This window comes from Pseudomonas sp. GZD-222 (genome assembly GCF_049310525.1).
Lineage (GTDB): Bacteria > Pseudomonadota > Gammaproteobacteria > Pseudomonadales > Pseudomonadaceae > Aquipseudomonas.
Genome location: NZ_JBMOWO010000028.1, coordinates 1 through 56,571 on the forward strand (window position 1 = coordinate 1; position 56,571 = coordinate 56,571).

The window sequence follows — 56,571 nt, forward strand, 5'->3', positions numbered from 1 at the left end:
AAAAACCCCTCCCCCAGGGGGGGTGTGGAGACTTTGGGGGGCGTGGCTTTCCCCCGCGATGGTTCAACCTGCTTTATCCAGCTTCTTGAGAAACACCGTCATCTCTTTTTCGGCCTGCTTGTCGCCATGGGCCCTGGCTGCTTCCAGCCCCTGCTCCCAGGCCAGGCGTGCCGCCGCTTTATCGCCCTGCAACTGATGGGCCTTGCCCAACAGCTTCCACGCCGCTGAATACTTCGGATCGAACTCGACGCAGCGTTGCAGGTGCACAGCAGCTTCGGCGCCATTGCCTTCATCCAGCCAGGCCTTGCCCAGGCCGAAGCGCAGCAGGGCGTTATCCACACCCTTGGCCAGCATCTTTTCCAGTGATTCACGCATGTTCTGCTCCTTCAGAAGAAGCTCAACCCTACATGGAACAGCTTCTCGACGTCACGGATGTACTTTTTATCCACAACGAAGAGGATCACATGGTCACCCGCTTCGATCACCGTGTCGTCGTGGGCGATCAGCACTTCTTCGTCGCGAATGATCGCGCCGATGGTGGTGCCGGGTGGCAGGGCAATATCTTCAATGGCTTTGCCGATTACCTTGCTCGACTTCGAGTCACCGTGAGCGATGGCCTCAATAGCCTCTGCCGCACCGCGGCGCAGTGAGTGCACGCTGACGATGTCGCCACGGCGCACGTGGGCGAGCAAGGTGCCGATGGTGGCCAGCTGCGGGCTGATGGCGATATCGATATCACCGCCCTGGACCAGATCGACGTAGGCCGGGTTGTTGATGATGGTCATCACCTTGCGCGCGCCCAGGCGCTTGGCCAGCAACGAGGACATGATGTTGGCTTCGTCATCGTTGGTCAGGGCCAGGAAGATATCGGCTTCGGCGATGTTCTCTTCGAGCATCAGGTCGCGGTCCGAGGCACTGCCTTGCAAAACCACGGTGCTGTCCAGGGTATCGGAGAGGTAACGGCAGCGCGCCGGGTTCATCTCGATGATCTTTACCTGGTAACGGCTTTCAATCGCTTCGGCAAGGCGCTCGCCAATCTGTCCGCCACCAGCGATGACCACGCGTTTGTTGGTTTCATCGATGCGCCGCAGCTCACCCATCACCGCGCGGATGTGGGCCTTGGCAGCAATGAAGAACACCTCGTCGTCGGCTTCGATCACCGTATCGCCCTGGGGCAGGATCGGCCGGTCGCGACGGAAGATCGCTGCCACACGGGTGTCGACGTTGGGCATGTGCTCGCGGATCTGGCGCAGTTGCTGGCCGACCAGCGGACCGCCGTAGTAGGCCTTGACCGCGACCAACTGAGCCTTGCCTTCGGCGAAGTCGATCACCTGCAGGGCACCGGGATGTTCGATCAGGCGCTTGATGTAGTGGGTTACCACCTGCTCGGGGCTGATCAGTACGTCGACGGGGATGGCGTCGTTGTCGAACAGGCCGGCGCGGGTCAGGTAGGCCGACTCACGCACCCGGGCGATCTTGGTCGGGGTGTGGAACAGGGTGTAGGCGACCTGGCAGGCGACCATGTTGGTTTCGTCGCTGTTGGTCACCGCCACCAGCATGTCGGCGTCGTCGGCGCCGGCCTGGCGCAGAACGGTCGGGAACGAGGCGCGGCCCTGGACGGTACGGATGTCCAGGCGGTCGCCGAGGTCGCGCAGGCGCTCGCCATCGGTATCGACCACGGTAATGTCATTGGCTTCGCTGGCCAGGTGCTCGGCCAGCGTACCGCCGACCTGCCCTGCGCCCAGGATGATGATCTTCATCCGCTCTTCCCTTCTCTTGTTATCCGCGCGCGGCGGCGATTTTGATCAGCTTGGCATAGTAGAAGCCATCGTGTCCGCCTTCCTGGGCCAGCAACTGGCGGCCATGGGGCTGGCGCAGGCCGGCCTGGGTTGCCAGGTCCAGCTCGCGGGCACCTGGGGTGCGGGCGAGGAAGCTCTCGATCACTTCGGTGTTTTCCGTCGGCAGGGTCGAACAGGTGGCATACAGCAGGATGCCGCCGACTTCGAGGGTCGGCCACAGGGCATCGAGCAGCTCACCCTGCAAGGCGGCGAGGGCCGGGATATCGTCGGCCTGGCGGGTCATCTTGATATCGGGATGGCGGCGAATCACTCCCGTGGCCGAGCAAGGTGCATCGAGCAGAATGCGCTGGAAACCCTTGCCGTCCCACCAGCTGGCGGTATCGCGGGCATCACAGGCAATCAGTTGGGCATCCAGGCCCAGACGGTCGAGGTTTTCCCGGACCCGGGTAAGGCGCTTGGCTTCGAGGTCGATCGCGACCACGGAGTCCAGTTTTTCCTCGGCTTCGAGCAGGTGGCAGGTCTTGCCGCCAGGCGCGCAGCAGGCGTCGAGCACCCGTTGGCCGGGCGCCAGGTCAAGCAGATCGGCAGCCAGTTGGGCGGCTTCGTCCTGGACGCTGATCCAGCCCTGGTCGAATCCGGGCAGGCCGCGCACATCGCAGGCCTGGGCGAGAAGGATGCCATCGACGCTGTGCTGGCAGGGGCTGGCTTCCAGTCCCGCTTCGCGCAACAGTTCCAGGTAGGCATCACGACTGTGATGACGGCGGTTGACCCGCAGGATCATCGGCGGATGCGCATTGTTGGCGACGCAGATGGCTTCCCACTGCTCCGGCCAGAAGGCCTTGAGCGACTTCTGCAACCAGCGCGGGTGGGCTGTACGCACCACCGGATCACGCTCCAGCTCGGCAAGAATCTCACTGCTCTCGCGTTGCGCACGGCGCAGCACGGCATTGAGCAGGGCCTTGGCCCAGGGCTTTTTCAGCTTGTCGGCGCAGCCTACGGTTTCACCGATCGCCGCATGAGCGGGGACGCGGGTGTAAAGCAGCTGATACAGGCCGACCAGCAGCAAGGCTTCGACATCGGCGTCGGCGCTCTTGAACGGCTTTTGCAGCAAGCGTTCGGCCAGCGCCGAGAGCCGTGGTTGCCAGCGGGCGGTGCCGAATGCCAGGTCCTGGGTCAGGCCACGGTCACGTACTTCGACCTTGTCCAGCTGCGCCGGCAGCGAACTGTTCAGGGACGCTTTGCCGCTGAGTACTGCCGCCAGGGCGCGGGCGGCTGCCAGACGTGGATTCATTGACCGAGCACCGTGCCGCTGGCGAATTTCTCGCGGCGACTATTGAACAGGTCGCTGAAGTTCAGCGCTTTGCCCCCGGGCAATTGCAGGCGGGTCAGGCACAGCGCCTGTTCGCCACAAGCGACGACCAGGCCGTCTTTGCTGGCGCCGAGAATTTCACCGGGAGTGCCTTTGCCTGTGGATAAGCTGGCAGCAAGGACTTTCACTGCTTCACCGTTGAGGGTGCTGTGGCAGATCGGCCAGGGATTGAAGGCACGGATCAGGCGCTCGAGCTCAACGGCCGGACGGCTCCAGTCCAGGCGCGCTTCGTCTTTGTTCAGCTTGTGTGCATAAGTAGCCAGGCTGTCGTCCTGGACCTCACCCTGCAACGTGCCGGCGGCCAGACCGGCCACGGCTTCAAGCACGGCTGGCGGGCCCATTTCGGCCAGGCGGTCGTGCAGGCTGCCACCAGTGTCAGTGGCGCTGATCGGGGTGCTGACCTTGAGCAGCATCGGGCCGGTATCCAACCCGGCTTCCATACGCATCACGGTCACGCCGCTTTCACCGTCGCCGGCTTCGACCGCGCGCTGGATCGGCGCGGCACCACGCCAGCGTGGCAGCAGCGAGGCATGGCTGTTGATGCAGCCCAGGCGCGGAATATCCAGCACTGCTTGCGGCAGGATCAGGCCGTAGGCGACCACCACCATCAGGTCCGGCTTGAGTGCGGCAAGCTCAGCTTGAGCCTCGGCATTGCGCAGGGTCGGCGGTTGCAGGACCTGGATGCCGTTATCCACAGCCAGTTGCTTGACGGCACTGGGCATCAGTTTTTGTCCACGTCCGGCCGGACGGTCCGGTTGGGTGTAGACGGCCACCACTTCATAAGGGCTGTCGATCAGGGCCTTGAGGTGTTCGGCGGCAAACTCTGGGGTGCCTGCAAAGACAATGCGCATGGAGTTCTCGCTTAAAAAGAAAAAGGCTTGCCGGAGCAAGCCTTTGGAAAGAGGAGATCAAGCTTGCTGGCGATGCTGCTTTTCCAGCTTCTTCTTGATCCGGTCACGTTTGAGCGTCGACAGGTAATCGACGAACAACTTGCCGTTGAGGTGATCGCATTCGTGCTGGATGCACACCGCCAGCAGGCCTTCGGCAATCAGCTCGTAGGGCTTGCCATCGCGATCCAGCGCCTTGACCTTGACCCGCACCGGGCGGTCGACGTTCTCGTAGAAGCCGGGCACCGACAGGCAGCCTTCCTGGTACTGGTCCATTTCGTCGGTCAGCATCTCGAGCTCGGGGTTGATGAACACCCGTGGCTCGCTGCGATCTTCGCTCAGGTCCATGACCACGATGCGCTTGTGCACGTTGATCTGGGTTGCCGCCAGGCCGATGCCAGGGGCTTCGTACATGGTTTCAAACATGTCATCGATCAATTGGCGAACGCCGTCATCGACTTCGGTCACCGGTTTGGCGATGGTGCGAAGGCGCGGGTCCGGGAATTCGAGGATGTTCAGAATGGCCATAAGCGTATGAGCTGCACTGTGCGATGAATTACAAACATGAGTACACATAATAAAGGGATTCGGCGCATTCGGCACCTGGCAAAGGTCAGCTAAGGTTTCAAACACCCGCAAGCCTTGCCTCGGCAAGCCTGAAGGACTGCCGCAGAGGGAAATCCTTCAACCGGTTGTCAAAGTATTATCAACAGAGTTATCCACAGCTTGTGCAGGGTGCGATCAACTCGTTCGATCAAGGATGATCGTTATGTCGCACGCCGCTCACCGGGACTGTTCACCCGCCGAACTTGAGGCGCGATTGCGTTTGCACCGTTTGCCTGCACTTGGTCCGCAACGCTTTCACTCACTTCTGCAGGCCTTCGGCAGCGCATCGGCAGCACTCAGTGCCCCGGCCGGCGCCTGGGCTTCGCTGGGGCTTCCCGATGTCAGCGCCCAAGCCCGTCGCAGCACAGAGGTGCGCGACGGCGCTGCTGCTGCATTGGCCTGGCTAGAGCGGCGCGACCAGCATTTGCTGATGTGGGACGACCCCTCCTACCCGGCATTACTGGCTGAAATCGATGCTGCGCCGCCCTTGCTGTTTGTGGCTGGCAACCCCGCCTTACTGGAAAAACCGCAGCTGGCGATTGTCGGCAGCCGCCGCGCATCACGCCCGGCACTCGACACCGCTGCGGCCTTTTCCCGTTACCTTGCCCAGGGCGGATTTGTGATTACCAGCGGCCTGGCGCTGGGGGTCGATGGCGCCGCTCATCAGGCTGCCCTGGACGTTGGCGGGCAGACCGTGGGGGTGCTGGGCACCGGCCTGCAGAAATTTTATCCACAACGCCATCGGGCGCTGGCTGCCGCGATGATCGAACAAGGTAGCGCCGTGATTTCCGAGTTTCCCCTCGATGCAGGCCCGGTGGCGGGCAACTTTCCCCGGCGCAATCGCATCATCAGTGGTCTGTCTCTGGGGGTGCTGGTGGTGGAAGCGAGCCTGGCCAGTGGCTCGTTGATCACCGCGCGGCTGGCGGCAGAGCAAGGCCGCGAGGTTTATGCCATTCCGGGGTCGATTCATCATCCTGGTGCCAAGGGTTGTCACCAACTGATTCGTGACGGCGCATTGCTGGTGGAGAGCGTCGAGCAGATCATTGAAACCCTGCAGGGCTGGCAGCGACTGCCGCCCATGGCGTCTAGCACAGGGGCTGATTCTCGCCACCCACTCGAGGATCTGCTCCTGGCTGCGCCACACACCAGCGAAGCGCTAGCCATCAGCAGCGGCTGGCCGTTGCCCAGGGTGCTGGCGGCACTGACCGAACTTGAAGTGGCCGGACGGGTTTGTAATGAAGCTGGGCGTTGGTTTGCCCGGCCTGGCTAAGTACACTGCTGGTTAGCCTTAATGCGGAGTGAGTTCAATGGTGAGCAGTTGGCGTGTGCAACAAGCCGCGCGTGAAATTCGGGCCGGTGCGGTGATTGCCTACCCAACCGAGGCCGTCTGGGGCCTGGGCTGTGACCCGTGGAACGAGGAAGCGGTGGATCGCCTGCTGGCGATCAAGTCGCGCTCGGTCGACAAGGGCGTGATCCTGGTTGCCGACAACATCCGCCAGTTCGACTTTTTGTTCGAGGATTTCCCGGAAATCTGGCTCGACCGCATGGCCAGCACCTGGCCTGGTCCGAACACCTGGCTGGTACCGCACCAGAACATGTTGCCGCAGTGGATTACCGGGGTGCATGACACCGTAGCCTTGCGGGTCAGCGACCATCCGGTGGTACGCGAGCTGTGCTCGCTGGTCGGGCCGCTGGTGTCGACGTCGGCCAACCCGCAGGGGCGTCCTGCGGCGAAGTCACGCTTGCGCGTCGAGCAGTACTTCCGCGGGCAGCTGGACCTGGTTCTGGGTGGCGCACTGGGTGGGCGACGCAATCCGAGTGTGATTCGTGACTTGGTCACTGGCGACGTGGTTCGGGCGGGCTAAGCCTTATCGCGGGGCAAGCCCGCTCCCACCAGATTGAGGTGATCCCCGGTGGGAGCGGGCTTGCCCTGCGAAAAATCAAGGCAACAACACCGTCGACCCAACCGTGCGCCGCGCTGACAGTTCAGTCTGTGCCCTGGCCGCTTCGCTCAGCGGATAACGCTGCTGGATATCCACAGTCAATTTGCCGCTGGCGATCATCGCGAACAGGTCATCGGCCATCGCCTGGGTGTTTTCGGCAGTATTGGCGTAGCTGGCCAGGGTCGGCCGGGTGACATACAGCGAGCCCTTCTGCGCCAGGATACCCAGGTTGACCCCGCTGACCGCCCCCGAGGCGTTGCCGAAGCTGACCATCAGACCGCGTGGTGCCAGGCAGTCCAACGAGGTCAGCCAGGTGTCCTGGCCAACGCCGTCGTAGACCACCGGGCACTTCTTGCCATCGGTGAGTTCCAGCACGCGCTGGGCGACGTCTTCACGGCTGTAATCAATGGTTGCCCAGGCACCCAGCGCTTTGGCGCGCTCGGCTTTCTCCGCGGAACTGACGGTACCGATCAACCTGGCGCCCAGGGCCTTGGCCCATTGGCAGGCCAGTGAACCAACGCCACCGGCAGCGGCGTGGAACAGAATGGTGTCGCCCGGTTGTACAGCGTAGGTCTGTTTGAGCAGGTATTGCACCGTCAGGCCTTTAAGCATGACCGCCGCAGCCTGTTCGAAGCTGATGCTGTCGGGAAGTTTGACCAGATTGGCTGCGGGCAGCACATGCACTTCGCTGTAGGCGCCCAGCGGGCCCCCGGCATACGCCACGCGGTCGCCGACCTTGAGCAGGGTGACTTGATCACCGACTGCCTCGACTACTCCGGCGCCTTCGGTGCCCAGTCCCGAAGGCAGTGCTGGCGGTGCATACAGGCCGCTGCGAAAGTAGGTGTCGATAAAGTTCAGGCCGATGGCCTGGTTGCGTACGCGGACCTGCTGCGGACCGGGTGCGGCAGGTTCGAAATCGACCAGTTGCAGGACCTCCGGGCCCCCATGCTGGCTGAACTGAATACGCTTGGCCATCTGCACTCTCCTGTCGGGTTCGCAAAACCCCTATCGGACGCCTTTGCTTGATCGCCGTCAACTGCGGCCAGCCTGTCGCCGGTGGTATGCTACGCGCCGAATTTGCTCATGCCCGCTTCCAGGTGACCTGATGACTAGCCGCACCGAGGCCGTGAAAGCCTACCTGCTCGACTTGCAAGACCGTATTTGTGCCGCCCTCGAAACCGCAGACGGCGGTGCCCGCTTTGTCGAAGACGCCTGGACGCGTGAAGCTGGCGGTGGTGGACGGACCCGGGTGATCGGTGAAGGCAAGGTCATCGAAAAGGGCGGCGTGAACTTCTCCCACGTCTTCGGTAGCGGTCTGCCGCCTTCGGCCAGTGCCCATCGGCCAGAGTTGGCCGGACGTGGTTTCGAGGCCCTGGGGGTGTCGCTGGTTATTCATCCGCATAACCCACATGTGCCGACCTCCCACGCCAACGTGCGTTTCTTCATCGCCGAGAAGGAAGGTGAAGAAGCAGTCTGGTGGTTCGGCGGCGGTTTCGACCTGACGCCTTACTACGGCAACGAAGAAGACTGCCTGCACTGGCACCAGGTCGCCGAGCGCGCCTGCGCGCCGTTCGGTGCCGATGTCTACCCGCGTTACAAGGCCTGGTGTGATCGTTACTTCCACCTCAAGCATCGCGGCGAGCCACGCGGTATTGGCGGCCTGTTCTTCGATGACCTGAACGAGTGGGATTTCGACACCTGCTTCGCGTTCATGCGCGCCATTGGCGATGCCTACGTCGAGGCCTACCTGCCGATCGTCCAGCGCCGCAAAGACCAGCCGTATACTGCCGAGCAGCGTGAATTCCAGGAGTACCGTCGCGGCCGTTATGTCGAGTTCAACCTGGTCTACGACCGTGGCACCCTGTTTGGTCTGCAATCGGGTGGTCGTACCGAATCGATCCTGATGTCGCTGCCACCGCAAGTGCGTTGGGGGTACGATTGGAAAGCCGCACCAGGCAGTGAAGAAGCTCGCCTGACCGAGTATTTCCTGCAGGACCGTGACTGGCTTGGCGAGGCCAAGGCGAGCCACTGAGTCGTTGTGGATAACTTTTCCGGCCTGCCCGCCCTTGACCCAGGAACCGCGTAAATGGACCAGTATGTTGTATTCGGCAATCCGATCGGCCACAGCAAATCGCCGCTGATCCACCGCCTTTTTGCCGACCAGACCGGTCAGCAGCTGGAATACAGCACCTTGCTGGCGCCGCTGGATGATTTCAGCATGTGTGCCCAAGGGTTCTTCAAGCAAGGCCTGGGTGCCAACGTCACTGTGCCGTTCAAGGAAGAAGCCTATCGACTGGTCGATAGCCTGACGCCGCGGGCGCAACGCGCTGGCGCGGTGAACACGCTGAGCAAGCTGGCCGATGGCAGCCTGCAGGGCGACAACACCGATGGTGCCGGGCTGGTTCGTGATCTGACGGTCAATGCCGGTGTGCAGCTGACGGGCAAGCGCATCCTGCTGCTCGGCGCCGGCGGCGCCGTTCGCGGCGTCCTGGAGCCGTTGCTGGCGCACAACCCTGCTTCTTTGGTGATCGCCAACCGTACCGTGGAGAAGGCTGAGCAACTGGCCCGTGAGTTCGCCGACCTGGGCCCGGTAGCCGCCAGTGGCTTCAGCTGGCTGCAAGAGCCGGTAGACCTGATCATCAATGCCACCTCCGCCAGCCTTGCCGGTGAGTTGCCGCCGATCTCTGCCAGCTTGATCGAGCCGGGTAAAACCGTGTGCTACGACATGATGTATGGCAAAGAGCCGACGCCCTTCTGCCGCTGGGCCAGCGAGCACAAGGCAGCGAAGGTGCTGGACGGTTTGGGCATGCTCGCCGAGCAAGCGGCCGAAGCGTTCTTCATCTGGCGTGGCGTGCGTCCGGATACCACCCCGGTACTGGACGAACTGCGTCGCCAGCTGGCTCGCGGCTAAGACATGACTCGCGGGGCAAGCCCGCTCCCACATGTTGAATGCAATCTCTGTGGGAGCGGGCTTGCCCCGCGATGCGATGTGACAGACAGACAGCAATCACGGGGCAAGCCCGCTCCCACCGGAGGTCTTCTCCCATCCGGTTGAAGGCCATAAAAAAGGCGAGCCCACCGGGCTCGCCTTTTTACCGTCTGCGTTATGTCATTCAGCTGATACTGCGAGCTTGCTCGTTCTCCAGGAATTCTTCCTGTAGCAGGCCGTCATTCTGGGCCTCGTCAGCCGTTTGCTGGGCAACGGCGCGTTTGCTGCGTAGCTTGCCGTAGAAGTGCTCCAGGGCGTGGTTAAGCTTGATCGCGGCACCCTCGACAGCCTGGTCGAGCGATGCGGATTTGTGGCTTACGGAAATCGGTTGATGGCCTTTTGGGCGTGCCTCCATCTGGCAGCGTTTGTCGTGCGGACCTGGCTTGTCGCCATTCTCGTCGCGCAGGTGGACCTCGACGCGGGTGAGGTCTTCATCAAATCGTTCGAGCGTGCTTTCTACTGTGCTGCGGACCCACTCTTCCAGTCGAATGTTGCCTTGAATATGGTTGTCGCTATTGACTTGGATTTGCATAGTTCAATCCCTTATTCAGCTAGCTCGCAAGAGAATCGATGGGGCCTTTGCGGCCTGTGGAAACCATCGCCTCTTGACTACAAGGTCAGGCACTTGGCGCAACATTTCAAGTCCTTTTGAAAGATAAATTTCTTGTTGCAAAAAGCCCGGCGTCGGCCGGGCTTTTGCATGCGCTGGATCAGAACGCGACAGAGGTCTGCAGGTATACCGTACGAGGTTCACCGACATACTTGCCCTTGTTGTTGTCATCGAAGGAGCGGGTGTAGTACTGGTGATTGAAGATGTTCTTCACCCCGACGGCGACGTTCAGGTTCGACAGTTGCGGGCCGAAATCATAGGCCGCGCGGCTGCTGAACAGCATGTAGCCCGGGATGCGCCCGGTGCTGCCGTCGGCACTTTCGCTGGAGGTATTGGCGTTGTCGGCGAACTGATCGCTCTGGTAGGTGCTATCGAGGTTGAGCTTCCACTGGCCTTCGGTATAGCCGACACCCAGAGTGCCTTTGTGGCGCGAGGAGAAGGGCACACGATTGCCCTTGTTCGGTCCATCTTCACGGATTTTAGCGTCGACAAAAGCATAGGTTGCGTACACGTCGAAACCAGCCAGTGCCGCGTTCAGGCCCTCGAGGGCGTACTTGACGCTGGTCTCGATACCCTGGTGGCGGGTTTCGCCGCGGGCAATCACCGAGTCGTTGGTCTGGTTGCTTTCGTACTGGTTGTCGAAGTTGATCAAAAACGCGCCGATCTCGGCCTGCAGCAGGCCATCGTCATAGCGCGTACCCAGCTCCCAGGTCCGGGCTTTTTCCGGTTTGACTTCGCCGCTGCTGACGCGGTTGGGCATCTGGCTGTATTGCACACTGCCGAAGGAACCTTCGGTGTTGGCGTACAGGTTCCAGCTGTCGGTCAGGTGATACATCACGTTCAACGCCGGCAGGGCGGTGTTGTAGTCACCCTGGTAACGCTGGCCGCTGAGCTTGTTGCTCTGCTCGGAATCGATCATCTCGTAGCGGATGCCCGGGGTGATGGTCCACTGGCCGATGTCGATGCGGTCATCGAGGAACAACGCATGGGCTTCGGTACTGCCACGAGTATCGCGGTCGTTGCGGCTGGCGGTGGTCGGCAGCTGGTTGGCGCTGATCGGTTCGCGGTAGCGCAGTTCGTGGCCTGCCTCGTTGACGTAGCGGTAACCGACGCCGACTTCATGCCAGCTCTCAGCGACCGCGAAGCCCTGGGAAAAACGGGTTTCGATACCGCGTACCCAGTACTCGCGTGGCGACAGCGAAACGAAGCTGCCCTGGTCCAGGTAGCCGCTGCGCAGGGTTTTGGTGAAGAAGCTGTTGACGCTGAACTGACGGGCGTCTTCCTTGTAGTCGTAGCCGAAGTTGAACGTCGTCCGGCGGCCCCAGAACTTGTCCTGCAGGCGGGTCGACTGGTACGGGTCGGCATCGTAGTCGGCCGCGCTCAGGCCGCCGGGCATTTGCGCTTCACCCTCGTAGTACTGGGCCATGGCATGCAGGCTGTTGGCGTCGTCGAGTTGCAGTTTGCCCTTGAGGATCAGGTCGTCGATCTGTGTGTCGCTGTGCTCGCGCCAGTCGCCACCGCGGGTGCCGGAGTAGAGCAGGGCGCCGCCCAGGCCGTTGGCGTTGGTGCCACCGGCGAGCAGGTTGGCGCTGGTCTTGAAGCCGTCGTGGCTGGAGGACGGGCTGGTCTGGGTCTGGAAGCCAGCTTTGACGGTCGGTTCGTCAGGAATCGCACGGGTGACGAAGTTGACGATGCCGCCGACGTTTTGCGGACCGTAGCGCACGGCTCCGCCGCCACGCACGACATCCACTGCGTCCATGTTGCCCATGCTGATCGGGGCGAACGACAGCTGTGGCTGGCCATAGGGGGCGAAGGGCACCGGAATGCCGTCCATCAGTACTGTGGAGCGCGATGCCAGGCGCGGGTTGAGGCCGCGAATGCCGAAGTTCAGCGCCATGTCATGGCTACCGGTGCCGTTGTTTTCCGGCGCGTTGACACCGGGAATGCGATTGAGCACTTCACGGGCGGTGGTGGCGCCCTGGCGTTCGAATTCTTCGCGGCGGATCACATCGCGGGCACCGGGATGTTCGAAGACATTGTCCTGCTCGGCCGCACCCAGCCAGTCGCCGACCACGGTCGAAGCACCCAGCTCCACCGGGGCGCCGGCGGCCGACTGCGGTTGCAGGCTGAAGGCGTTTTCACCTTCGGCACGCGCTTGCAGGCCGCTGCCTTGAAGCAGGATATCCAGCGCCTGCTGTGGGCTGTATTGGCCTTGCAGGCCGGGGCTCTGCACGCCGCTGGTGACCTGGGAGCCAAACGAGATCAACACACCGCTCTCCCGGCCGAACTGGTTCAGGGCGCTTTCCAGCGACATCGGCGCGATCTGGTAGCTGCGTGCTGCAGGCTGGTCAGCCAGGGCGGGGACAGCGGCAACGCTCAGGCCGGCTCCGAACAGCAGTGCACGAAGGGCTTGGGCAAGTGGGCTCGGGCGAAGGGGCATGCAAGGGGTCCTTGAGAAGGTCAGCGCAAAGGGTTCTGCCTTCTCTGTCACGCGAGATGAAAAAACGGCTCAGGTGTTTTGAATTTTTTTCAGGCCCGTGCTTCGACACTGACCCAGTAGCGCGTAAAGCGCCGAACCCGCACAGGCAAGGCAATCTCCAGCAGGTCGAGAATGCGTTCGCTGTCGGCCAGTGGATAACTGCCGGAGATCAGCAGTTCGCTGACCTCGGGCGCACAGTTGAGCTGGCCGCGTCGATAACGCCCGAGCTCGTCGAGGAAGTCACCGAGGCGCATGTGTGCGGCGACCAGCATGCCATCGACCCAGGCCCCGGCATTGCTGTCGATTAACTGCATGGCGTACCACTGCGGGCCGTTGAAGCGGGCCTGCCGACCTGCAGCCAGGCTGTTGCCGGCCAGGCTGGCACTGCCCTGATGAACACTGAGCAGGCTGTAATGCTCGAACTGGCGGACGTTGTAACGACCACTGCTCAGTTGCAGCAGGCCGAACTCGCTGAGCAAATGCAGCGGCCGGGAGTCGTCGGCGACCGTCAGCTGGATCTCGCCTTCGAGCAGACGCACCCGCCGTTGTTGAGCATCGAAACGTACGTCAGCGGCGCTGCCGGTGTTGAGATGCAGCTGGCTGCCGTCGTCGAGTTGCTGACGACGGCGCTCGCCCACCGGGCTGCGGTAATCGGCCAGCAGGGTCGGCAGCGGGTTGTGCTGTTGCAGGGTCAAACCGAGGCTGCCGCCCACACCCAGAATCAACAGGGCCTTGAGGGCGCGGCGGCGACTGGCCGAACGCGGCGCCTGCAAGGCTGCATGGGCCAGCGGCGAAGACAAACCGCGCAGACGCTGGTTGACCCGCTGGATATGCTCCCAGGCCCGCCGATGTTCCTCATGGGCTTGCAGCCATTGCTGCATGGCCTGCTGCTGGCGTGCATCGAGTGCGCCGCCCTGCAGCTCGATCAGCCAGTGCACGGCCTGTTCGGCGACCTGCGGCGAGAACTCTTGATGGGCGCTGTTCACAGGGCAAAGTAACAGCGCATGGCTGCCTTGTTCAGGTAGCGCTTGACCGTCGCCAGGGAGATGTTCAGTTGCTCGGCAATCTCGCCGTAGCTCAGGCCATCGACCTGGGCCAGCAGGAAGGCGCGCTTGACCAGCGGTGCCAGGCCATCAAGCAGACGGTCCAGCTCCAGCAGGGTCTCGAAGATGATTGCCCGGTGTTCTTCCGAAGGTGCGAGTGCTTCCGGCAACTGTGCCAGTGCCTGGTAGTAGGCGCGCTCCAGGTCCTGGCGGCGGTAGTGATTGAACAGCACCCGTTTGGCCACGGTGGTGAGGAACGCCCGAGGCTCGTTGAGCACCGGTGTTTCACGCGCCTGCAGCAGGCGCATGAAGGTGTCCTGAGCCAGGTCGGCGGCGTTGTCCGGGCAACCTAGACGCTGGCGCAGCCAACCGGTCAACCAGTTGTGATGGGCGTGGTAGAGGCCTTCAAGCGAGGAAGAAGAGGCACTGGGCACCGTGAACACTCCGGCGCCAGGATGCGCAACAGAATAAGAATTGTTCTCATTGTAGTGTTTTCTCTGCACTGTCGGCAATCAGGCACTGACTGGCGGCAAAAGCGTAGGGTTGAAAATGTAAATAACGTAAATACGCTTTACTCTCATTTGAGAATAAATAGCATTCACTCCCTGACGGGTTTACCGAACCTTTACATTTCTCAGGGAGAGCTCCACGTGTCCCCGCTTTTCACTCGATCCTGCCTCGCGCTTACCCTCTGCTCGATCTACAGCCAAGCCCATGCCGAAGGCCAAAAGCCAATGGAACTGGACAACGTGGTGGTCACCGCTTCCGGCTTCTCCCAGCAAATCAAGGATGCCCCGGCGTCGATTTCGGTAATTACCCGCGAGCAGATCGAGAACAAATCCTACCGTGATGTGACCGATGCCCTGAAAGACGTACCAGGCGTAGTGGTCACCGGTGGGGCCAGCTCCAGCGACATCAGCATCCGTGGCATGGCGTCCAAGTACACGCTGATGCTGGTCGACGGTAAGCGCCAGGACTCGCGGGCAACCCGTCCGAACAGTGACGGCGCCGGTATCGAGCAAGGCTGGATGCCGCCGCTCGAGGCCATCGAGCGCATTGAAGTGGTTCGCGGCCCGATGTCGTCGTTGTATGGCTCCGACGCCATGGGCGGGGTGATCAACATCATCACCCGTAAAGTGACGCCGAACTGGTATGGCGGTGTGCGCAGCGAAGCGACCTTCCAGGACCGTTCCGACTCGGGCGACTACAACAGCACCAGCGCTTTCGTTTCCGGGCCGTTGATCGAGAACCTGGTCGGCTTGCAGCTCTATGGGCAAACGTCGAATCGTGACGAAGACGACTTTACCAACGGCTTCAACGAGCAGAGCACCGACAGCGGTACGGCCAAGCTGTCGTTCACCCCTGATGAGCACAACGACATCACCTTCGAGGCGGGCAAGTCCGAGCAGGACCGATACGCCCACAAGGGCAAGTCGGCGCGATCCGCCGACAGCTTCAGTGACTATGAGCGCACCAATTTCTCGATCAGCCACTCCGGGCGTTGGGAAACCATCACCACTGACACCTACATCCAGCGCGAGAAAATCGAGAACCCGGGCCGGCGCATGGAGCTGGAAAACACCGTGCTCAATTCGCAGGTGTCGTTCTTCAACGATTCGCACATCACCACCGTTGGCGGCTCGTACAAATACGAAGACCTGACCGATGAAGGTAACCAGTTGGCCGCGGCCTCCGACGTCAACCAGCTGACGCGCTGGTCGTGGGCACTGTTTGCCGAAGATGAATGGCGCCTGACCGAGTCCTTTGCCTTGACCGGTGGCATTCGCATGGACGAAGACGAAAACTACGGCACGCATTGGTCGCCACGCTTGTACGGCGTGTACCACCCGACCGAGCACTGGACCGTCAAGGGCGGTGTCTCCACCGGCTACCGCTCACCGGACATCCGTGCCGCCGTGAATGACTGGGGCCAGATCACCGGTGGCGGTGGCGACCCGGCGATCATCGTCGGTAACTCCAACCTCAAGCCGGAGAAGAGCGTCAGTCAGGAAATCGGCGTGATCTGGGACAGCTTGGAAGGGGTCTCCACCGGTCTGACCGTGTTCAACACCGACTTCAAAGACAAGATCACCGAAACCCGCCGCTGCACCGACAGCACTGGCGGAGCCTCGGGTCAGTGCCAGATCGGCGGGACCTCGTACAAGTTCATCAGTGACCGGGTGAACGTCGATGAAGCGCAGATGCGTGGTATCGAAGCGACCCTGGACTGGGAAATCACCCAGGGCCTGAAGCTGGCCAGCAACTACACCTTCACCGACTCCGAACAGAAGAGCGGCCCGCAAAAAGGCAAGGCCCTGAACCAGATGCCACGGCACATGGTCAACGCCACCCTGGACTGGCAGACCACCGATCAGCTGGGTACCTGGGCGCGCATGAACTATCGCGGCAAGACCTCTGACTACCTGGGTCGCACCACCATGTCCGATGGCACGCCGTCGTACACCTTCGTCGACCTCGGCGGCACCTACCGGGTCACCAAGAACCTGAAGCTGCTGGCCGGTGTCTACAACGTGTTCAACAAGGAAGTGGACTACGAGAACTACCAGACCGTGCTGGATGGCCGTCGTTACACCGTCGGTGTCGACCTGTCGTTCTGATGACAAGCTCGGTGGCTTTGCCTGTGATAATAAAAATCATTATTATTAGTGGTTCTTCATTTCAAATGGATGGGACGCCATGAAAAGCAAAGCCGCCGGGTTGCCTGTGAGCTATCGCCTGGCAGTGACTTCACGCTGCCTGGCCGCCGTGTTCGGTGGTTACCTTCTGGCGGCGATGGCCAGTGTGTGCATCACCTTGCTCGCACCGATGCCTAAAGCCGAAGCAGTGATCAGCGGCATGATGCTGTCGTTCCTGTTTTACCTGGTGGCCTTTCTCTGGTGCTTTGCCTGCCGCAGCGCCTGGCACGCCTGGCTGGGTGTGCTGTTGCCGAGCCTGGTGCTGGGCGCGATCAATGGCCTGGCTTACTGGATGAACAACTGATGAAAGAGGGTTTTCGCCAGGCAATGGCCTGGCTGCACACCTGGACCGGACTGATCTTCGGCTGGCTGTTGTTTGCGATTTTCCTGACCGGGACCATGTCCTACTTCAAGGAAGAGATCAATCACTGGGCCCAGCCCGAGGTACCGGTCCGGCCGCACGACCCGGTGGCCAGTCTGACGTTGGCGCAGAATTACCTGCAGGAACATGCGCCCACTGCTGGCAGCTGGTTCATTCGCTTGCCTGAAGCACGCGAGCCGGGGTTGAGTGTCGGCTGGCGGGCAGAGGGCGCCGGGCGTCGCGGTTTCATCGAAAAGAATCTCGACCCTGCCACCGGTGCAGAGGTCCAGGCCCGCGAAACCCGCGGGGGCGACTTTTTCTACCGCTTCCATTTCCAGCTGGAAATGCCTCATCCGTGGGGCCGCTGGCTGTCGACCTTTGCCGCCTTCATCATGCTGCTGGGGCTGGTGACCGGCATTATTACCCACAAGAAAATCTTCAAGGAATTCTTCACCTTCCGCCCGGGCAAGGGCCAGCGCTCCTGGCTGGATGGCCACAATGCCATCGGTGTACTGGTGCTGCCGTTCCACCTGATGATCAGCTACAGCAGCCTGGTGATCTTCATGTCACTGGTGATGCCGGCCAGCATCATTGCCAGCTATGGCGACAACACCCGCGCTTACTTCAATGATCTGTTCGGTGCCTCCGAAGAGGTCAAAGTGGCCGGTGTAGCGGCGCCGTTGCTGCCGCTGCCGACGCTGTACCAGGCGTTCCAGGAACAGGCGCCGGGCAGTCGTCACGGCTGGATCGAAGTGCAAAACCCGGGTGATCAGAATGCCCGTGTGCGCTTCTCGCGCCATGGCGGTGATCGCATCGCCTATCAGCGTGGCGGTGGCTGGGTGTTCGATGGCGTCAACGGCACGCTGCAAAACGACAGCAAGACCGAAGCTACTCCGATAGTGATCGCCGGCGGTATGTACGGCTTGCACATGGGCATGTTCGCCGGCCCCTGGCTGCGCTGGTTGTACTTCTTCTTCGGCGTGGCGGGCACGGCAGTGATCGGCACCGGCCTGGTGCTGTGGCTGGGCAAGCGTCAGCTCAAGCATGCCAAGAGCGGTACGCAACCGTTCGAGCTGCGCCTGGTGGAGGTTTTGAACATCGCCAGCATGAGCGGCCTGCTGCTCGGGGTGGCGGCGTTCTTTTGGGCCAACCGCTTGCTGCCGGTGGGCCTGGAAGGGCGTGCCGGGTGGGAGGTGAACAGTTTCTTCCTGCTCTGGGTGCTGTCACTGATTCACGCCATGTTGCGGCCGGGGCGCCGCGCCTGGGCCGAACAACTGGGCCTGGCGGCGCTGTTGTGGGCCGGCTTGCCGTTGCTCAATCAATTGACCACCGGCCAGGGCCTGGTTCATTCGATTTCGGCCGGTGACTGGGCCATGGCCGGATTCGACCTGACGGCGCTCGGTTGTGGCCTGTTCTTCGCCTGGGGCGCTCGCACCCTGTGGCGCCCACCCGTGGTGGTGGCCAAGCGTGCGCCCAAGGCGGCGAAAGCGGCGAGCACCAAGCTGATTGAAAGTGAGGTGAGCTGATGTTGGCCGTAGCCCTGTTTGGTTTTGCCGGCTTCGCCTGCCTGTGCCTGGCCATGGAAAAACACTACAAGGACTTGCTCGGCGCTGCCCCCAGCGCCGCACGTCTGCGAGCCCTGCGTGTCGGTGGCTGGTTGCTGTTGCTGGTGGCGCTGTACCTGGCGGTGGACAAAAGCGGCTGGGCCATGGGCCTGGTCGAATGGATTGCGGTGTTGATGGCAGGCGTGACCCTTTGGGTCTTCTTGCTGCCTTACAAACCGCGCCTGTTGCTGGGTTTGCTGGGGCTTAGCCTGGTGCTGGGGCCGGTGCTGGCGATACTGCCGGGCTGAACTAGCGCCTGAAGGCCGCCCGGTAGGCACCGGGCGTTGCCCCCAGGGCCTGGCGAAAGCGGTTGCTGAAATGGCTGGCGCTGGCAAAACCGCACTGCAAGGCGACTTCGCCCAAAGGCAGTTCGCCAAAGCGCAGCAGCTTGCGCGCCGTGGCCAGGCGCCGGGCCAGCAGGTATTGGTGCGGTGGCAGGCCGAAGCTTTCGCGGAACATCCGCGCGAAATGGTACTCGGACAAATTGCACAGCGCTGCCAGTTCACCCAGGCTTATGGCCTGATCCAGATGCCCTTCAATGTAGTCGCTCAACTGTCGGCGCTGATGCGCAGCCAGGCCACCTTTGAGGCGCAAGCCCTGACGCAGGCCGACCTGGCTGAGGACGGCGTGGTCGAGAATTTCATGCGCCAGCGTGCTGGTCAGCAAGCGTTCCCCCGGTTCGTCCCAGTCCATTGCGATCAATTGACGAAAGCGCCATGCTTGCTCGGGGTCGTCGAGGAAGGTTGCTTCCTGCAATTGCAGCTCACGCGGTTCGCGGTCGAGCAGGCTGACGCAGCCGAGGGCGAATTGCTCCTGGCTGATATACAGATGCGCCAGACGGATCGAACCATTGACCACCCAATGCGACGCCGAGCCTGCGGGCATGATGCACAACTTGTCGGGCGAGCCTTTGACGCTGGGCTGATCACGGCGGAAGGTGCCGGTGCCGTCGGCGATGTAGCAGGACAGGGTGTGGTGGGTGGGTGCTTCGTAGTCGCGAGCGTCGTGACGGTTGTTCCACAGGGCTGCTGCCAGGCCGTCACCCAGGTGCGCGCTGTGTTCCAGGCGGGCATGGGGCGAGTCGTGCATGGCTTTGAAAACTTGCAGCTGGTCCAACGCGGTCATGTGCATTACCTCTGGCGGTCATCCTACTCCGGCGCACAACGCCTGGCAGCAGCGGGCGAAGCAAAAGCGCAAGAATCTGCAAGCGCGCTCGCCACCTTCAGCCGGAGACTGGCAGCCTGAATGTGAGGAGCTCTGCCATGAACCTGTCGTTGTACCTGCTGACCGTGTTGATTTGGGGCACTACCTGGATTGCCCTGAAACTACAGCTGGGTGTGGTCGCCATTCCCGTATCGATTGTCTATCGCTTTGCCCTGGCCGGACTGATCCTGTTCGCCATCCTGTTGCTCAGCCGTCGCCTGCAGCCGATGAACCGGCGTGGTCATGGCATCTGCCTGGCCCAGGGGTTCTGCCTGTTCTGCGTCAACTTCATGTGTTTCCTCACGGCCAGCCAATGGATTCCCAGCGGCCTGATCGCCGTGGTGTTCTCCACTGCAACCTTGTGGAACGCACTCAATGCCCGGGTGTTCTTCGGCCAGAAGATCGCCGCCAATGTGCTCGCTGGCGGCGCACTTGGCTTGTGTGGCTTGGGTCTGCTGTTCTGGCCCGAGCTGTCAGGGCATGCCGCCAGTCGCGAAACCCTGATCGGCCTGGCCCTGGCCTTGCTGGGCACCTTGTGCTTCTCCGCGGGCAATATGCTCTCCAGCCTGCAACAAAAGGCCGGCTTGCGGCCCATGACCACCAACGCCTGGGGCATGCTCTACGGGGCCGGGATGCTTGCGCTGTATTGCCTGTTCAGCGGCATTCCGTTCGATATGGAATGGAATACGCGCTACATCGGCTCGCTGCTGTACCTGGTGATTCCGGGCTCGGTGATTGGCTTTACTGCCTACCTGACCCTGGTCGGACGCATGGGGCCGGAACGCGCGGCGTATTGCACGGTGCTGTTCCCGCTGGTGGCGTTGAATGTGTCGGCGTTCTACGAGGGCTATCAGTGGACGGCACCTGCGCTGTTTGGCCTGGTGCTGGTGATGCTGGGGAATGTGCTGGTGTTCAGGAAGCTCAAGGCCAAGGTTGCCGTTGCTGCTGTTGCTTTGAGGTAGGCCTTTTCGCGGGGCAAGCCCGCTCCCACCGAGGCTGTGATATGCCGGTGGGAGCGGGCTTGCACCATATGCCGGTGGGAGCGGGCTTGCCCCGCGATAGCTTTTACTTCCACACCTGCGGATTGACCAGATCCCCCGGACGCTCACCGAGCAGGGCACTGCGCAGGTTATCAATCGCCCGGTTAGCCATGGCTTCACGGGTTTCGGCGGTGGCCGAACCGACATGCGGCAGGGTCAGGGCGTTGGGCAGCTGGAACAGCGGTGATTCAGCCAGCGGCTCCTTCTCGTACACGTCCAGCCCGGCACCGCGAATGGTGTTGGTGCGCAGTGCTTCCACCAGCGCGGCCTCATCCACCACCGGCCCACGCGATACGTTGATCAGGAAGGCGCTGGGCTTCATCAACTGCAGTTCACGGCTGCTGATCAGGTGTTTGGTCTGGGCGCCAAGCGGCACTACCAGGCAAACGAAATCGGCTTCGGCCAGCAACTCGTCAAGGCTGCGGAACTGGGCGCCGAGCTCTTGTTCCAGCGCAGTCTTGCGCGAGTTGCCGCTGTAGATGATCGGCATGTTGAAGCCAAAGCGTCCACGGCGGGCAATCGCCGCACCGATGTTGCCCAGGCCGACGATCCCCAGGGTTTTGCCGTGTACATCGCTACCGAACTGCGCCGGGCCGACGGTGGCCTGCCATTGCCCGGCCTTGGTCCAGGCATCGAGCTCGGCGACACGCCGGGCACAGCCCATGAGCAAGGCGAAACCCAGGTCGGCAGTGCTTTCGGTCAGCACGTCGGGGGTGTTGGTCAGGGCAATGCCGCGCTCGTTGAAGTAGTTCAGGTCGTAGTTGTCGTAGCCCACCGACACACTCGACACCACTTCCAGCTTGCTGGCGTTGGCCAGTTGCGCTTCGCCAAGCTTGCGGCCCACGCCGATCAAGCCGTGAGCGTCGGGCAGGGCCTCGTTGAACTGGGCACTGATATCGCCGAGCTTGGGGTTCGGCACGATTACGTTGAAGTCTTGCTGCAGGCGTTCGACCATCGCCGGGGTGATGCGGCTGAAGGCAAGGACGGTCTTTTTCATCGGCTACTTCTCTGCAAGTCGGTGATGGTTGTGTGGCCCTTTCGCGGGGGGGGGGGGGGGGCGGAGGAGCGGGAGGGGAGGTCAGGTCGGCAGCTGCGTGTGCATGGGCTCCCTCTCCTTGGTTTGTTTGTTTTTTCTTTCCCCTTCCCCCCCCCCCCCCCCCCCCCCCCCCCCCCCCCCCCCCCCCCCCGCGATGGTTCAGTTGGCGATGAGCAGCTCGTGGGTCTTCAGGTCTGCCTCGTGGGCAGCGAGGATTTCCGGCAGCGAGTTGCGCAGGTACTCGACCCAGGTCTTGATCTTGGCATCCAGGTACTGGCGCGAGGGGTAGATCGCGTAGAGGTTCAGCTCCTGCAAGCGGTACTCCGGCATCACCCGCACCAGCGAGCCGTCGCGCAGACCGTCGATGGCCGAATAGATCGGCAGTACACCCACGCCCATGCCACTGCGGATCGCGGTCTTCATCGCATCGGCCGAGTTCACCTGGAACGGTGCCTGGGTAATGTTGACCACTTCCTGGCCTTCCGGGCCGTCGAACAGCCACTTCTCCAGCGGGATCACCGGGCTGACCATGCGCAGGCAGGCGTGATTGAGCAGGTCGCTGGGTTTGTGCGCGACACCGTTGCGTTTCACATAGTCGGGCGAGGCGCAGACGATGCTGTAGGTAATGCCCAGGCGCTGGGAGACGAAGCCCGAGTCGGGCAGCTCGCTGGCCAGCACGATGGACACATCGTAGCCCTCGTCGAGCAGGTCCGGCACGCGGTTGGCCATGGTCAGGTCGAAGGTCACGTCCGGATGGGTTTCGCGATAGCGGGCAATGGCATCGATGACGAAATGCTGGCCGACGCCAGTCATCGAATGCACTTTCAATTGCCCGGCCGGGCGCGCATGGGCATCGCTGGCTTCAGCTTCGGCTTCCTCGACATAGGTGAGGATCTGTTCGCAGCGCATCAGGTAACGCTTGCCGGCTTCTGTCAGGGCGATGCGCCGGGTGGTGCGGTTGAGCAGGCGGGTTTGCAGATGGGCTTCAAGATTGGAGACCGCCCGCGAGACGTTGGCGGTGGTCGTATCCAGTTGCACAGCCGCGGCAGTAAAGCTGCCGACCTGGGCTACGCAACTAAAAGCACGCATGTTTTGCAGGGTGTCCATGGGTCGCTCTCAAAGTAGACGACAAATTGTGACATGAAGTAACCGAGGCGGTCTTCAGACTAAAGCCGGATTATCGCTGTTTTCGTAACAAAGATTCGCAGTAATACACGCTTATCGCCAGTGCAGCGGCCCCCTAGAATTGCGTCTCCTAGCGTCATCCACCTTCTATGTCGGGAATTCGCAGCTGTGCCGCGTCGCATCATCAGAGCGCTGAATGCGCTCAGTGTCTGTGCCCTTAGCTTGACCTTGAGCGGCTGTATCGGAACCTGGGGCATTGCCCCGCAAAGCAAGACGCTGCAAGCCAATACCCTGACCACCGACGAGGCGATCCGCGCGGCCGCCCGTGATGCCCACTGGCCTGACCAGCAGTGGTGGCGCGCCTATGGCGATCCACAACTGGACCGCTGGATCGCCCTGGCGGTCAACGACAGCCCGAGCATGGCCATGGCCGCCGCACGGGTGCGTGAGGCAAAAGCCATGGCCGGGGTGATCGAGTCGGCCGAGAAACTGCAGGTAAACGGCGAGTCGACGCTCAAGCGCCACAACTGGCCGGAAGACCAGTTCTACGGCCCGGGGGCGTTGTCCGGGGCCAACACCTGGGACAACAACGCTGCCCTCGGCTTCAGTTATGCCCTGGACCTCTGGGGCCGCGAGCGCAATGCCAGCGAGCAGGCCGTGGACATGGCCCATATGAGCGCGGCGCAGTTGCGCCAGGCCCAGCTGGAACTGCAGAACAACATCGTCAAGGTGTACATCCAGCTGTCCCTGCACTTTGCCCAGCGCGATATCGTCAAGGCTGAACTCGAACAGCAGGAGCAGATCCTGGCCCTGGCCGAACGCCGCCTGGCCGGTGGTATCGGCACCCATTTCGAAGTCAGCCAGGCACAGACGCCGCTGCCGGAGACCCATCGCCAGCTCGATGCGCTGAACGAAGAAATCGCCCTGGCGCGTAACCAGCTGGCCGCGTTGGCCGGTAAAGGTCCGGGGCAGGGCGCGCAATTGCAGCGTCCGCAACTGGCCCTTGGTGCGGCGTTGAAACTGCCCTCGGCATTGCCTGCCGAACTGGTTGGCCAGCGTCCGGACGTGGTCGCCAGCCGCTGGCAGGTCGCGGCGCAGGCACGCGGCATCGACGTCGCCCATGCCGGCTTTTTCCCCAACGTCGATCTGGTCGGCGGCCTCGGCTTCATGGCTACCGGCGGCGGTCCGCTGGAGTTCCTGACCGGGCGCAAGTTCAACTACAACGTCGGCCCTGCCATCAGCCTGCCGGTGTTCGACAGTGGCCGCCTGCGCTCGCAGCTGGGTGTCGCTTCGGCCGGTTATGACATCGCCGTGGCGCGTTACAACCAGACCGTGGTCGAGGCGCTCAAGGGCATTTCCGACCAGTTGATTCGCCGTGAGTCGATGAACGAGCAGCAGCACTTTGCCGCCGAGTCGGTGGCGTCGGCGCAGAAGACCTACGACATCGCCATGATCGCCTTCCAGCGCGGCCTGACCGATTACCTCAATGTGCTCAACGCCCAGACCTTGCTGTTTCGCCAGCAACAGGTTCAGCAGCAGGTCCAGGCGGCGCGTCTGACCGCGCATGCCGAGCTGGTGACCGCCCTGGGTGGTGGCCTGGGTGCCGGCAACGACGTACCGGATGAAGACCTGCAACAGGCGCCGAAAACCCCGGCGACCCTGGCCATCTTCGACAAGCCGGACCACGCCGAATGACCGCACTGACCCTGCCGTTTCGCTGGCTGGCAAGCCTTGAGTGGCGCCGTGGTTTCTTCGAGTGGGCACGCACCGACGGAGTGACCTGGGTCTATATCTTCAAGGTCCTCAGTGCCGCGTTCCTGACCCTGTGGCTGGCCATGCGCCTGGAGTTGCCGCAGCCGCGCACGGCGATGATCACCGTGTTCATCGTCATGCAGCCGCAGAGCGGGCACGTGTTTGCCAAGAGCTTCTGGCGCTTGCTGGGCACCTTGGCCGGCTCGTCGATGATGGTCACCTTGATCGCCCTGTTTCCGCAGAACACCGAACTGTTCTTGCCCAGCCTGGCGATCTGGGTCGGCCTGTGCTCGGCCGGCGCCATGCGCTATCGGACCTTTCAGGCCTACGGTTTCGTGCTGGCCGGATACACCGCGGCGATGGTCGGCCTGCCGGCCTTGCAACACCCCGACGGCGCGTTCATGGCGGCGGTCTGGCGGGTGCTGGAAATCTCCCTGGGGATTCTCGTGTCGACTCTGGTCAGCGCCGCGATCCTGCCGCAGTCGGCCGGTGCGGCGATGCGTAACGCCCTGTACCAGCGCTTTGGGGTGTTCGCCGGTTTCGTTGTCGAAGGTCTGCGGGGCGATAGCCAGCGTGATCGTTTTGAAAGCAGCAACGTGCGTTTTATCGCCGAAGCGGTGGGCCTGGAAAGCCTGCGTAATGTCACCGCTTTCGAGGACCCGCACATGCGCCGTCGCAACGGTCGCCTGGGGCGTATGAACAGCGAGTTCATGGCCATCACCACGCGCTTCAATGCCTTGCACCAGCTGCTTGAACGCTTGCGTCTGCGCGGCCCGCTGCAGATCGTCACGGCGATCGAACCCGGCCTCAAGGCTTTGACCGAACTGCTCGATGCCTATGCCGGCCGGGCGTTGACCAGTGCCGATGCGGCGCGCCTGGCCGAGCAACTGGCGGCCTACAAGGAAGGCTTGCCCGAGCGGGTGCGCAGTATGCGCGCTGCGTATGTCGAGACCGGGCCGAGCGATGCCGATCTGCTCGACTTCCATACCGCCTACGAACTGTTGTACCGCTTTGTCGATGACCTGCACAGCTACGCCCTGACCCACGCGTCGCTGGCCGCGCACAACCATGCCCGCGAGCAGTGGGACGAACCCTACGTGGCGCAGACCAACTGGATGGTGTCGTTGGCCGCAGGGTTACGTGCCTCATTCATCCTCCTGGTGCTGGGCAGTTTCTGGATCATGACGGCATGGCCCAGCGGGGCAATGATGACCTTGATCGCCGCCGCCACCGTGGGCTTGTCGGCGGCTTCGCCGAACCCTAAAAGAATGTCGTTCCAGATGGCCTGCGGAACCTTGATCGGGGCCTTCATCGGTTTTTTCGAAACCTTTTTCGTGTTCCCCTGGATCGATGGCTTCCCCTTGCTGTGCCTGGTGCTGGCACCGGTATTCGTGCTCGGTGCGTTCCTCGCTTCGCGACCGGCATACGCCGGTGTCGGCCTGGGACTGCTGATCTTCTTCGCCACAGGTTCGGTGCCGGACAATCTGACGGTCTACAACCCTTACAACTTCATCAACGACTACATCGCCATGGTTATCGGCATGCTGGTGTGTGCCGCTGCCGGGGCAATCATCCTGCCGCCGAACAGCCGCTGGTTATGGAGCCGCCTGGAGCAGGACTTGCGCAGCCAGGTGCTGTTCGCCATCAGCGGGCGCTTGCGAGGCCTGGGGTCGGGCTTTGAAAGCCGCACCCGCGACCTGCTGCACCAGGCCTATGGTCTGGCCGCCGGTAAACCTCAGGTACAGAGCAACCTGCTGCGCTGGATGTTCCTGGTGCTGGAGGTGGGGCACGCGATCATCGAGCTGCGCAAGGAGCAGGCGATCCTGCCGGTGCACCCGTGCTATGCCGAGTCGCAACCCTGGCGCCAGGCGATCCGGGTCATGGGGCGCGCCCTGGCGCGACTGTTCCTGCAACCGAGCGTGAGCAATCACGAGCGTGCCCTGGTCGCCGTCGATCACGCCATCAGCCGGGTGCAGGCCACTGACGAACCCTTTGCCCGCCACTTCGACACCTCGGCCCTGCGCCGTGTGCAGAGCTACCTGCATTTCATCCGTACTTCGCTGCTTGACCCCCAGTCGCCGCTGGCCGCACTGGCCCCGGCCCAAGGACTGCCCCATGCCCCGTGAAATCGCCTTCCATGGCGTCTACATGCCGACCATGACCCTGATGTTCCTGTTCGCCGCCGGGCTTGCCTGGGGGCTGGACCGGTTTATCGCCAGCTACGACGGCTACCGCTTTTTCTGGCACCCGGCGTTGCTGCGCCTGTGTCTGTTTATCTGCTTGTTCGGTTCCATGGCCCTGACTCTCTACCGTTGAGACCCTGTTGATGAAAAAGTTTTTCAGCCTGATCGCCACCTTGCTCGTGCTGGCTGCTGCCGTGGTGATCGGCCGCCAGCTCTGGGTGCACTACATGAATACGCCCTGGACCCGGGACGGGCGGGTACGCGCCGACATCATCAACGTCGCCGCCGATGTACCGGGCTACGTGGTCGATGTGCCGGTGCGTGACAACCAGTTGGTGAAGAAGGGCGACCTGCTGCTGCAGATCGACCCTGAGCATTACCAAGTGGCGGTCAAGCAGGCCCAGGCCCTGGTCGCCTCACGCAAGGCCACCTGGGAAATGCGCAAGGTCAACGCCCATCGGCGGGCCGACATGGACAACCTGGTGATCTCCCGCGAGAACCGTGACGACGCCAGCAACATCGCCAACTCGGCGCTGGCCGACTACCAGCACGCTCAGGCGCAACTGGCGGCGGCGGAGCTGGATCTCAAACGGACGAAGATCCTCGCCACCGTCGACGGCTACGTGACCAACCTCAACGTACACCGTGGTGACTATGCGCGCACCGGTGAGCCGAAGATGGCAGTGGTCGACAAGGATTCATTCTGGGTTTACGGCTTCTTCGAAGAAACCAAGCTGCCCCATGTCAAAGTCGGCGACCAGGCTGACTTGCAGATGATGAGCGGTGAAGTGCTCAAGGGCCATGTGGAGAGTATTTCCCGCGGCATCTACGACCGCGACAACCCGGAAAGCCGCGAGCTGATTGCCGACGTCAACCCGACCTTCAACTGGGTGCGCCTGGCGCAGCGGGTGCCGGTGCGGATTCATATCGATGAAGTGCCAGAAGGGTTTTTGCTGGCGGCGGGGACGACTTGTACGGTGGTGGTGAAGCCATCGCGGGGGGGGGGGGGAGGGGAGGAGACGGGAGGAGGGGGTGATAGGTGGGGCTGCGGATGGCAAGCCCGCTCCCACAGAGTGAACCGGTAGGAGCGGGCTTGCCCCGCGAAGCGCTTTCAGGTGCTGCGCGAATCCACCAGCACCGGGCAGCTCACCTGATCGATAACCTTGTTGCTGATCGACGGATCCAGCAACCGCCCCAGGCGGTTCAGGTGGCGATGACCGATGATGATCAACGCACAATCAAGCCGCCGGGCTGCATTGACAATTGCCGCCACCGGCTCGTCCTGAGCCAGCTTGCCTTCACTTTCGAAGCCCAGCTCCCGCAAGCGTCGCAACGCCTGTTGCACGGCGGCAACAGCATGACGTTGCTCGTCCGTGGCCGCCGGAAACTCCTGTTGTTCGTACAGGCTGATCGCACCGGGGCCATCGCTCAGGGAGAAGGCACTGTCGACCGCCAGCAGCACCTGCAAACGATGGCGGGCTGGCTGGCAGTACTGTTGCGCAAGCTCCAGCAAGCCCTGGGAGGCGCTGGAGCCATCGATGGCGATCAACACGGGACTGAGCATGCACACCTCCACTGGGCGACTATCAAGCCGAGTATTGTTGGCCAAGGCCGGGCGCGGATAAATGGCCTGGCATGCACTGTGTAGTTGTGTGCAGCGCAACCCGGTGGCCGCTGCCTAGCTGTTAACATCAGTCTTTCTAACCCTATGGATACCTGGCAATGCAGATTCCGGATATGAACCTGTTGGTCGCCCTCGATGCGTTGCTCGATGAGGGCAGTGTGGTCGGCGCCGCACGGCGCATGAACCTGAGCCCTGCGGCCATGAGCCGGACCCTGGGGCGTATCCGCGAAGCCATCGGCGACCCGATTCTGGTCCGTGCCGGCCGTGGTCTGGTGCCGACACCGCGGGCACTGGCGCTGCATGAGCAGGTGCGGGCGCTGGTCGAACAGGCCGGGCTGGTGTTCCGCAGCCGTGAGGAAGTCGACCTGAGTACGCTGGAGCGGGCGTTCAACATTCGCACCAATGACCTGTTCATTGCCCTGTATGGCGCGCAACTGCTGCGTACCATGCACGAGCAGGCGCCGCGTACCGTGCTGCGCTTCGTGCCGGAGAGCGGTGGTGATGACGATGCCGTGCTGCGCGATGGACGCACCGACCTGATCGTCAGCTCGACGGTTGATCTGGGCCCGGAAATCAAGGTGCAGAGCCTGTTCAATACTATCTACGTAGGCCTGGCCCGTCAGGACCACCCGATCTTCGAGGCACCGATCACCCCCGAGCGTTTTGCCGCCTACCCGCAGATCAGCGTGTCGCGTCGTGGCCGCGCCAATGGGCCGATTGATATCGAGCTGGCCAATTACAAGGTGCAACGGCACGTCGCGCTGATCACCCCGAGTTTTCACTCGGCGATGTTCTCTCTGCCGGACTCCGATCTGCTGCTGCCGATGCCGGCCAATATCCTCACCAGCGTGACCAAGCTGGGGCTGCCGCTGCGCTCGTTCCGCATTCCGCTGCCGATGGAGCGGGTGACGGTGATGCAGGCCTGGCACCCGCGCTTTGACAACGATCCGGCGCACCGCTGGCTGCGCCAGACCCTGAAAGCCTGCTGCGGCGAGAACCCTTGATAGCAGGCGTGCGTTTGCTGCACTAGTAAACTGCCAATATGTCAGTTTCCGTCATCATTGCCGCTTCATAGACTTCTGCCGGTAGTTGTTCACCCCGGAGATGTCTGTAATGAGTTCGTTAACTGCGCTGCCTTCTGCTGCCGCACCTGTGCCGGTGGCATTTGGCCTGCGCATTGTGGTCGGGTTGCTGGGTGTGTTGCTGGCGGTGCTCTGCGCCGGCCTCAACGAGATGGTCACCAAGGCGTCGCTGGCGGACATTCGTGGTGGCATGTTCATCGGTGCCGATGAAGGTGCCTGGCTGATTGCGGTGTATGCGGCGGCGTCGGTTTCGGCCATGGCCTTTTCACCGTGGCTGGCGGCAACCTTTTCCCTGCGCCGCTTCACCCTCTGTGCGATCAGCGCCTTCGCCCTGCTCGGGCTGTTACAACCCTATGCCCCGAACCTCGCCAGCCTGATGCTGCTGCGCACTCTGCAGGGCTTGGCCTCGGGCGCGCTGCCGCCGATGCTGATGAGTGTCGCGCTGCGCTTTCTGCCGCCGGGGATCAAGGTCTATGGTCTAGCCGGTTACGCCCTGACCGCTACCTTCGGGCCGAACCTGGGCACGCCGCTGGCGGGGTTGTGGACCGAGTATGTCGGTTGGCAGTGGGCGTTCTGGCAGATCATCCTGCCGTCGTTGCTGGCCATGGCCTGTGTGGCCTGGGGCTTACCTCAGGATCCGCTGCGCCTGGAGCGTTTCAAGCAGTTTGACTGGCGCGGCCTGGTGCTCGGTTTGCCGGCGATCTGTGCGCTGGTGATCGGCCTGACCCTGGGTGATCGCATGGGCTGGTTCAACTCGCCGTTGATCTGCTGGCTACTGGGCGGTGGCCTGGTGTTGCTGGTGCTGTTCCTGTGCAACGAGTGGTCCGAGCCCTTGCCGTTCTTCAAGCTGCAGATGCTCAAGACCCGCAACCTGACCCATGCTCTGGTGACCTTGTTTGGTGTCCTGATCGTGCTGACCGCAGCGATCCTCATCCCCTCCAGTTACCTCGCCCAGATCCAGGGCTATCGCCCCGCGCAGACCGCGCCATTGTTGCTGCTGGTGGCCTTGCCGCAGCTACTGGCGCTGCCGTTGACCGCGGCGCTGTGCAATATCCGCGCAGTCGACTGCCGCTGGGTCCTGGCCATTGGCCTGGGCATGCTGGCGTTGTCCTGTGTGCTTGGTAGCCAGCTCACCAGCGTGTGGATTCGCGACAATTTCTACCTGCTGCAGATGTTGCACATCTTCGGCCAACCCATGGCGGTGTTGCCGTTGCTGATGCTGGCCACCGGCGGCATGACTCCGCAGGACGGCCCGTTTGCTTCGGCCTGGTTCAACACCGTCAAGGGCCTGGCCTCGGTGGTCGCCACCGGCGTACTGGAGGCGCTGACCACACTGCGCCGGCATTTTCATTCCAATACGCTGGTCGACAACCTGGGCAACGCGCCGTTGACCGACAGCCTCGCGCCGGGCCTGGCCAAGCGCATTCACGAGCAGGCGCTGGTGCTGGCCTCGGCTGACCTTTACCTGTGCATGGCGGTGCTCGCTGCAGCACTGATTCTGCTGATTCCTTTTGTGCCTACACGAATCTATCCACCGCGCGCGGTGGCCTAGGTTCCTGTTCTGAGAGAACGACATGACGACAATAACGACCCATCGAAAAACCGCCTTGATCGTTGCCGCGCTGGTGGTTGCCGGCCTGGCCGGTGTCTTCGGCCCAATGCTGCTGGGCAGCGACACCGAGCAGAGCACCAACGATGCCTATGTTTCAGCCGATTACACCGTGGTCGCGCCGAAGGTGGCAGGCTTTATTACCCAAGTGCTGGTCGAGGATAACCAGCAGGTCAAGGCCGGCCAGGTGCTGGCGCTGATCGACGACCGTGATTATCAGGCGGCCCTGGCGGCGGCACAGGCGCAACTGCTGGTGTCCACCGCGCAGCAGCACAATGCGCGGGCGACCCTCGAACGCCAGGCGTCGCTGATCGCCCAGGCGCAAGCAGCGGTGAATGCCGACCAGGCCGAGCTGGCGTTCGCCAACCATGAACTGACCCGCCACAGCCGTCTGGCCGAGCAAGGCGCCGGTACTGTTCAGAACGCCCAGCAGGCGCGTAGCCGGGTCGACCAGGCCAGTGCCCGGCTGGCCAATTCGCAGGCAGCGCTGGCCGCAGCGCGCAAGCAGGTGGATATCCTCAGCGCGCAAGTCGACAGCGCCGAGGGTGGCCTCAAGCATGCCCAGGCGAGCCTTGAGCGGGCTCAGCTGGATCTGTCCTATACCCGTATCGTTGCGCCTATCGACGGTATGGTTGGCGAGCGCGCGGTGCGCATTGGCGCTTACGTCAATCCCGGCGCCCGGCTGCTGTCGGTGGTGCCGCTGGAGCACGCCTATGTGGTCGGCAACTTTCAGGAAACCCAGCTGACCCATGTGCAGCCCGGGCAACCGGTGCAGATCCGTGTCGATACCTTCGCCGATGAGTATCTGCACGGTCGGGTCGAAAGCATTGCCCCGGCGACCGGGGTGACCTTCGCTGCGGTCAAGCCGGACAACGCCACCGGCAACTTCACCAAGGTGGTGCAGCGCATTCCGGTGAAAATCGTTTTCGATGCCGATCAGCCCTTGCTGCAGCGTCTGCGGGTTGGCATGTCGGTGGTAGCGAAGATCGATACCGGCGCCAGAATCACCTCCGGTAAAGAGGTCAGCGTCCGATGAAACCTGCGTTTGCCTTATGCCCCTTGCTGCTCGGCCTGCTGGCCGGCTGCACCCTGGGCCCGGACTTCCACAAGCCTGCCAGCCAGGCACCGGCCGCCTGGGCACCGCTGCAAGAAACGCCGGCGCCGAGTCAGGCCCAGGCCGAGCCGCTGGAGCAACGCTGGTGGGAGCGTTTTGATGACGCCAGGCTCAGTGCCCTGATCGAGCGTGCCAGTCAGCGTAACCTCGACCTGCAGATTGCCAGCGCGCGTCTGCTGCAAAGCCGTGCGTTGCGCACCAGCATCGCTTCCGAACAAACGCCTGCGGTCGATCTCGACGCTGGCTACAGCCGCGCCCGAAACAGCGCAGAGGGCTTGAATGACCCGTCTGGCAAGGGCGGCAAGTCGGCCTTCAACCTCTGGCAGGGTGATCTGACGGCCAGTTGGGAGCTGGATTTGTGGGGCCGCGTGCGGCGTCAGGTCGAAGCGGCCGATGCCGTGGTCGAAGTCGCCGAGAACGATCGGCGCGGCGTGCTGCTGTCATTGCTGGCCGAGACCGCCGGCAATTACATCCAGTTGCGCGCAGTGCAGAGCACCCTGGCTGTGACCCGGGAAAACCTGGAGGTCTCGCGCCACAGCTTGCGTTTGTCACAGATGCGCTTGCGTGACGGTGTCGCCACCGCCCTGGATGTCGCCCAGGCCAGCGCTCAGGTAGCCTCGATCGAGGCGCGTCTGCCAACCCTGGAGGAGCGTCAGGCGCAGTTGATCAACGCCCTGAGCCTGCTGCTCGCCGAACCACCGCGCAGCTTGCAGGCTGAACTGCTGGCACCCGGTGCGATGCCGGCGCCACAGCAACGCTTTGCCATTGGCATACCCTCGGAGCTGGCTGAGCGCCGCCCGGACATTCTCCAGGCCGAAGCGCAACTGCATGCTGCTACGGCCAGCATCGGCGTAGCCAAGGCGGATTTCTATCCGAGCATTCGCCTGTCGGGCAATGTCGGCTTTCAATCGATGCAGCTGTCCGATTTTGGCGGTTGGGATTCGCGGCGTTTCGGCATCGGGCCACAGTTGAGTCTGCCGATCTTCGAAGGCGGCCGCTTGCGTGGCGTACTTGAGTTACGCGAAGCCCAGCAGCAGGAAGCCGCCTTGCACTACCAGCAGGTAGTGCTGCGCGCCTGGCATGAAATCGATGACGTGTTGCGCTTGTACAACGCCAGCCAGTTGCGTCGCGACCTGTTGGCCGAAGCGGTGCGCCAGAACCGCATTGCCTTGCAGACCGCGCAGCAACAATACGTGGAAGGCGCGGTGGACTTCCTCAATGTGCTCAGCGTGCAGGGCGCCTTGCTGGCCAGCCAGGAGCAGTGGGTCGAGAGTTCGGCGGCGGTGTCCCAGGCCCTGGTTGGTTTGTACAAGGCGCTGGGGGGAGGCTGGCAGGCTTTCGACCCGGCCATGAGTGTCGCAGTTACAGCGGGCGGCTAAGGCCGAAGCGCTTCTTCAGCACCGTATCCAGCAGTGTGCGCGGCAACCAGCGCGCCAGCAGCGGCAGCGCACGGCTGCCATTGCCCAGGCGCACCAAGGACGGCACAGGCTGCTTTTGCACGGCAGCCAGCAGGCCTTGGGCGAAGTCGCTGGCGGAAGTCGGGTGGTCCTGGGAAGCGCGGGCGCGGGCGTGAATCTGTTCGCGCAATGGCCACCACGGCGAATCGGCAGCCAGCACCTGTTCAGCCTGGGTCTGGGCGTTATCGGCAAACTGCGTGGCAATCGCCCCCGGTTGAACCTCCATGACCCGGATACCCATCGGTGCCAGTTCCAGACGCAGGGCATCGCTCAGGGCATGCACGGCAGCTTTGGAGGCGCAGTAAGCACCGGCAAAGGGCGTCACCAGCACGCCGGAGACGCTGCCGATGTTTACCACCAGGCCTTTGTTTCGACGCAACGCCGGGAACAGCGCCCGGGTGACACCGACCAGGGCGAACACGTTGGTTTCGAACTGGCGCTGCATGGCCTCGACACCGCCATCGAGCAGCGGGCCCATGGCGCCGTAGCCGGCATTGTTGATGAGGATATCGAGGCCACCATGGGCCGACTCGATTTCCTCGCTCAAGGTTTGCAACGCCTGGGCATCGTTGACGTCTAGCTGGCGCCCGGTGAAGCCGGCGGTCTGCAGGGTCGCCACATCTTCGGCTTTACGCGCAGTGGCCCAGACCTCATAGCCAGCATTTTTGAAGCAGTCGGCAAGCGCGCGGCCGATGCCGCTGGAACAACCGGTGATGAGTACGATGGGCATGGACGATCCTTCGTTAGTTGGCAAAACTGCCGCGCAGTTGTTCGGCCCTGAACTCCAGGGATGTCGGGCGATAACCGGAGCGCAGCGGCGGCAGGGGCAGGCAGTCACTCCACTCGGTTCCCGGCTGCAGTTCGCCTGGGCCACGATAACGCGGTGCGCTGTAGGTGTTTTCAGTGAGGTTGACGCTGTCGCCTGGTGCGTAGGCGGCTACGCGCCAGCGCAATGTTTGCAGGGGCACGTCGTTGCCATTTTTCATGTACACGCGCAGCGGGCGATCGGCTGGGCACTGTTCGGGGGAGTAGGTCAGGCGCAGGTCGAGGCGGGCCAGTTGCCGGGTTTCACGGTTGTCCTGCCAGACCACCCACAGCGCCACCATCCCCAGACCGAATACTGCCGCCAGGGAAATGGGCAGGGCCTTGGCCGGATAGCGCAACAGCAGGACCAGCCAGGTGAGGACGAGCAGGGCGCCGATGATCATGGAGCAAACCTTGTGTGCGGGTGTGCTTTCATCGTAACCGTAAAAACATCTGGAGGGATGCCTGTAGGAGCGGATTCATCCGCGATGGACTGCGAAGCAGTCCCATCTTTTGGGGCCGCTACGCGCCCCATCGCGGATGAATCCGCTCCTACAGGCTAGTGCGGTGCCTGCAGGAGCGAAATCTTACTGCGCGATAGTCTTGATCGAAATCCCGCGCTCAAGCGGCGTCGAGCGTCCGTAGATATCTTCGAAGCGCTCGATATCGTCTTCACCCAGGTAGCTGCCCGACTGCACCTCGATGATCTCCAGCGGGATCTTGCCCGGGTTGCGCAGGCGGTGCACCGAGGCGATCGGGATGTAGGTGGACTGGTTCTCGGTGAGCAGGAACACGTTCTCGTCGCAGGTCACTTCGGCTGTGCCCGACACCACGATCCAGTGTTCGGCACGGTGGTGGTGCATCTGCAGCGACAGGCAGGCGCCCGGCTTGACGGTGATGTGCTTGACCTGGAAACGCCCACCCATGTCCACCGAGTCGTAGGAGCCCCACGGCCGGTACACTTCGCAATGGTTCTGGGTTTCGCTGCGGCCCTGCTCGTTGAGGGTGTTGACCAGCTGTTTGACGCCCTGGACCTTGTCCTTGTGGGCAATCATCATGGCGTCCTTGGTCTCGACCACGACGATGTTCTCCAGGCCGATCACCGACACCAGCTTGCCGTTGCCGTGGATCATGCAGTTGCGGCTGTCCTGGACGACGACGTCGCCCTTGGTGACGTTGCCGTTGCTGTCTTTCTCATGCACGTCCCACAGCGACGACCAGCAGCCGACATCGCTCCAGCCAGCACTGAGCGGCACCACGCAGGCGCGTTGGGTCTTTTCCATCACTGCGTAGTCGATGGAGTTGTCCGGGCAGCAGGCAAAGGTGGCGTCATCGATACTCAACTCGTCGCCGTCTTCCTGGCTACGTTCCAGGGTCAGCAGGCAGGTATCGTAGATGTCCGGGTCATGTTTTTTCAGCTCTTCGAGGAAGCGGCTGGCACGGAACAGGAACATGCCGCTGTTCCAGAAATAGCCACCGGCCTGGACGAACTCCTTGGCACGTTTTTCATCCGGCTTTTCGACGAACTGGGCGACCCGGCTGACGCCTTCGGGCAGCAGCGCGTCCTGGCTCGACTTGATATAGCCATAGCCGGTTTCCGCTTTGGTCGCCGGCACACCGAACAGCACCATCTCGCCACGCTCGGCCGCTACCGTGGCCAGCGCCAAGGCGCGTTGCAGGGCTTTCTGGTCGTCGATCACGTGGTCGGCCGGCAGCACCAGCATCAGCTCGTCACGCCCTTCATTGACCAGCTTCATTGCCGCCAGCGCCACAGCCGGTGCGGTGTTGCGGCCGAAGGGTTCGAGAAGGATGGCCTGGGTTTGCAGTTTGAGGTTGCTCAGTTGTTCGTTGACGATGAATTTGTGGTCCTTGTTGCAGACCACCATCGGCGTGTCCATGCCTTCGAACACCAGGCGCGACAAGGTTTGCTGGAACAAGGTGTGTTCACCGGTCAGGGCCAGGAACTGCTTGGGGAATTGTTTGCGCGACAGCGGCCACAGACGCGAACCGCTACCACCGGACAGGATGACTGGAATCATGAGTGTTCTCCGAAGATTGAAAAGGGGCAGTTGATTAACGGGTCGATACCGGGCGCTTGACCCAGACCGGCGACAGGTTGCTGCCGGATCCGGTGACGTAGAGCACCGCTGCTTCGCCGCGCTCCAGAGCCACCGGCTTCAGATCGCTGACTTTCTTGTCGCCTTCATACAGGGCCAGGCTGACCTTGACCGGGTTGATCTCTCGCTCGCCACGGGCCTTGGCGGCCACCGGCTTGACCACTTCGGTCTTGCCGTCGGCGGTTTTCAGGGTCAGGGCCTGGTCGCTGAGGTTCTGTACCCGCACCAGGGATTTCTGCTTGTTCTTGAACGGCGGCTCCTCGACCAGTTGCGGTGCGCCCGAGGCGTTGTTGACCAGGGTGTAGTAATGGTCGGAGGCGAGCTTGACCGGCAGGTTGTGGCTACCGAGCTTGGCGCTGTAGTCGCCCTGCGGCATGAAACTGAAATCGCTGCTGGCCTGGGCCGCCACGTCGTTGATCTGGGTGTTGCCGACGCTGGCGCTGACCGCCTGGTTGCCGGCGTTGTAGATGCGCACGAAGGTCGAGCCTTTCGGCGCACTCGGGCCGTACAAGGCGGCATCGGCGCCGGCCCAGGCCTGCAGCGAAAGCAGGCTCATACCGGCGGTCAGGGCAAAGGCTTTGGCAATACGGTGCTTGGTGGTCATGTGCGTTACCTCTCAGTGTTCCGTCCGATTGGACGACAGGGCCAGGTCTTGATTGGCGTTACGGGTTTTCTTCAGCTGGGCGATCCACTGTGGATCGAAGTCGCTGAGGTCGTTTTTCATTGGCAGATAGCGTTCCGGAAACTCCCAGATCAGCACTTGCGGGGCGCTGTCCTTGAAGGCGTCGCTCTGCAGGTACTTGAGCATCGGCAGCAATGGGCCATGGCCGTCTTCGGCGTAATTGACCACGTCACTGCGCAGGGCCTGCTGCAGGGCGCCAAGGAAGTTCCAGTTAGGGTTGGCGCTGTAGCTGGTGCCGATCAGCGCCACCGGGATTTCGTTGTCGGCGAACAAGGCATCGCCACTGTCACCTTCAGTCGCGGCCGGACGGGTGCTGCGTTGCTGCAGGGTGTCCGGCGGTGGCAGCAGGTTGCTGAACAGCGGGTCGAGCGGCAGGAAGTTGGTCAGGTCGCCCTTGTATGGCGCGCTCTGGCGCTGTTCGGTGATGAACTGCTGCGGCGCCCCATTGAGCAGGTTCTGGCGGCTGACAGCTTCGGCCAGGTGCTGGGCGACCACCTCGGCGCCCAGCGGCGTCCAGTGCGTGTCGGTACGCAGGAACACCTGACCACGGGCCTTGGCGCTCTGCAGCGGGGCCAGCAGATCCGGGGCAAACACGCCGGCCTGACGGGCCTGGGCATGGAACTCGTTGTACAGGTCGCCGTGCAGGCTGGACGGGGTCTGCTCACCGAGGTACTCGCTGTACAACCGCGCCTTGGCCGGCACGATCGCCAGCACCAGTTGCACGCCGCGCTGTTGCAGGGTGTCGCGTACGCCGCGAATCAGCGCCAGGTTTTCCTGTTCGAACTGGTCACTGTTGGCAACCGGCTTGAATTCCTCGTCGCTGAACAGCCAGTGCTCACGGCCGAGCACCACGCCCGGGCGGCCTTCGTTGAACAGTTTGAAGTCCAGCGCCGCCCACAGGTTGGTGCCGATGCGCTTGAGCGGGAACTGTTCGTCGTAATGGGTCTCGGCGGCCTTGGCCAGCTTGCCGTCGAGCACGCTCATCTGCGCGGTGCGCTGGAAGCTGCCCAAGCCCCCCAGCGACCAGATACCCAGGCCCAGAAGCAGGGCGAGGAACAGCACGGAATAGAGTTTGCGTAATGATCGGGTCATGGTCGGCTCACTCAGAACTGGAAGTAGAGAAACGGCGAGTAGCTTTGCGCCGAGAGCTTGAGGATCGAGGCGACAAACAGCAGCAGCACCAGCGTGCGAGTGGCGTAAAGGCCCCAGTCCAGGCTCAGGCTGCCGTCGCCATGCACGGCCACCGGGCTGGCCTTGGGTTCGGGCTTGGCATTGCGGTAGAAGTCGCGCAGACCGAAGAACGCCAGGGTCGCGTAGGCCACCAGCAGGGTTGCCACTTGCAGGCCGGTGAGGTTGGCGCGGTTGAGCTCGGACAGCTGCCAGTCACCGAAGCTGAACATGGCGCCGTACATGCGACCGGCCACGTCGAGGTTTTCGGCGCGGAAGATCACCCAGCCGATCACCACCAGCAGGAAGGTGAAGGCCCACTTCACCGGGTTGAAGCGTTGCGGGTTGGTGTCCAGGCCCAGCGCACGTTCGATGGCCAGCCACATGCCGTGCCAGGCACCCCAGATGATGTAAGTGAAGTTGGCGCCGTGCCACAGACCGCCGAGCAGCATGGTCAGGAACAGGTTGCGGTAGGTGGCAAAGGTGCCGCCGCGGTTGCCGCCGAGGGTGATGTACAGGTAGTCGCGCAGCCAGGTCGACAGGCTGATGTGCCAGCGCCGCCAGAACTCGGTGATCGACTGGCTGATGTAGGGCTGCTTGAAGTTTTCCATGAAGCGGAAACCCATCATCAGGCCCAGGCCGATGGCCATGTCGCTGTAGCCGGAGAAGTCGAAGTACAGCTGCGCCGTATAGGCCAGGGCGCCGAGCCAGGCGTCACCGGTGGTCGGGTTCTGCAGGGCGAAGCAATGGTCGGCGACCACCGCCAGGGTGTCGGCGATGAACACCTTCTTGATGAAGCCCTGCATGAACCGCGTGCAGCCTTCGGAGAACTTGTCGAGGGTGTGGGTGCGGTGGTTGAACTGGTCGGCCAGGTCCTTGAAGCGCAGCACGGGGCCGGCGATCAGGTGCGGGAAGATCGCGACGAATGCGGCGAAGTCGATCAGGTTGCGGGTGGCCGGGGTGTCGCCGCGGTAGACGTCGATGATGTAGCTGATCGACTCGAAAATGTAGAACGAGATACCGATCGGCAGCAGCACATGGGTGAGGATGAACGGCTCAAGACCATAGGAGGTCATGATCGCGTTGATGCTGTCGACGCCGAAATTGGCGTACTTGAAGTAGCCGAGAATGCACAGGTCGACCACCACCCCGAGCAGCAGCCAGCGCTGGGCTGCTTTGGTACGCACGCCAGCGGCGCCGACTTTCAGGCCGATCCAGTAGTTCCACAGGGTGACCCCGGCGAACAGGGCGAGGAAGTCCACCCGCCACCAGGCGTAGAACAGGTAGCTGGCCAGCAGCAACAGCGCGTTGCGATAGCGTTGCCCGCTCAAGTAGTACAAGCCGAGAAAGATCGGCAGGAACAGGAACAGGAACACATTGGACGAGAACACCATCCCGATCTCTCCTTGTCGTTATCCACAATCGGGGCAGCAGCCCCCCAAACCCCCCATGAAAATCACAGGGGAAACCATTGCATTGACACCGGTGGGGGGGGGGGGGGGGGGGGGGGGAGTGGGGGGGTATGGGTGGGGCCATACGGTATCAGGGGGGGCGGATCCTTTGACGTTGGGGGGGTGGTTTTTCCCCTGGATTGGTGGTGTGTGGTTTACATCGAATCGCGGGGCAAGCCCGCTCCCACCGTCATTTTTTCTGTGCGGCTTGCGGGTCGTAGACCCGGGTCAGGTCACCGCCGAGGCGGAAGTTCCTGAACGGCTGCATGTCGTGCTTTTTCTCCAGCGCATCGGCACTGCAGCGGTAAAGGCTGCACCAGGGTTCGAGCCAGGCGTATTTGCTGTCGACCTTGAGGTCACCCATGGCCTGCTTCTCGCCACTCTTGGCCTTGAACGGGCTCGGGTCTTTCGCCCCGGACAGCACTCGTTTACCCAGGCGTTCAAGTGCGCCGTTGTTCTCCGGACGCACATCGACACCATTGGCCTGGGCAAAGCTGGCGATCATCGCCAGCGGCGGTAGGGCGTAGTTGTGGTAGGCGAGGGCGCGTTGTTTGCGCTTGAGCTCGTTGGGCAGGAAGCCCTGAGCATCGACCTGGTTGGCCGCGACCCGGTATTCCTTCACCGACCAGTCGAACAGGTCACGGCGGTCAGTGGCCACGGCGGTGGCCATTACCGACCAGGCAGCCCAGTAGGAGTGGTTGTTGATCTTCTCCAGGGGCAGATTGCTCCAGTCCTTGACCACTTGATCGGCCAGGCGTGCGAACCATTTTTCGATCAGTTCGGCTTCCTGCTGATGCGCGGCCAGGGGCTGGGAGTTGGAGAACTTCAGCTGCAGCCACGACGAACTCAGGCTGCCCAGCGCCCATTTGCGCATGGACTTGCCGGTGTGGTTGTAGTCGCTGGACATCAGCGCATCGGCGCGCGCCCAGCTGCCCAGCCACTCCAGGGTGCAATCGAGCTGCTGCGGGCGGCCGTCACGCATGTACTGCATGACCTGTTTGCTGACCCCGCGCTCCAGCGTGGTGATGCTCGCTGTGGAGTCGCGGAAGGCTTTTTCCGAAGCCTTGTTCAACGTGGCGCGGGCGCCGTCCGAGCCTTCGTACTTGCTGCGAAACTGCAGCTTGGCGGTGTAAGGCTTGGGGATCGCCTCGCACTTGTAATCGCTGGGGCCGGTCTTGAGTTTCTCGATCCCGGCGTAGTAACCCGGGGGCGGGACCAGACCGGCAGCCTGCGCGGCCGGGCCAATCAGTACCAGAGCAAGCGCCAACGCCCGGTAGGCGCGGGCTTGCCCCGCGATGAGGCCGGTACTGCAATCGCGGGGCAAGCCCACTCCCACCGGCATTGTGTTTGATCTATTCATGGGTACCTCAAGTACGTTTGCACAGCGTGGCTTCGACTTTCTGGGTGCCGCTCTCCGGGCCCTGGACTTCTACCGCGAGCAGGGTCTGGCTGGCCCAGTCCTCATCCTCGCGCAGCTGGAAGGCGAAGCGGCCATCGGTGTCGGAGGTCTCGGGCTTTTCGATCTTCACGTCTTCGTGACGGCCGTTGAGGTACCAGAGCGTGGCCTGCAGCACCTTGACCGAGGTGTCTTCGAACTTGAAGTCCAACTGGTGACGGCCATTGGTCAGGTCCTTGATCACGCCGCCCTTGCCGTTGACCATCAGTTCGTTCTTGCCCGGCTTGAGCGTGGCACTGGCGTGCAGCTGCGCCGGCTTGCCTTCGCAGCCGTTGTCGAGCAGGGCGAGCATCTGCCGCCAGATGGTTTCCTGGTCCAGGCGATACAGCGGCGAGAATTCCCAGATGAGGATCTTCGGCGGGTTGTTCTTGAAGTCGTCGCTGCCCAGGTACTGGATCATCGAGCCTTCCAGGCCACCGCCAGGGAAGGCGACATTGAGCACGTCGGCACCGATGTACTGTTCGAGGAAACCGGAGAAGTTGTAGTTCTTGCCGCTGTGGCTGGTGCCCACCAGGGTAATCTGCGGATTACCGGAATCGCCGAACAGGTCGTCGCTGCCACTTTCGCCCTTGGGCTCGGTGATGAACTGGTCCATGTACTGCACCGCATAGCTGGTACCGCACAGTTGCCCGGCAACGTTGTGCAGGGTGCCGGTCTTGCCCATGCGTCCGGACTTGTGGCTTTCGAATTCGCGCTTCGGCACATCGGCAAAGGCCGGCATGTCGTGCACGGTGTCGGCGACGATCTTCGCCGCGCGCTCGGCCCCATAGGGCGTCCAGTGCTGGTCGCCGCGGAAGTAGAAGTCCTTGCCCTGGTCAGCGGCGGCCAGTTGTTCGTTGGTCAGCGGCGACAGGTCGGGCACGTTGTAGCCCATCTTGCTGAAGCGGGCGAGCATCGCCTGGTAGTTGCCCAGGGCTTTTTCGTAATTGAACGCAGCTTTCTCGGCCGGCTTGAGCATGTTGCGGTTCACAAGGCCTCGGGTCGGTTGGTAAACCACCACCAGCTCGATGCCGCGTGCCTTGAAGGCATCATGCAGCTGTTGCAGGCGTTTGTAGCCGGCGGGGGTGGTCTGGAATTCGGTGCGCAGATCCTCGCGGGTACGGAACAGCCAGTCACCCTGGGCCTGCACCAGGGTAGTGAAGTTCTGCTGATAACGCGTGGTGTAGCGGCTGGCGTCGTGTGCTTCGGGGCACAACTGGCAGCAGGGTTCGGCGCTGAAGGTCGGCGCCTGGACGGTGTCGGCGTGCGCGCTGTTGTTGATCGCCAGTACGGCAACGCTCAGGCCAAGCAGTTTCATCAGATGTGGAGTCATGTCGTGGCTTCCTTAATCCGCCATTTCGGTCTGGCGCTCGACCGGGTCGATCAATACCGCTTTCTGCTGGCGCACCATCAGGTCGAGAATCTCGTCCTGACGCTCACCCAGCACCCCGGAAAAGCTGATGCCGCTGGCCTTGCTCGGGGCCAGCAGCGAGACCCGGTACAGTTCCACGCTCAACGGCGAGTCGATTGACAGCGGGCCGCTGCCGTTGGCCGCCAGTTCGCCACCGACGACGATCAGCGAGACCTTGGTGTCGAACGGGTCGAGGGCGATGTCGCGGTCGGTGTCGGAGAGGTCCTTGATGTGCCCGTACACACCGACCAGACCGTTGGCCATGGCGACGTTTTCATACAGGCGAATGTTCACGCTGTTACGCACACGAATGCCGTGGCGGCGGTTGTTGATCAGCTTGTTGCCCCAGATCAGGTTGTCGCCGCTCTCGTACAGGGTGATGCCATCGGTGTGGTTGCGGTAGATCTCGTTGTAGGCGATCAGGTTGTTGACGCTGTTACGGTCGATCACCACGCCCGAGAGCTTGTTGTCATAGCTCTTGTTGTTGATGATCCAGCTGTCGTTGACCTCGCGGGAGACGATGATCCCGTGCTTTTTCTTGGTGCCGTACACGGTGTTGCCGGCGATGATCAGGCGGTGCGAACGGTCGTGCGGGTCGATGCCATAGACGATGTTGTCGCGGTAGGTGCTGTCCTTGACCACGAAGTCGCTGGTTTCGTAGCAGTAGAAGCCGTACCACATGTCGCTGAATTGCGAACCGATGATCCAGCCGGTCGGTTCCGCGCGGCCCATCTGCTTGGCCATGTTCGGCGTGTACTGGGAAATGCTCACCCCGTAGGACTTACTCTTGGCGTAGCCGAAGCTGGCCATCTGGCTGTTGACGATGTAAGTCTCGGTGCCGCCCCAGGACAGCAGGAACGGGCGGAACTCATTGGCTGCACGGAAGGTCGCCGGGCCGTTGTCCTTCTCGCGCCAGCCGGTCACTTTGGTGTCGGTGACGAACAGCTTGCCGTCGTTGACGATGAACGAACCGCCTTCCTGGGACAGGCGCAGTTCCTTGACCTTGGCGTCGATCTCCAGCACGCCCTTGGCGCCGACCACAATCGGCAGGCGCGCCAGGTACACGCCCGGCGAGGTTTCGCTCAGGTACTGCTTGGGCACGCGCTTGCTCAGCTCGGTGAAATCGACATGGCCGTCATCGATGAAGATCGCCTGCGGGATGCCGTGCTGACGCGCCACCCACTCGGCCATCTTGTTGTCGCCGCCGATGAACTCCTTGAGCGCATTTTCCTGCAGCATGCGCCGCACCGAGACTTTGCCTTTGTGCGTGCGCTCGATTTTCTTCTGCACGGCTTCTGCGGTATAGCCGGACAGGTCGGGCAGGGTCGGCGGCGGAATCTGCAGCGGTTCGATCGGCGCACTACTGACCGTGTAGGTCTTGGCTTGTTGCAGTCCTTTGGCCACCGGCACCGGGGCCTGGCTGTTGGCCAGGGCGATGCTGCTGGCCAGCAGCAGGCTGCCGGCCAACAGGCGCTGTAGGGTGTTCGATTGAAGGCTCATATCAGTGCACTCCAGGCATCAGAAGCGCCAGACCACGTCGACGAAGGCGCGGTGCATGTACGAGTCGGTGTCCTTGCCGTAAGCGTCTCCCGGCTTGAACACGCCAGCACGCAAGCGCACCAGTGCCGAGGGCTCGTCGATCGACTGGCTCAAGCCCGCAGGCAACAGGCCCTGCTTGAAGTACTTGGTGACCACCACGTCCATTTCCTGGCCGAGGTCTTTCTCGCCCTGGATCAGCGGACGGTTGATGCCGTTGTCTTCGACGACCGCGTTGATGCCGCTGCTGCCGATGTTCTGGTCGCCATCGACGCGCCAGAATTTGTGGTAGATCAGGCTGGCGTCGTAGTCGTCGCGCAGTTGCCAGGAGGTGAACAGGGTCGCCGCCTGAAGGTTGCCCAGCTCGCCACGGAACGCCTCGCCGAAGCGGTGTACGCGTGAGCGGGTGCCGGTGAAGTTGGAGCGGTTGCTCTCCAGGCCGGTTTGCTCGTAGTTGCTCGAACCGTCGCTGCCGCCACCGCCGCTACCACGCGCATAGGCGGCGCCGACTTGCCAGTTGGGGTCAAGGCGCAGACGAATACCGAGGTCGGTGGCCCAGGCGTTGACGTCACCGCTTTGCTTGCCGCTGGCCACTTGCTCGCCGTTGACCGTGGTGGTGTTGAGGCTGTCGCGGTCACCGGTCAGCCAGGTCACGCTGCCCCAGTAGTTGACGCGGTTCTGGTTGCGCCAGTTATAGGCGTCGCTGTTGGCCTCAAGGCCCAGCCAGGTGAGGTCACCGGTGCGTGTCTTGTCCAGCGCATCGACGGTTTCGCCGGGGCTTTTCAGGTTGCCGTCGTCGTGAGTGTGGTGGGCGCGCAGGCCGACCCAATGGCCAGGTGTCCATTGCGTGGCGATGTCGCCGTAGACGTGCAGGCGATCCTTGTCTTCCGGGGCCAGCTCGGTGAGGTCGGTGCGGTATTCACTGAAGCGTTCGGCGACGCCGAGGTTGGCGCGCAGCAGGGTGGTGTCGAAGGTCCAGTTCAAGGCTTCGATATTGGTGTCGCGCCACATGCCGTCTTCATTGCGCAGGCGCTGACGACCGAAGCGCAGCTGTTCGCCGGGGTAGGCGGTCAGGCCGCTGTAGCCGACCCAGAACTCACGCATGGCCAGGTAGCTTTTGTCGGCCTCGCGGCCATCGGCACGGCCGCTGTCGGACTCGGCTTCGTCGCCGGACTGGCGCAGGGTGTCGGTCTCGATGATGTCGGTCGCCGTCACCGCCTGGCCCATGGCATAGGCGCTCCAGTTGCCGCGCTCGCCATAGACCCAGGGGCGCAGGTCCAGACCCAGACCGTTGACGTCACCGCCGGAGCGGGTACCGAGGTCACGGTCGTCTTCGGATTGCGCGGTGATTTTCACGTCCAGGCCGAAGTTCTTTTCAGCGGTCATGGCGGCCAGGGTCGGGCACGACCAGAGCAGGGCGAAACCAAGGCCGAGGCCGGCTTTCATCCACGGGTTGAGTGTCATAGGGAATCCTCGCCTTGTTCAGGTGCTAGCTCGGCTTGCAGGGCCAGGGCGCCAGGGCCTTGACCGATGGCGCCACGGGCCTGGCGCTCTTGTTGCAACAGGCGTTCGGCCTGGCTTTTCTGCGCCGGTGTAAGTTGCTGGTCGAGCTGGCTGGCCATTTCCCGCGACTGATCGCTGGGGTTGGCTTGCGCCAGCTGACTGAAGACCCAGGCGTTGACCAGGTCCTGGCGAATGCCGTGGCCCTCGCTGAACAACTGGGCCAGGGCGTAGTCGGCACTGAGCTGGCCGCCGCGGGCGGCGCTGAGCAGGTGGTCGACGGCTTTCTGCGGATCGACCTTGCCCAGGTATCCACGGCGATACAGCTGCCCCAGGTAGTAATGGGCACTGACTTCGCCGGCATTGGCGGCGCTGAGCAGATGGGTTTCGGCCTGCTGTGCATCAGCGGGAACGGTCTTGCCTTCGTAGTACAGGCGACCGAGCAACAGTTCTGCGCGAGGCTGTTCAGCGGCGCGGCCCTTGTCGATGTATGCCATCAGCTTGTCGGTGTCGCCCAGTTCGGGGAAGTCATAGAGCAGTTGCGCGAGGCTGACCCAGGAACCCGGATTGACCGGCGCGACCTGCTCCAGCAGGGCTTGTGCGGTTTTTTCGTCGGTCTGGCCCAGGCTGCGGTCAGCCAGTACACGGGCCGTGCTGTCGACCCGCGTGGCCGGAATCGCACCGCGCTGGTAAGCGCTTTTCAGCTGTTCGAGCAGCGCGGCTTGTTGATCAGCCTGCCCGCGTTTCTGGTACACGGTCGCCAGCTCGACGTAGCAGATGTCGGTAGTGCTCAGCGCGGCTTTGCAGATCCGCTCGACGTCTGCCAGGTGCTGGTCATAGGTGTTCTGGGTGCGGTACAGCAGGATCTGCGCCAGGCCTGCTTCCGGGTAGCCCGCAGTACGCCATTGATCGATCTGCTGTTGCGCATTGGTGTTGGGGAAACTTTGCGGATATTGCAGGTAGAGCATCGCCAGGGGGATCAGGGTGTTGCCCTCACCATTGGCGAAGGCCTTCTTGAGCAGGGTTTCGGCTTCCTGGCGCTCGGCTTCGGTGGCGTCCGGCTTGGCCGCCAGCAGGCGGCCGAGGCGAGCCTGGGCACGCGGCGAGATATCGGCAGCGGCGCGGTAGGTCGCTTCGGCTTCCTTGAGTTTGGCCGGGTCGCGGGTTTCCACCTGAATATCGGCCAGGCCTACCTGGGCCTCGCTGTAACCGAGGTCGGCCAGCTGCCGATAGTTCTGTTCGGCCAAGGCGGTGTCGCCACGCTTGAGGGCTTCGTTGGCCAGGCGCTGGTCGGGCAGGCCGGCGCAACCAGCCAGGCTGATGGCCAAGGCCAGACCCAGAGCAGCACAACTGTGGGAGCGGGGGGGGGGGGGGGGGGGAAGAAAAGAAGCGATGGGGGAAGGGGGAGGGAGAAAAACGCACAACGGAGTGTTCTTCCCCACAAAGAAGAAGAGAGCAGCCTCCACCACCCCCCCCCCCCCCCCCCCCCCCCCCACCGGGGGGGTATTGAGCATATTCACAGGCAATTCCCCCATCAAAGCCCACGGGCCACGGCTTTGTCGATCAGCCAGTCCAGCGACGGGCCACGGTTGCTGTCCACCGCGACCGGGCGGCCAGCCAGTTCGCTGGGCAGTGCGCCTTCTGGCTTGATCTGCACGCGAATGTCCGACGACAGGTCTTCGCTGTTCAGGCTGGTGCTGCTGACGATCTCGCCAGTGCGCCATTCATCTTCGCCAGCGATCTGGAAATTGACCCGGGTGCCCGGCTGGACGTCGTCGAACTGGCGATAGCTGAAGCGCGCCTCGACGGTCGGGTTAACGGTGCGCGGAATCAACTGGAAGATCACCTGGCCTTTGCTCGCGTACTGGCCGTCATCCACCAGCTGGCGGGCGACCACGCAATCGCAGGGGCTGGTCAGGGTGCCGCTCATTTGCTTGCCGAACAGCTCTTCGACCTTGCTCGGCTCAAGCTGCTGGTCGTCCAGGTGGCCCTTGAGCATGTCCAGCATGCTGGTGCTGAACGAGGCCAGCGGCGCGCCTTTGATGACCTGACCACCCCCTTCGACCAGGCCTTGTACGGTGCCGTCGCGAGGCATGGTGACATTGGTCGTCGGCACACTGACCACACCGGCCTGGGCGTGACTGACGAAGTACAGGCCATACACCGACTTGGCGATAAAACCGAACGCCGCGACACCGACCACGAACACACCGAGGCTGAAGGTCACTGCGCGCAGGCGGCCGAAGGCGCTCATGCCACCGCTGGCGTCTTTCTGTTTACGCGCTTTGGTGAAGTTGTCGCGTTGCAAGGTGCTCAGCACATCGCCAATGGTGATCAGCTCGCCGGACAGGTGCGAAGTGATGATGTGGCGCAGGGTGGCGATGTCGCGTGGCTCCAGGTTCTGGAACTGCACGCCGGAACGGCCGCTGGACGGATCGAAGGAGCGCACCTGGAACTCGATGTCCATGGCCAGGCCGAGTTTGTCGACGGTGAACTGCAAGCGCCCGCGCAGCACATCGCCGACTTTCAGCGGGTGCTTGGCATGGAAGCTCAGGCCCCCGGCAGACAGGTCGTCGACCTTCACTTCCAGGGTTTCGCGGCTGCTCCCCAGGTAACGCAGCTTGGCTGGGATGCGCACCCGGGCGTGCTGACGCTGGGCTTCGGACTCATGCACGACATTGACGTTCACGGCGGTATTCATGGCAATTTGTTCCTGTTTAATCCAATCGGTTTCCGGCTCACACGACCATGAACAGCACAGCAATGAAGATGCTGGCCGCCGAGAAGGTCATGGTCCGGGAGGACCAGGTGTTGAACCATTGTTGAAAGCTCGCGAGATCGCGTTTGAGGGCAGTGGGCTGACGCGTCCAGGACTGCTTGTCGAGGCGGAAGAACACGTAGATCTTCATGATCGCGCCGACGATCTGGTTGTAATAAAGAATCAGCGGGTAGGCCGGGCCGATGTTGTGGCCCGAGCACAGCAGCATCAGCGTCAGGATCAGACGGGTGATGCCGATCCACAGCAGGTACACCAAGAGGAACGCCGGGCCGAACTTCAGACTGGCAATGATGGCTACGGTCAGGCCGAGCAAACTGGTCCACATCGACACGCGCTGGTCGAACAGCACCACGCTGGTGAACAGGCCGAGGCGACGGATACCCAGGCCCAGGGCCCGCGAGTTCTGCCGCAGGTTGTTGCCGTACCAGCGGTACATCAGCTTGCGGCTGGCCTTGATGAAGCTTTTTTCCGGCGGGTGTTCGACCGTGTTGATCGCCGCATCTGGCACGTAGAAGGTGTCGTAGCCCAGACGCATGAGGCTGAACCAGCTGGACTTGTCGTCACCGGTGAGGAACTTGAAGCGGCCCAGGCGCCAGTGCTGCAGCGAGTCGTTTTCGACGTCGGCGATGAACTCGGGGTTGGTCACGACCGCAGCGCGGAACACCGACATGCGTCCGGTCATGGTCAGCACGCGTTTGGACAGGGCCATCGAGCACATGTTGATGTGGCGTTGGGCGAAGCGCAGCTTGTGCCACTCGCTCATGATGTAGCCGCCGCGCACTTCGCAGAATTCGTTGGTGGTCAGGCCACCGACATTGCCGAACAGCTTGAACCAGGGCACGGTCTTGCGGACTACGCCTTCACCGAGCACGGTGTCGCCATCGATCACGGCAACGACAGCGTTGTCGTCGGGCAAGTGGCGGGAGATGGCACGAAAACCATAGGCCAGGCCGTCACGTTTACCGGTACCGGCGATACGTACGAAGTCGAGGGTGACGCGGTCTGGCGGATTGAATTTTTCCCAGAGGCTTTTCACCAGCAGTTCGTCGGACATTTCCACCAGCGAGCAGACCACAGTGGTCGGGTAGCCGCAGTCGATCGCCTCGCGGATCACCGAGCTGTAGACCTGGGCGGTGGTCAGGGCGTCGATGCGAAAGCTGGTGACCATAAGGTAGACATGCGATGGATCTGCGGCGCTGCCCAACTTGCGCACTTTGCGCCGTAGCAGCGGGTAGACCACATAGAGAAACAGCATGCCGCGCACAAAGTGCGTGGCACCCATGGAATAGCGCCAGATACCGACGGCACCGACGAGGAAAATGAAGTCCTTCGAGTCGGGGTCGAAAATGGAGTTGGGCAAGGCCAGGGCGATCAACATGAGCAGGCTCACGTAGAACAACCAACCGGCGACCTGTAGCAGGCCGTGCTTGAGCCTTTGCATGTTCTGCATCCGTATCCAGTGAGGAGAGTAGGGTGATGCGCAAGGCCCGAAGGCCCTGCGCAACCTGCCGGGTTACCAGCAGATACCTTCGGTGCGGGTGGCCGGGGAGCTGGCCTTGTTCATGAACCCGACCAGGTCGATGACCTGTTTGCCTTCCGGCGCTTGCTGGGCGAGGGCGCGGAACTTCTCGTCGCGGTTGCCCAGGACGATCACGTCGGCGTGATTGATGACCTGCTCGAAGTCGGCGTTGAGCAGGGAGGAAACGTGCGGGATCTTCGACTCGATGTAGTCTTTGTTGGCACCGTGGACGCGGGCGTACTCAACGTTGCTGTCGTAGATGTTCAGCTCGTAGCCCTTGCCGATCAGGCGCTCGGCCAGTTCCACCAGCGGGCTTTCGCGCAGGTCGTCGGTACCGGCCTTGAAGCTCAGGCCGAGCAGGGCGACCTTGCGTTTGTCGTGGCTTTCGATAATGTCGAAGGCGTTCTGCACCTGCGATTCGTTACTGGTCATCAGCGAGTTGAGCAGCGGTGCCTTCACGTCCAGGCTGCTGGCCCGGTAGGTCAGGGCGCGCACGTCCTTGGGCAGGCACGAGCCACCGAAGGCAAAGCCTGGGCGCATGTAGTACTGCGACAGGTTCAGGGTCTTGTCCTGGCAGACCACGTCCATCACTTCGCGACCATCGACACCGACCGCTTTGGCGATGTTGCCGATCTCGTTGGCGAAGGTCACTTTCGCCGCGTGCCAGACGTTGCAGGTGTACTTGATCATTTCGGCCACTTCGATGGCCTTGCGGATGATCGGCGCGTCGAGTTCTTCATACAGCGACTGCAGGACATCACCGCTGGCGCTGTCCAGTTCGCCGATGACCGTCATCGGTGGCTGGTCGTAGTCCTTGATCGCAGTGCTTTCACGCAGGAACTCAGGGTTCACCGCGACACCGAAGTCGACGCCGGCTTTTTTCCCCGAGCAGTCTTCGAGAATCGGGATCACCACGTTTTTCACCGTGCCTGGCAACACCGTGCTGCGCACCACGATGGTGTGGCGGCTGGCTTTTTCGCGCAGTACATAGCCGATTTCGCGGCACACCGACTCGATGTACTCCAGGCCCAGATCGCCGTTCTTCTTGCTCGGTGTACCGACGCAGATCATCGACAGATCGCTGTCGCGAATCGCCGCCGCAAAGTCCGTGGTGCCACGCAGGCGACCGGTGTCGATGCCTTGTTGCAAGAGTGCTTCAAGCCCGGGTTCGACAATTGGCGATTTGCCCTGGTTGATCAGGTCGATCTTGGTCTTGGAAACATCCACGCCAATCACTTCATGACCCCGTGCGGACAGGCAGCCAGCACAGACTGCACCTACATAACCCAAACCAAAGATGCTGATACGCATCGCTATCACCTCATGTGTTTATCATGCCGACTCAACTAGCAGAGCCAGACCGGGTTGATTAACCAGCAATGTACGGGCGAACGGAGTTGTGGCAGAAAGATGTCACTTCACCGTACGCAGGCATATAAATGTGAAGTGCAATTTAATCTGCACTAAAAGTTTGCAGCCAATGGCCAATAATTGTGGACGTGCCCTTAAATGCAGCCGTCTTTATTGCAGTTCCGTGTTCGGATACTGCAGTGCTTGCTCTTTCAAGCGGATTAAATCCTTTGAAATCAACCACTAGGACGATTTGTAGGGGCGCGGATCTCCTGAGTTCGCTGTAGGTCATCTCTCACACGATGCTCGAGAATCGTTACCGGTGGTATGAGCGACGGGCGAGGAGATAAGTTCCGAGGGCGGTTCAGTGACTATGAAATATTTTTCAATATTTATTAAAGTGCCATTACTTTCAATTTGATAGCACTGGGCAGTTTCGTCCCTGTATATAAAGGGCGAACTCGGGGAGGGATGTTTTATTGCCAGTATCGAAAATTATTTTTCGAAATTCGTCAGAAAATTACGAATGGACTTGATGGCAGTTTGCAATAAAACAGGAGAGCTGGATTTTTGACGTCATAATTACGTCGACTGTAAGAGCGGATTTATCCGCGATGGACTGCGCAGCAGTCCCGTTTGTTGAGGGCCGCGTTGCGCCCCATCGCGGATAAATCCGCTCCTACATCGGTTCGACTCACTCGTCCGGCTGATCGCGCAGGAACACCAGGTTGTCCGGCTTCGACTGCTCGGCACTGTAGTAGTAGCCCTGCACATCGAACTGCTTGAGCTGCTCGGGATCGTTGATGCGCTCCTGGATCACGAAGCGGCTCATCATCCCGCGGGCTTTCTTGGCGTAGAAGCTGATGATCTTGTACTGGCCGTTCTTGAAGTCGCGGAACTCGGTGTTGATGATCCGCGCCTTGAGTGCCGTGCGTTTTACTGCGCTGAAGTACTCGTTGCTGGCAAGGTTGAGCAGCAGGTCATCGCCCTGGTCGGCCAGGGCCTGGTTCAGCCATTCGCTGATGCGCGTGCCCCAGAAGGCGTACAGGTCCTTGCCGCGGGCGTTGGCCAGCTTGGTACCCATTTCCAGGCGATAAGCTTGCATCAGGTCCAGCGGGCGCAACAGGCCGTACAAGCCGGAGAGCATGCGCAGGTGCTCCTGGGCGTAGCTGAAGTCATCCTCGCTCAGGGTTTCGGCGTCCAGCCCGGTGTACACATCACCCTTGAACGCCAGCAGTGCCTGCTTGGCGTTTTCCGGGCTGAAGGCCGGGGTCCAGCTGCCGAAGCGCGCGGCGTTGAGGCCGGCAAGCTTGTCGGAGAGGTGCATCAGCTCGCTGATCTGTGCTGGCGACAGCTCGCGCAGCTGCACGATCAGTTCCTGGGAATCATCCAGGTACTGCGGCTGGGTGTAGCGCTGGGTCACCGGCGGGGTGGTGTAGTCGAGGGTCTTGGCGGGGGAAATCACCGTCAGCATCGGTCGGGCTCCTGAAATCGTGGGCCCGATTCTACGGGGCGGGGCCGCTGATCTCCAGCTATGACGTTGATAGCCACAGACCATCCCGACGCTTGACGCTATAGTGCGCGGCGAGGAAACCGGAGAGCCCGATCGTGCGCATTGCTTTTCTACTACTGAGCGGACTGTTGAGTGTCGCGGCGCAAGCAGCGCCTGTGCCGCCAACGACCTTCGAACGTAGTCACTGGCCAGAACAACTCGACAGCCCGGCGCTGTTCGATGTCGCCTCGCGGGCCGAGATTCTCGGCTTCGCCCGCGCTCTGCAGGCCAGCGAGGCGCTTGACCAGCCGGCCCTGGCCACACGCCTGGGGCTCAAACAGATCAACCTGGTGTCGATCAATCAGGTGCGCTCGCGCCTGTGGCAGCAGTTGTGGCGCAACTATGACCTGGCCCAGCAGAGCTGCGAGCAGGATGCCTCGTTCTGTTATGCCATCGACAACCAGGCCGAGTTGCGCCTGCAGGCGGCGAAGTTCGAAGTCGCCGGCGACTCGTTCTATGCCGGTTGGGCCGAACCCAGCCGCGAGTTTCATGAGCGTTATCTGGACGAGTTGTTGCGCAAGGCTGCGCTGTTTCCGCAGACCGCCAGCGAGATCGAACGTTACTCGGACCTCGAGCGCAACGGCGACGAAGTCAACGACCGCCTGTTCATGCTGACCTTCGATTCCGGCCCCGGACCCGTCGGCGGCGGCACCGATACCCTGACCGACTATCTGCGCCGGCAGAAGCTCGGTGCGACCTTCTTCGTACTTGGCAACAGCCTGCAGACGCGCCGCGACCGGACTTCACTGGCGGATGTGCGCGCACTCTACAAAGGCCAGTGCGTCGGTATTCAAGGCTGGCAATATCGTTCGCACGGGCAGTGGCAGGACTGGCAGGACTCGGTAATGCGCAGTCAGGCCCAGGTCCAGGCCGACCTGCCCGAACAGTATGTACCGCTGTTCAGACCGCCTTATGGCCAGCGCCGGGCCGACAGCCAGGGGTTCTTTGCCAGCCAGGGGCTGCAGGTGGTGCTGTGGAATATCGATGCCCAGGACCAGGCGGCTCTGAGCGCTGAACAGTCGGCGCAGCGGGTGCTGACCTTGATGTTGCTGTGGCGGCGCGGACTGATCCAGTTCAACGACACCCAGCCCAAGGCGCAAGAGGCGGTGGCCTGGCTGCTCAAGCACACGGCACAAAGCGGGATCGGTTGGGAAGATTGCCGACATTACGCCGGTAAAAGCTGAAATCGGGAGGGAAAGAGCGGGCTCGGGAGGAAATTTCCGCGCGTATTTTACTGAGCCTGATTTATGACTTTAGCGGTGCTTTGACCATGCGCCAAGGGCTAAGTGTCATCACGAAAAATAAACTTCAAAAATACGTAAAAATGCTTTTTCCGGTCATGGGTTTTGCGGTATCAAGAAGACAGACCGCCGAACCCTGCATCACAGGTGGCGTCATTGGGCACCAATTCTGTGAGGGCAGCTCCCCACCCGTAACGACGCGGACCAGGGGAGAACCGGCGGCCACTTCACGGCGCAGCACCGTCAAGGTATTGCGTTGTATGGCTTCCACAAAGGTGACCGAGTATGGATGATCAAGGACGCACCACTTCCTCCAACCAGCCAATCCTTTATGTGCTCGATACCAATGTACTGATTCACGATCCAAACGCTTTGCTCAATTTCGAGGAGCACCACGTCGCCATACCGATGACGGTGCTGGAGGAGCTCGACAAACTCAAGACCGGAAAGCAAACCATCGCTGCTGAATGTCGCCAGGCCATCCGCCTGATCGACCAGACTCTGGGCGATGCCACGCCTGCCGATGTCGAGCAGGGTGTGCCGATCCAGCGTGGCAAGAGCGGGCCCAAGGGGTCGCTGTCGATCCTGATGAGTCCACGCAACGAACCTAACCGTCTGCTGCCGGAAACCCTCAACGACAACATCATCATCAACCAGTTGCTGGAGCTGCGCAGTCGGCGTAAAGACCTCGACGTGGTGTTGGTGACCAAAGACATCAACATGCGCCTCAAGGCCCGCGCTTGCGGAATCGCGGCCGAGGACTACAGCACCGACCAACTGGTTGACGACGTTTCGCTGTTGTCCAAGGGTTACCACAGCGTCACCGGTTCGTTCTGGGACCGCGTCAGCAAGGTTGAGACCCGTCAGGAGCGTGGCCGCACCTGGCACCGGGTGCAAATGATCGACAACCTGCCGGCGGTGCACATCAACGAGTTCATCATTGATGAGCAGGGCTTTGTCGGCTGGATCAAAGGCATCAAGGACGACGAACTGCTGTTGCTCGACCTGCATCAGGAACCGCTGTTGCACCAGGAAGCCTGGGGTCTGAAACCACGTGATATCTATCAGAGCCTGGCCCTGTTTGCCCTGCTCGATCCGGATATTCACCTGGTCAACCTGACGGGCGCTGCGGGCTCCGGTAAAACCATCCTGGCCCTGGCCGCCGCCATCGAGCAGACCATGGTCAGCAAGCGCTACCGGCGTATTATCGCTACCCGCAGCGTACAGGGGCTGGACCAGGAGATCGGCTTCCTGCCCGGTACCGAAGCAGAGAAGATGGAGCCCTGGCTCGGGGCAATCACCGACAACCTCGAAGCGCTGCACATGGATGATGAGAACACCCATGGCAGTGTCGACTACATCCTTGAGCGTGTACCCCTGCAGTTCAAGTCGTTGAACTACATTCGGGGGCGCAGCTTCCAGCAGAGCCTGATCCTGATCGACGAATGCCAGAACCTCACCCCGCACCAGATGAAAACCATCATCACCCGTGCTGGCGCCGGTTCCAAGGTGATCTGCCTGGGTAACCTGGCGCAGATCGATACTCCTTACCTGTCCGCGACCAGCTCGGGCCTCACCTACCTGACCGAGCGCTTCAAGGACTTCCCCAACGGCGTGCACATCACCCTGCAAGGCGTACCGCGTTCGATTCTGGCCGAATACGCCGAATCGCACCTGTAACCCTCAACCACCGGGCGGCCATGCCGCCCGGTTTTTTTTGCTACGAAGACCTGACCCCAGGGTTTACACTCTTTGCTCCTGAACAGGAGGAAGGCTGTGCTGACTCATCTCGATTCCCAAGGTCGGGCCGCTATGGTCGACGTCACCGATAAAGCCGTGACCTCGCGTGAGGCTGTGGCCGAAGCGCGGGTGCGCATGCTCCCGCAAACCCTGCAGATGATTGTCGATGGCGAGCACCCCAAGGGTGATGTCTTCGCCGTGGCACGCATTGCCGGTATCCAGGCGGCGAAGAAGACCAGTGACCTGATTCCTTTGTGCCACCCATTGCTGCTGACCAGCGTCAAGGTCGAGCTCAGCGCCGAAGGCAACGACACCGTATATATCGTCGCCCGTTGCAAGCTGGCCGGGCAGACCGGCGTGGAAATGGAAGCCCTGACCGCCGCCAGCGTCGCTGCGCTGACCATCTACGACATGTGCAAAGCGGTTGATCGCGGCATGATCATCGACGGCGTGCGGGTGCTGGAGAAGCTTGGCGGCAAGAGCGGCCATTACCAGGCGGATGACGTGAAATGAGCATAAAGGTGATGTATTTCGCTCGTTACCGTGAAGCGTTGGGCGTTGATGCCGAGAAGCTTGAAGGTTCCTTCGCGACCCTGGACGACGTGCGCAAGGCGCTGGTTGCCAAGGGTGGCCAGCATGAGGTGCTGAGCGAACAGAATCTGATGTGCGCGCGTAA

The 56,571-nt window shown here is 62.1% G+C and carries 50 protein-coding genes (1 of these 50 only partly in view); 21 read left to right on the plus strand and 29 right to left on the minus strand.

Annotation, left to right across the window (positions count from 1 at the left end; genetic code table 11):
• Window positions 1-63 precede the first annotated feature (63 nt).
• Genes ACO6VD_RS05545 through def form a run of 5 tightly spaced genes read right to left on the minus strand, consistent with a single transcriptional unit; the run spans window position 64 to window position 4,583 of the window.
• On the minus strand, window positions 64-375 hold the full coding sequence (locus ACO6VD_RS05545) for a hypothetical protein (RefSeq protein ID WP_038605123.1): 312 nt from the start codon (window positions 373-375) through the stop codon (window positions 64-66).
• Between the two features lie 11 nt (window positions 376-386).
• Complete coding sequence (gene trkA, locus ACO6VD_RS05550) at window positions 387-1,760, minus strand: Trk system potassium transporter TrkA (RefSeq protein ID WP_038605126.1); 1,374 nt, start codon at window positions 1,758-1,760, stop codon at window positions 387-389.
• A 19-nt stretch (window positions 1,761-1,779) separates the two neighbouring features.
• On the minus strand, window positions 1,780-3,090 hold the full coding sequence (gene rsmB, locus ACO6VD_RS05555; RefSeq protein WP_422417556.1) for a 16S rRNA (cytosine(967)-C(5))-methyltransferase RsmB: 1,311 nt from the start codon (window positions 3,088-3,090) through the stop codon (window positions 1,780-1,782).
• Complete coding sequence (gene fmt / locus ACO6VD_RS05560; protein ID WP_422417558.1) at window positions 3,087-4,019, minus strand: methionyl-tRNA formyltransferase; 933 nt, start codon at window positions 4,017-4,019, stop codon at window positions 3,087-3,089. The genes rsmB and fmt overlap by 4 nt, the downstream gene beginning before the upstream one ends.
• A gap of 57 nt (window positions 4,020-4,076) precedes the next feature.
• Window positions 4,077-4,583, minus strand: coding sequence for a peptide deformylase (gene def, locus ACO6VD_RS05565; RefSeq protein ID WP_038605133.1), 507 nt, complete (start codon window positions 4,581-4,583; stop codon window positions 4,077-4,079).
• 241 nt (window positions 4,584-4,824) lie between these two features.
• Between def and dprA the strand changes: the two genes are divergently transcribed.
• Both dprA and ACO6VD_RS05575 read left to right on the plus strand, forming a co-directional pair.
• Window positions 4,825-5,931, plus strand: coding sequence for a DNA-processing protein DprA (dprA, locus tag ACO6VD_RS05570; RefSeq protein WP_422417560.1), 1,107 nt, complete (start codon window positions 4,825-4,827; stop codon window positions 5,929-5,931).
• A 37-nt stretch (window positions 5,932-5,968) separates the two neighbouring features.
• On the plus strand, window positions 5,969-6,526 hold the full coding sequence (locus tag ACO6VD_RS05575) for an L-threonylcarbamoyladenylate synthase (protein WP_400171428.1): 558 nt from the start codon (window positions 5,969-5,971) through the stop codon (window positions 6,524-6,526).
• Window positions 6,527-6,601: 75 nt separating this feature from the next.
• Here the strand turns inward: ACO6VD_RS05575 and ACO6VD_RS05580 are convergent, their stop codons facing one another.
• Complete coding sequence (locus ACO6VD_RS05580; RefSeq protein WP_422417562.1) at window positions 6,602-7,579, minus strand: NADPH:quinone reductase; 978 nt, start codon at window positions 7,577-7,579, stop codon at window positions 6,602-6,604.
• Window positions 7,580-7,709: 130 nt separating this feature from the next.
• Between ACO6VD_RS05580 and hemF the strand changes: the two genes are divergently transcribed.
• Both hemF and aroE read left to right on the plus strand, forming a co-directional pair.
• Window positions 7,710-8,636, plus strand: a complete 927-nt coding sequence (gene hemF, locus ACO6VD_RS05585; protein ID WP_422417563.1) for an oxygen-dependent coproporphyrinogen oxidase — start codon at window positions 7,710-7,712, stop codon at window positions 8,634-8,636.
• A gap of 54 nt (window positions 8,637-8,690) precedes the next feature.
• Window positions 8,691-9,515 carry a shikimate dehydrogenase gene (gene aroE, locus ACO6VD_RS05590; RefSeq protein ID WP_422417565.1) on the plus strand — a complete coding sequence of 275 codons (825 nt, stop codon included), beginning with the start codon at window positions 8,691-8,693 and terminating at the stop codon, window positions 9,513-9,515.
• A 202-nt stretch (window positions 9,516-9,717) separates the two neighbouring features.
• Here aroE and ACO6VD_RS05595 read toward each other — a convergent pair whose 3' ends face one another.
• From ACO6VD_RS05595 to ACO6VD_RS05610, 4 genes are all read right to left on the minus strand, one after another.
• A complete protein-coding gene (locus ACO6VD_RS05595) occupies window positions 9,718-10,125 on the minus strand; it encodes an HPF/RaiA family ribosome-associated protein (RefSeq protein ID WP_400169886.1) in 408 nt (135 codons plus the stop codon).
• A 178-nt stretch (window positions 10,126-10,303) separates the two neighbouring features.
• On the minus strand, window positions 10,304-12,643 hold the full coding sequence (gene fecA / locus ACO6VD_RS05600) for a TonB-dependent Fe(3+) dicitrate receptor FecA (protein ID WP_422417567.1): 2,340 nt from the start codon (window positions 12,641-12,643) through the stop codon (window positions 10,304-10,306).
• 89 nt (window positions 12,644-12,732) lie between these two features.
• On the minus strand, window positions 12,733-13,668 hold the full coding sequence (locus tag ACO6VD_RS05605; RefSeq protein WP_422417569.1) for a FecR domain-containing protein: 936 nt from the start codon (window positions 13,666-13,668) through the stop codon (window positions 12,733-12,735).
• Window positions 13,665-14,159, minus strand: coding sequence for a sigma-70 family RNA polymerase sigma factor (locus ACO6VD_RS05610; RefSeq protein WP_422417571.1), 495 nt, complete (start codon window positions 14,157-14,159; stop codon window positions 13,665-13,667). Before ACO6VD_RS05610 ends, ACO6VD_RS05605 begins: the two co-directional genes overlap by 4 nt.
• A 216-nt stretch (window positions 14,160-14,375) precedes the next feature.
• On the opposite strand from ACO6VD_RS05610, the gene ACO6VD_RS05615 reads away from it, so the two are divergent.
• The 4 genes from ACO6VD_RS05615 (at window position 14,376) to ACO6VD_RS05630 (ending at window position 18,634) form a co-directional block, all read left to right on the plus strand.
• On the plus strand, window positions 14,376-16,343 hold the full coding sequence (locus ACO6VD_RS05615) for a ligand-gated channel protein (protein WP_422417573.1): 1,968 nt from the start codon (window positions 14,376-14,378) through the stop codon (window positions 16,341-16,343).
• Window positions 16,344-16,422: 79 nt separating this feature from the next.
• Window positions 16,423-16,725 carry a DUF3649 domain-containing protein gene (locus ACO6VD_RS05620; RefSeq protein ID WP_400169890.1) on the plus strand — a complete coding sequence of 101 codons (303 nt, stop codon included), beginning with the start codon at window positions 16,423-16,425 and terminating at the stop codon, window positions 16,723-16,725.
• Complete coding sequence (locus ACO6VD_RS05625) at window positions 16,725-18,308, plus strand: PepSY-associated TM helix domain-containing protein (protein WP_422417574.1); 1,584 nt, start codon at window positions 16,725-16,727, stop codon at window positions 18,306-18,308. The genes ACO6VD_RS05620 and ACO6VD_RS05625 overlap by 1 nt, the downstream gene beginning before the upstream one ends.
• The gene (locus ACO6VD_RS05630; protein ID WP_422417575.1) at window positions 18,308-18,634 is read left to right on the plus strand and encodes a DUF3325 domain-containing protein; all 327 of its coding nucleotides are present in this window, start codon (window positions 18,308-18,310) and stop codon (window positions 18,632-18,634) included. The genes ACO6VD_RS05625 and ACO6VD_RS05630 overlap by 1 nt, the downstream gene beginning before the upstream one ends.
• Window position 18,635: 1 nt before the next feature.
• Here the strand turns inward: ACO6VD_RS05630 and ACO6VD_RS05635 are convergent, their stop codons facing one another.
• Window positions 18,636-19,511, minus strand: a complete 876-nt coding sequence (locus ACO6VD_RS05635; RefSeq protein ID WP_422417576.1) for a helix-turn-helix domain-containing protein — start codon at window positions 19,509-19,511, stop codon at window positions 18,636-18,638.
• A 137-nt stretch (window positions 19,512-19,648) separates the two neighbouring features.
• Here ACO6VD_RS05635 and ACO6VD_RS05640 point away from each other — a divergent pair, with 137 nt between their 5' ends.
• A complete protein-coding gene (locus ACO6VD_RS05640; RefSeq protein ID WP_422417577.1) occupies window positions 19,649-20,551 on the plus strand; it encodes a DMT family transporter in 903 nt (300 codons plus the stop codon).
• A gap of 103 nt (window positions 20,552-20,654) precedes the next feature.
• Here the strand turns inward: ACO6VD_RS05640 and ACO6VD_RS05645 are convergent, their stop codons facing one another.
• Both ACO6VD_RS05645 and ACO6VD_RS05650 read right to left on the minus strand, forming a co-directional pair.
• Window positions 20,655-21,626 carry a 2-hydroxyacid dehydrogenase gene (locus ACO6VD_RS05645; protein WP_422417578.1) on the minus strand — a complete coding sequence of 324 codons (972 nt, stop codon included), beginning with the start codon at window positions 21,624-21,626 and terminating at the stop codon, window positions 20,655-20,657.
• A 198-nt stretch (window positions 21,627-21,824) separates the two neighbouring features.
• Window positions 21,825-22,772, minus strand: a complete 948-nt coding sequence (locus ACO6VD_RS05650; RefSeq protein WP_400169896.1) for a LysR family transcriptional regulator — start codon at window positions 22,770-22,772, stop codon at window positions 21,825-21,827.
• A 186-nt stretch (window positions 22,773-22,958) separates the two neighbouring features.
• Between ACO6VD_RS05650 and ACO6VD_RS05655 the strand changes: the two genes are divergently transcribed.
• Genes ACO6VD_RS05655 through ACO6VD_RS05670 form a run of 4 tightly spaced genes read left to right on the plus strand, consistent with a single transcriptional unit; the run spans window position 22,959 to window position 27,810 of the window.
• Window positions 22,959-24,485: an efflux transporter outer membrane subunit gene (locus tag ACO6VD_RS05655; protein WP_422417579.1), complete on the plus strand. Its 1,527-nt coding sequence runs from the start codon at window positions 22,959-22,961 to the stop codon at window positions 24,483-24,485.
• Window positions 24,482-26,668: an FUSC family protein gene (locus ACO6VD_RS05660; protein WP_422417580.1), complete on the plus strand. Its 2,187-nt coding sequence runs from the start codon at window positions 24,482-24,484 to the stop codon at window positions 26,666-26,668. The genes ACO6VD_RS05655 and ACO6VD_RS05660 overlap by 4 nt, the downstream gene beginning before the upstream one ends.
• Window positions 26,658-26,858, plus strand: a complete 201-nt coding sequence (locus ACO6VD_RS05665) for a DUF1656 domain-containing protein (RefSeq protein WP_038607063.1) — start codon at window positions 26,658-26,660, stop codon at window positions 26,856-26,858. The genes ACO6VD_RS05660 and ACO6VD_RS05665 overlap by 11 nt, the downstream gene beginning before the upstream one ends.
• Before the next feature lie 10 nt (window positions 26,859-26,868).
• A complete protein-coding gene (locus ACO6VD_RS05670; RefSeq protein WP_422417581.1) occupies window positions 26,869-27,810 on the plus strand; it encodes an efflux RND transporter periplasmic adaptor subunit in 942 nt (313 codons plus the stop codon).
• A 26-nt stretch (window positions 27,811-27,836) separates the two neighbouring features.
• On the opposite strand, the gene ACO6VD_RS05675 is transcribed toward ACO6VD_RS05670, so the two are convergent.
• Complete coding sequence (locus ACO6VD_RS05675) at window positions 27,837-28,289, minus strand: universal stress protein (RefSeq protein WP_422417582.1); 453 nt, start codon at window positions 28,287-28,289, stop codon at window positions 27,837-27,839.
• Window positions 28,290-28,447: 158 nt separating this feature from the next.
• Here ACO6VD_RS05675 and ACO6VD_RS05680 point away from each other — a divergent pair, with 158 nt between their 5' ends.
• The 4 genes from ACO6VD_RS05680 to ACO6VD_RS05695 all read left to right on the plus strand — a co-directional run bounded on the left by ACO6VD_RS05680 (window position 28,448) and on the right by ACO6VD_RS05695 (window position 33,533).
• Complete coding sequence (locus ACO6VD_RS05680) at window positions 28,448-29,353, plus strand: LysR family transcriptional regulator (RefSeq protein ID WP_422417583.1); 906 nt, start codon at window positions 28,448-28,450, stop codon at window positions 29,351-29,353.
• Between the two features lie 109 nt (window positions 29,354-29,462).
• Window positions 29,463-30,983: an MFS transporter gene (locus ACO6VD_RS05685; RefSeq protein WP_422417584.1), complete on the plus strand. Its 1,521-nt coding sequence runs from the start codon at window positions 29,463-29,465 to the stop codon at window positions 30,981-30,983.
• A gap of 31 nt (window positions 30,984-31,014) precedes the next feature.
• On the plus strand, window positions 31,015-32,076 hold the full coding sequence (locus ACO6VD_RS05690) for an HlyD family secretion protein (RefSeq protein ID WP_422417633.1): 1,062 nt from the start codon (window positions 31,015-31,017) through the stop codon (window positions 32,074-32,076).
• Window positions 32,073-33,533 (plus strand): efflux transporter outer membrane subunit, encoded by a 1,461-nt coding sequence (locus ACO6VD_RS05695; RefSeq protein WP_422417585.1) that lies wholly within the window; start codon window positions 32,073-32,075, stop codon window positions 33,531-33,533. Before ACO6VD_RS05690 ends, ACO6VD_RS05695 begins: the two co-directional genes overlap by 4 nt.
• Here ACO6VD_RS05695 and ACO6VD_RS05700 read toward each other — a convergent pair.
• The 15 genes from ACO6VD_RS05700 to yaaA form a co-directional block, all read right to left on the minus strand.
• Window positions 33,517-34,341: an SDR family oxidoreductase gene (locus ACO6VD_RS05700; protein ID WP_422417586.1), complete on the minus strand. Its 825-nt coding sequence runs from the start codon at window positions 34,339-34,341 to the stop codon at window positions 33,517-33,519. The two genes, ACO6VD_RS05695 and ACO6VD_RS05700, sit on opposite strands and share 17 nt — an antisense overlap.
• 13 nt (window positions 34,342-34,354) lie before the next feature.
• Window positions 34,355-34,819, minus strand: coding sequence for a multidrug transporter (locus ACO6VD_RS05705; protein ID WP_422417588.1), 465 nt, complete (start codon window positions 34,817-34,819; stop codon window positions 34,355-34,357).
• A 183-nt stretch (window positions 34,820-35,002) separates the two neighbouring features.
• A complete protein-coding gene (locus ACO6VD_RS05710) occupies window positions 35,003-36,454 on the minus strand; it encodes a mannose-1-phosphate guanylyltransferase/mannose-6-phosphate isomerase (protein ID WP_422417590.1) in 1,452 nt (483 codons plus the stop codon).
• A 34-nt stretch (window positions 36,455-36,488) separates the two neighbouring features.
• Complete coding sequence (locus tag ACO6VD_RS05715; protein WP_422417592.1) at window positions 36,489-37,136, minus strand: alginate O-acetyltransferase AlgF; 648 nt, start codon at window positions 37,134-37,136, stop codon at window positions 36,489-36,491.
• A gap of 12 nt (window positions 37,137-37,148) precedes the next feature.
• Window positions 37,149-38,306, minus strand: coding sequence for an alginate O-acetyltransferase (locus ACO6VD_RS05720; protein WP_422417594.1), 1,158 nt, complete (start codon window positions 38,304-38,306; stop codon window positions 37,149-37,151).
• An 11-nt stretch (window positions 38,307-38,317) separates the two neighbouring features.
• Window positions 38,318-39,775 (minus strand): MBOAT family O-acyltransferase, encoded by a 1,458-nt coding sequence (locus tag ACO6VD_RS05725; RefSeq protein WP_400169910.1) that lies wholly within the window; start codon window positions 39,773-39,775, stop codon window positions 38,318-38,320.
• Window positions 39,776-40,022: 247 nt separating this feature from the next.
• Window positions 40,023-41,192, minus strand: a complete 1,170-nt coding sequence (locus ACO6VD_RS05730) for a mannuronate-specific alginate lyase (protein WP_422417596.1) — start codon at window positions 41,190-41,192, stop codon at window positions 40,023-40,025.
• A 7-nt stretch (window positions 41,193-41,199) separates the two neighbouring features.
• On the minus strand, window positions 41,200-42,600 hold the full coding sequence (locus tag ACO6VD_RS05735; protein ID WP_422417598.1) for an alginate O-acetyltransferase: 1,401 nt from the start codon (window positions 42,598-42,600) through the stop codon (window positions 41,200-41,202).
• 12 nt (window positions 42,601-42,612) lie between these two features.
• Window positions 42,613-44,178, minus strand: coding sequence for a mannuronan 5-epimerase AlgG (gene algG / locus ACO6VD_RS05740; RefSeq protein WP_422417600.1), 1,566 nt, complete (start codon window positions 44,176-44,178; stop codon window positions 42,613-42,615).
• An 18-nt stretch (window positions 44,179-44,196) separates the two neighbouring features.
• Entirely contained in the window at window positions 44,197-45,678 is a 1,482-nt protein-coding gene (locus ACO6VD_RS05745; RefSeq protein WP_400169914.1) for an alginate export family protein, read from the minus strand.
• Complete coding sequence (gene algK / locus ACO6VD_RS05750) at window positions 45,675-47,108, minus strand: alginate biosynthesis TPR repeat lipoprotein AlgK (RefSeq protein ID WP_422417634.1); 1,434 nt, start codon at window positions 47,106-47,108, stop codon at window positions 45,675-45,677. The genes ACO6VD_RS05745 and algK overlap by 4 nt, the downstream gene beginning before the upstream one ends.
• A 140-nt stretch (window positions 47,109-47,248) precedes the next feature.
• A complete protein-coding gene (locus ACO6VD_RS05755) occupies window positions 47,249-48,415 on the minus strand; it encodes a PilZ domain-containing protein (protein WP_422417602.1) in 1,167 nt (388 codons plus the stop codon).
• A gap of 37 nt (window positions 48,416-48,452) precedes the next feature.
• Entirely contained in the window at window positions 48,453-49,943 is a 1,491-nt protein-coding gene (gene alg8 / locus ACO6VD_RS05760) for a mannuronan synthase (RefSeq protein WP_422417604.1), read from the minus strand.
• A gap of 63 nt (window positions 49,944-50,006) precedes the next feature.
• A complete protein-coding gene (locus ACO6VD_RS05765) occupies window positions 50,007-51,323 on the minus strand; it encodes a nucleotide sugar dehydrogenase (RefSeq protein ID WP_422417605.1) in 1,317 nt (438 codons plus the stop codon).
• A 733-nt stretch (window positions 51,324-52,056) separates the two neighbouring features.
• Window positions 52,057-52,836, minus strand: coding sequence for a peroxide stress protein YaaA (yaaA, locus tag ACO6VD_RS05770; RefSeq protein ID WP_422417607.1), 780 nt, complete (start codon window positions 52,834-52,836; stop codon window positions 52,057-52,059).
• A gap of 134 nt (window positions 52,837-52,970) precedes the next feature.
• Here yaaA and ACO6VD_RS05775 point away from each other — a divergent pair, with 134 nt between their 5' ends.
• The 4 genes from ACO6VD_RS05775 to moaD form a co-directional block, all read left to right on the plus strand.
• The gene (locus tag ACO6VD_RS05775; protein WP_422417609.1) at window positions 52,971-54,098 is read left to right on the plus strand and encodes a polysaccharide deacetylase family protein; all 1,128 of its coding nucleotides are present in this window, start codon (window positions 52,971-52,973) and stop codon (window positions 54,096-54,098) included.
• Between the two features lie 342 nt (window positions 54,099-54,440).
• On the plus strand, window positions 54,441-55,835 hold the full coding sequence (locus ACO6VD_RS05780) for a PhoH family protein (protein ID WP_422417611.1): 1,395 nt from the start codon (window positions 54,441-54,443) through the stop codon (window positions 55,833-55,835).
• Window positions 55,836-55,931: 96 nt separating this feature from the next.
• Entirely contained in the window at window positions 55,932-56,408 is a 477-nt protein-coding gene (gene moaC / locus ACO6VD_RS05785; protein ID WP_400169922.1) for a cyclic pyranopterin monophosphate synthase MoaC, read from the plus strand.
• A protein-coding gene (gene moaD / locus ACO6VD_RS05790) for a molybdopterin converting factor subunit 1 (protein WP_422417613.1) crosses the window boundary here: on the plus strand, window positions 56,405-56,571 show its 5' portion. It continues 79 nt past the right edge of the window; only the first 167 of its 246 coding nucleotides appear in the window; the start codon lies at window positions 56,405-56,407; its stop codon lies off the right edge, out of view. The genes moaC and moaD overlap by 4 nt, the downstream gene beginning before the upstream one ends.

Coding starts and splice junctions, on each gene's coding strand:
- ACO6VD_RS05545 (WP_038605123.1), bottom strand. CDS start 375: ATGCGTGAATCACTGGAAAAGATGCTGGCCAAGGGTGTGGATAACGCC.
- trkA (WP_038605126.1), bottom strand. CDS start 1,760: ATGAAGATCATCATCCTGGGCGCAGGGCAGGTCGGCGGTACGCTGGCC.
- rsmB (WP_422417556.1), bottom strand. CDS start 3,090: ATGAATCCACGTCTGGCAGCCGCCCGCGCCCTGGCGGCAGTACTCAGC.
- fmt (WP_422417558.1), bottom strand. CDS start 4,019: ATGCGCATTGTCTTTGCAGGCACCCCAGAGTTTGCCGCCGAACACCTC.
- def (WP_038605133.1), bottom strand. CDS start 4,583: ATGGCCATTCTGAACATCCTCGAATTCCCGGACCCGCGCCTTCGCACC.
- dprA (WP_422417560.1), top strand. CDS start 4,825: ATGTCGCACGCCGCTCACCGGGACTGTTCACCCGCCGAACTTGAGGCG.
- ACO6VD_RS05575 (WP_400171428.1), top strand. CDS start 5,969: ATGGTGAGCAGTTGGCGTGTGCAACAAGCCGCGCGTGAAATTCGGGCC.
- ACO6VD_RS05580 (WP_422417562.1), bottom strand. CDS start 7,579: ATGGCCAAGCGTATTCAGTTCAGCCAGCATGGGGGCCCGGAGGTCCTG.
- hemF (WP_422417563.1), top strand. CDS start 7,710: ATGACTAGCCGCACCGAGGCCGTGAAAGCCTACCTGCTCGACTTGCAA.
- aroE (WP_422417565.1), top strand. CDS start 8,691: ATGGACCAGTATGTTGTATTCGGCAATCCGATCGGCCACAGCAAATCG.
- ACO6VD_RS05595 (WP_400169886.1), bottom strand. CDS start 10,125: ATGCAAATCCAAGTCAATAGCGACAACCATATTCAAGGCAACATTCGA.
- fecA (WP_422417567.1), bottom strand. CDS start 12,643: ATGCCCCTTCGCCCGAGCCCACTTGCCCAAGCCCTTCGTGCACTGCTG.
- ACO6VD_RS05620 (WP_400169890.1), top strand. CDS start 16,423: ATGAAAAGCAAAGCCGCCGGGTTGCCTGTGAGCTATCGCCTGGCAGTG.
- ACO6VD_RS05625 (WP_422417574.1), top strand. CDS start 16,725: ATGAAAGAGGGTTTTCGCCAGGCAATGGCCTGGCTGCACACCTGGACC.
- ACO6VD_RS05630 (WP_422417575.1), top strand. CDS start 18,308: ATGTTGGCCGTAGCCCTGTTTGGTTTTGCCGGCTTCGCCTGCCTGTGC.
- ACO6VD_RS05635 (WP_422417576.1), bottom strand. CDS start 19,511: ATGACCGCGTTGGACCAGCTGCAAGTTTTCAAAGCCATGCACGACTCG.
- ACO6VD_RS05640 (WP_422417577.1), top strand. CDS start 19,649: ATGAACCTGTCGTTGTACCTGCTGACCGTGTTGATTTGGGGCACTACC.
- ACO6VD_RS05645 (WP_422417578.1), bottom strand. CDS start 21,626: ATGAAAAAGACCGTCCTTGCCTTCAGCCGCATCACCCCGGCGATGGTC.
- ACO6VD_RS05650 (WP_400169896.1), bottom strand. CDS start 22,772: ATGGACACCCTGCAAAACATGCGTGCTTTTAGTTGCGTAGCCCAGGTC.
- ACO6VD_RS05660 (WP_422417580.1), top strand. CDS start 24,482: ATGACCGCACTGACCCTGCCGTTTCGCTGGCTGGCAAGCCTTGAGTGG.
- ACO6VD_RS05665 (WP_038607063.1), top strand. CDS start 26,658: ATGCCCCGTGAAATCGCCTTCCATGGCGTCTACATGCCGACCATGACC.
- ACO6VD_RS05670 (WP_422417581.1), top strand. CDS start 26,869: ATGAAAAAGTTTTTCAGCCTGATCGCCACCTTGCTCGTGCTGGCTGCT.
- ACO6VD_RS05675 (WP_422417582.1), bottom strand. CDS start 28,289: ATGCTCAGTCCCGTGTTGATCGCCATCGATGGCTCCAGCGCCTCCCAG.
- ACO6VD_RS05680 (WP_422417583.1), top strand. CDS start 28,448: ATGCAGATTCCGGATATGAACCTGTTGGTCGCCCTCGATGCGTTGCTC.
- ACO6VD_RS05685 (WP_422417584.1), top strand. CDS start 29,463: ATGAGTTCGTTAACTGCGCTGCCTTCTGCTGCCGCACCTGTGCCGGTG.
- ACO6VD_RS05695 (WP_422417585.1), top strand. CDS start 32,073: ATGAAACCTGCGTTTGCCTTATGCCCCTTGCTGCTCGGCCTGCTGGCC.
- ACO6VD_RS05700 (WP_422417586.1), bottom strand. CDS start 34,341: ATGCCCATCGTACTCATCACCGGTTGTTCCAGCGGCATCGGCCGCGCG.
- ACO6VD_RS05705 (WP_422417588.1), bottom strand. CDS start 34,819: ATGATCATCGGCGCCCTGCTCGTCCTCACCTGGCTGGTCCTGCTGTTG.
- ACO6VD_RS05710 (WP_422417590.1), bottom strand. CDS start 36,454: ATGATTCCAGTCATCCTGTCCGGTGGTAGCGGTTCGCGTCTGTGGCCG.
- ACO6VD_RS05715 (WP_422417592.1), bottom strand. CDS start 37,136: ATGACCACCAAGCACCGTATTGCCAAAGCCTTTGCCCTGACCGCCGGT.
- ACO6VD_RS05720 (WP_422417594.1), bottom strand. CDS start 38,306: ATGACCCGATCATTACGCAAACTCTATTCCGTGCTGTTCCTCGCCCTG.
- ACO6VD_RS05725 (WP_400169910.1), bottom strand. CDS start 39,775: ATGGTGTTCTCGTCCAATGTGTTCCTGTTCCTGTTCCTGCCGATCTTT.
- ACO6VD_RS05730 (WP_422417596.1), bottom strand. CDS start 41,192: ATGAATAGATCAAACACAATGCCGGTGGGAGTGGGCTTGCCCCGCGAT.
- ACO6VD_RS05735 (WP_422417598.1), bottom strand. CDS start 42,600: ATGACTCCACATCTGATGAAACTGCTTGGCCTGAGCGTTGCCGTACTG.
- algG (WP_422417600.1), bottom strand. CDS start 44,178: ATGAGCCTTCAATCGAACACCCTACAGCGCCTGTTGGCCGGCAGCCTG.
- ACO6VD_RS05745 (WP_400169914.1), bottom strand. CDS start 45,678: ATGACACTCAACCCGTGGATGAAAGCCGGCCTCGGCCTTGGTTTCGCC.
- ACO6VD_RS05755 (WP_422417602.1), bottom strand. CDS start 48,415: ATGAATACCGCCGTGAACGTCAATGTCGTGCATGAGTCCGAAGCCCAG.
- alg8 (WP_422417604.1), bottom strand. CDS start 49,943: ATGCAGAACATGCAAAGGCTCAAGCACGGCCTGCTACAGGTCGCCGGT.
- ACO6VD_RS05765 (WP_422417605.1), bottom strand. CDS start 51,323: ATGCGTATCAGCATCTTTGGTTTGGGTTATGTAGGTGCAGTCTGTGCT.
- yaaA (WP_422417607.1), bottom strand. CDS start 52,836: ATGCTGACGGTGATTTCCCCCGCCAAGACCCTCGACTACACCACCCCG.
- ACO6VD_RS05780 (WP_422417611.1), top strand. CDS start 54,441: ATGGATGATCAAGGACGCACCACTTCCTCCAACCAGCCAATCCTTTAT.